This window comes from Sorangium sp. So ce145, from assembly GCF_051525985.1.
GTDB classification, from domain to species: Bacteria; Myxococcota_A; Polyangia; order Polyangiales; family Polyangiaceae; genus Sorangium; species Sorangium cellulosum_B.
Genome location: NZ_CP150315.1, coordinates 7264667 through 7322337 on the forward strand (window position 1 = coordinate 7264667; position 57671 = coordinate 7322337).

A 57671-nucleotide genomic window follows, 5' to 3' on the forward strand; every position below is an offset into this window, starting at 1 on the left:
ACCATCGGCTGCGGGGGGAGCCGGAGCAGCCCCTCCGGCCCGAGGTGCGCCACGCGGTCGGCCAGGGGCTCGCCATCGCCGGCGTACGCGAGGTACGGGGCGTGAGCGCGGAGCTCCGGCTCGAGGTGGGTCTTCCACAGAGAGAGCGGCTCGATGACGTGACGATCCGCGTCGAGGATGCGATAGCCGTCGCGCACGGGACATCTCCTCTTCTGCTTCTGCTTGCTTCTGCTGCTGCCGAATCCCCCGGACCAGGCCTGGAGCGACGATCGGGTTGAAGCCGCATGCAAACAGCGAGAAGTTGAACCGCCAAGACGCCAAGAGACGCCAAATATTTGTTGTTTTCTTGGCGTCTTTTGGCGTCTTGGCGGCTCATTTCTCTGGTTTCCAAGCGGGTCGGTTGCTCTAGACGACCAGCGGCACAGGGTTCAGGTCCTCTTCCCGGTTCGCCCGCTCGAGCCACCCGAGGCGGACCGGAACGTCGTAGAGGCGCCCCGGCCCGAAGCGGGGCCAGAAGTGCCGGAGGCCGGGCACCGCGACCTTCACGGCGCACAGGCCGGTGTCGGGCCGCGTCTGGTCGAGCACCACGGTCTCCAGGCCGGCGCGCGCCGCGCGCTCCACGCAGTCGATCACGTCGTCGCGCAGGTCGTCGCGCCGGACGACGGGGTAGTCGCCGAGCGCCCGCGCCGGGGCCCCGTCGTCGGGGAACAGGTAGGCCTCGCCGGTCAGGGCGGCGCGATCCCAGCCGCGGGCCGGCGCGAGGTCGCGGGGGTCGAAGAGCTGATTGAGCTCGGTCAGCGCCCGCTGCACGCCGAGGCGGGCGTCGTGATGACAGCCGAAGCCGAGCGTGAGCCGGGCGGAGTCCGCCGCCCGCGCCACGGCGACGAACGCCGGGATGCCGAGATCGTTCGTGACGTCGAGGACCCAGAGGCGCCAGCCGAGGCCGCGGTAGTGCCCCTCGAGCGCGTCGAAATACGGATCTCCGAAGCTCTTCAGATCGACCGCGGGGCGGCGGGCGCGGTTGTACCACCAGAGCGCGACCGCATCCCGCTCCACGAGCTCCAGGAAGCCTTGCAGGATCGCCTCCTCGAGGCAGTTGCCCGCCGCGTGCCCGCTCGGGTTGAACGAGCAGAACGGCGCGCCGGACGCCGCCGGCACGTGGAGATAACAGGCCGCGGCCGGGAGGTAGCGCCGCCTCCCGTGCGTCAGCGACCACGCAGGAGCCCAGTCGATGACGGCGCCCGGGTCGTACGGCAGGGGGACTGCCAGCCTGGGATCGCCCGGCGGGGCGCCGGCCGCCCTCGCGCCGAGCTGCGCCTCGCTGAAGTGGTGCAGGGCGTCCGGAGGGATGCCGTCGCCGCCGAGCTCGTCCAGGCGCGCGCGGCGCAGGGGCTCGTCGCCCTGGTAGGTCGCGCTGTAGCGCTCGATCGCCTCGCACAGCGCGCTCGCCCTGGCCTGGGCGTAGGAGCGGCCCTTGCCACCGCTCGCCCGGTGGAAGTCGCCGAACGCAGGGGCGTCCCCCGCCGGGCAGACGCGGTGGACGGCCCCGTAGACGGGACGGAGCGGGTGATCGCGCCCCTCCACGGGGCCCAGGCTCGCGACGAGCCCGGTCGACGGGCTCACGTGGCGGAGGACGCGCGCCAGGGTCTCCTCGGGCGGAACGGCGCGGTGGGCGCCGTCGTCGGTGAAGCGCTTGGGGCGACGCTCCAGCACCACGGGCGCGAGCGCGCGCGCCCGCGCGCCGTCGGGGTCGCCGCAGGCCGGGCACTGGGGCCGCCGCTCCACCGGGTGCTCCGCGATCCGCGCGCGCGAGAGGTCGAGGCTGTAGAGGCGATCATCGAGCGGCCCCGCGCCTCCCGCGGCGATCCAGGTCGAGACGAGCACCGCGGCGAGCCCGAGCGCCGCGCGCCGTCCCGCAGGCAGGCCGACGAGCGGCGGCAGGAGCGGCCCGCGACCGCCGCGCCGCCGCTCCAGGTACACCTCGACCGGCCGGTTGTGCCGTACACGGTGCGCGAGGCAGGCCCAGCACGGCCCAGCGCCCGGGCGGAACACCGGGCCGATCCACGGCTCGACCCCGCCGGGCTTGATCGGCACCCAGCGGAGCGCCTCCCGGAGCGCGCGCCGGTTCCACGCGTCGAGTGCGGCGTCCAGGTAATCGTCGGTCGCCAGGACCACGAGCGCGGCCTCCGGCTGCACGACGATGCCCGCCTCGGCGAGCGCGCCGGCGAGCGCCTGCGGGTCCTCGCCCCCCACCGCCCGCACGGCGACGGGCGTCGACGCGAGGCGCTGCGCGGCGCGCGCGGCGTCCGCCCCCAGCGCCTGCCAGAAGCCCGCAACCTCGCGAGCAGGCGCGGTCTCGGTGACGTAGCCTCGCTCCTCCAGACGCCTCAGGGCGTAGCGGACCTCGGGCGCGGAGGCCTCGCCGTCGAGCGCGGCGACGAGCTCGTCCGCCGTCCGCCGGCCGTCGAGGAGCGGCCCCAGGAGGTGAACGACGCGGCCGCGGAGCATGGTGCGCTCACGCTCGCCGATCAGGAACACCGTCTCCTTGTCACCAGCGAGCTCGACGCCCAGGTGGTGCTTGAATTGCAAGGTGCGCCGGGTGCATTGGACGCGTTGGAGGCGCGGGGTGCGTGGGATGCGCTTCATGAACACCGGACCCTGATGGACAAGCTGGTGCGTCGCCGCCCGCCGGAGACGCCCGTGCTGGTGCGCAATTCAGCGTCAGCGAGCGCCTGCGTGGAGCGCGGGCGGGCGGGCTCGCCGGCGCACGCCGCGCCGCCCGCGAGCCCGGGGGCGAGGTCGTGTGAGAAGGGGGTGAGCAGCGTGGCAGTCATTCGCGAGACGGACATCGGCCCGGAGACAACGCCGCTGTCCAGCAGCTTCATCGATGCGATCCAGGGTGTCAGGCAGGACGATCGACGCGTCGCCCTGCTCGTCTATCACCGCGACGGCGCCGAGCGCGCCGTGCTGAGCCCGGGCGTGCCGGTCGTGATCGGCCGGGCGCCGCCGTCGCAGGTCCAGATCGGCGACGTCAGCCTCTCGCGCGAGCACGCCCGCTTCACCCAGTCCGGCGACAAGGTCGTCATCGAGGATCTGCGCTCGACCAACGGCACCTGGCTCGGCGGCGAGCGCATCACGCGAGGCGAGGTGAAGCCGGGCGAGGAGGTGATCCTCGGCAAGGTGGTGGTCGCCGTCCGCTCGATCACGGCGGCCGAGGACGAGCTGCCAGGGCTGATGAGCCACGAGCAGCTCCGCGTCGCCCTCGAGGAGGAGGTGAAGCGCGCGCGGTACTTCGGGCGGAGCTTCGCGGTCGTGATGGCCCGGGTCGCCCGCCAGCCCGGCGCCCACGTGAGCCACCTGTTCCCGCGCGTGCGGGCGCTGCTGCGCCCCGTGGACCGGATCGCGCTCTACAGCTCGGACGTGGTGGCGGCGCTGCTGCTCGAGGCCGGCACGGAGGTGGCGCTCGACGTGGCGCGCGCGCTCGCCGCGCCCCCCGGGGGCGGGTCGCCCGTCGTGCTCGCGGGGTTCGCGACGTTCCCCGACGCGGGGACCGTGGCGGAGGAGCTGCTCGATCGGTGCTGGAGCGCCGTGCGCAGCGCGACGGTGGAGCAGCCGGTGCGCTCGGCGCCGGGCGGGACCTGGAAGAGCAGCCCGGGCACCTGCAATTTCGAGCCGGTCGTCGTGAGCTCCGCGATGCGCCGCGTCTTCGAGATCGTCAAGCGGGTCTCGCGCTCGTCGATCCCGGTCCTCTTGCTGGGCGAGACGGGGACGGGCAAGGAGGTCGTGGCGCGGGCGATCCACGACGGCGGCCCGCGGAGCGGCAAGCCGATGGTGTGCGTCAACTGCGGGGCGATCCCGCAGCAGCTCGTCGAGAGCACGCTCTTCGGCCACGAGCGCGGCGCGTTCACCGGGGCATGGCAGCAGCAGCGAGGGGTGTTCGAGGCGGCGGACGGCGGCACGGTCTTCCTCGACGAGATCGGCGAGCTGCCGGCCGCGGTGCAGGCCGCGCTCCTGCGCGTCCTCGAGACGCGGCAGGTGACCCGCGTCGGCTCGAACAAGCCGATCGACGTCGACGCGCGCGTCGTCGCGGCGACCCACCGCGACGTCGAGGCGATGTGCGCGTCCGGCGCGTTCCGCAGCGATCTGTTCTACCGCCTGAACACGATGACGATGACGATCCCGCCGCTCCGGGCGCGCCCGGAGGACATCGAGCCGCTCGCGCTGCGCTTCCTCGACCAGGCGAACCAGGCGAACGGCCGGTCGATCCGCGGCTTCGACGCCGACTCGCTCGCGCGGCTCCGGGCGTACTCCTGGCCGGGGAACGCGCGGGAGCTGCGGAACGCGATCGAGCGGGCCGTGGTCATCGCCGAGGGCGAGTGGATCGCCGAGGAGGATCTGCCTGAGCGCGCCCGGGCGGCGCCCTCCTCCGAGCCGGCGGCGGAGGCGGAGAAGGAGCGACCGTACCAGATCGGAGAGCTCACCGCCGCGCCCCCGGGCGGAGACTACCTGAAGACGCGGCTCCAGCGCTGCGAGGCCGAGCTGATCGTCGAGGCGCTCCGCAAGGCGAGCGGGAACCAGACGGAGGCGGCGCGCGCGCTGGGCATGCCGCTGCGCACGCTCGTCTACAAGCTCAAGGCGCACGGCATCAAGCGGCTCGGGTACGCGCCCCCCCGGGAGCCGTAGCGCGCGCCGCATCGACGATCAGGGCACGGTCTGGAGCGCGCTCTCGGCCGAGCGGAGCGCGCCCTCGATCCCTTGATAATCGCAGTAGGCCTCGCCACAGACATGGACGCTGCCGACAGGCGCGTTGCTGCCGGGGAGGTCGAACGCCCTCAGCCTCTCGAGGACCTCCCACGATCTGACGCCTGGCCGCCAGGTATGGGCCCCCGCCCCGTAGGGCTCCCGGCTCCAGTCCCGGATGGCCCAGGTCGTCACGGTGCCGGCGGCGCGCTGCCGCCCGGCCGGGTCCTGGAGATCCACGCCGAGGTATTTCAGGAGCTGCCGCTTCAGCGCCTCGCTGCCGTCGATCTCCGCGCGATCGTGGGCCTCGCCCTGGACATAGACCTTCCAGAACTCCGTGGCCGGTCGATCGGTGTAGAGCATGATCATGCCCTTGCCGTCGCTCTCGCGGTAGGTGGTGTGGACCTCCCTGGCGGGCATCAGCGACGCGTTCCTGTGGGGCGGCGTGCGCCCCGTCCACCACGGCGCGTCCGTGACCAGGAAGCATTTGAGGAGCGGAAACCCGAAGACCGCGTCGAGATCCCGCTGGATCTCCCCGGAGAAGCAGCCGGCGAGCCGCATCAGGGGGCTGCGGGGCAAGGCGAGGATCACGTGCTTCGCGACGGCCTCCACCGTCTCCGCGCCGCGGGTGAACTGCAGGCGGATCTTCCCTCCTTCCGCTGCCGCGAGCGACGTGAGCGCGTGGCGAAGGTGGATGGCGACCTGCTCGGGGCGCCGCTCGAGCTCCCGCACCAGCGCGAGGGGCAGCGCCCGGGAGCCGCCTTCGATGCTGACGAGCGAGGCGTCCCCCTCCCCCTCGCTGGACAGCGCGCGAAGCCAGAAGACGATCCAGTCCATGGCGTTGGGGTTCTCCGGGATCAGGTGGAAGAACGTGCCCTGATCGCGGATCGCGAGCACGGCCCCGTGGCCGAGGACGTCGCTCAGCGCGTTCCAGAACCCCTGTTCGTAGAGGAAGTCGCCTCCCAGCCTGGCGCCGCGGCGCATGCTGGCATAGTCGTCCTCCGCGAGGCGCCTCAGCCATTCCCGGTGCTTCGCGTCCCTGGGGTCGTCCGGATTGCCGGGGCTCGCCCACGGGGTGTCCTTCAAGATCCTCAGGATACCGAGCTTCATCAGCTCGAGCGTCGTGTGGGGGCGATGAGCGGGTCCGGCCTCGTCGGGGGAGAGGGAGAACCGCGGCCCCTGGACGGGCTCGGCCGCATACGGGGTGAACGGCCTGGTCGTCAGGCCGAGCTCGTCGAGCAGCCCCATCAGCAGGCGCTGCCGGCGCTTCTCGAAGCGCATGGGGCCGCACTCGGCGAGGAAACCATCGAGGTCGACCGTCTCGATCCGGCCCCCGAACCGCTCCGAGGCTTCGAAGAGCCCGACGGTGCGGCCCGGGTCCCGCCGGGCGAGGCGAAAGCTGCAGTAGAGGCCGGTGATGCCGGCGCCGACCACGATCGTATCGAACTCTTGCACGCGGATCCTCCTCGGTTCCTGGACAGGGGGTGAGGCCGGCGCCCCCGCCGGCCTGCGCGGCGCTGTCACGCGGCTGCCCGCTCGGCACAGGCGCCGCCCATCTCCACGCCTTCCTGCGTCGTTTCATAGAACAGGAAGCGCCCGGTGGTCGCCTCGCAGACGGCCTGCCAGCCGCGCATCCGCCCGACGACATCGAACGAGAGCCCCCAGCGAGGCGTCTCGTCGATCACGCGCACACCGAGGGCGTGCATCGGCAAGAGGGCGACCGGCGCCAGGGCATGGAAGACGCTGAGGGCGGGCCGCGGACAGCCGGGCTTGGCGTGGACGCTCGCGCGGAGGTAGCTGGCGCTGGAGAAGCCGAGGCCGTCGACCACCCGCTCGATCAGGCCGAGGCCCCGGATGCCATGATGGTTGATGGCCATGTAGAGGGGCGTCACCTCGTCCGTCGCCGCCTGGAAGGCCCTGGCCTGGGCGGCGAGCCCGGTGGGGATCCCGTCCGGGTGCCCGGCCACGGCGGCATAGAACAGCACCGCTTCGTCCTCGTCGGAGAGGCCGCAGTCCTTGATGAACATCAGCGATCTCGACTGGGCGGCGGCCGCCTCCCTCACCGCTTGATCCTCCGCGATCGAGGCGACCACCTCCGCGGCGCTGCGCTCGACGACGCCGCTCCAGTCCGCGGGCAGGTACGCGAGGGTATCGGCGACGATCACCTCGTCACGGACGCCGAGGCGGGGTAGATCGCGCCAGAGCTGCTCGAGGTGGCTCCGGACCTCGTCCGCGCAGAAGCCCATGTCGCGGGTGTGAAGGCACGTATCCGGCACGACCACCACGTGGGCGCCGCCAGGGTGGAACTCGCGCAGGACGCGCGCCAGCGCCGCTCGCATCTTGATACCGAGGAACTCGGCGAAATCGGGCCCCCGGCCGAACCTGCCTGTCTTGAGCGGCACTGGCACCTTGCCGCCGCCCTCCGGCATGGCCAGCACGATGGGCTCACCCGTCCGCACGATCCGCGCGAGCCTGGCGTCGAACTCGGCCATGTCGCGGGGGCACTCGAACCGGGTCTTGCTTGTCTGGATCGAGGCCTTCTTGATGATGGCCTTGAGCTGGGCGGCCCTGTCGCCGTGTCGGGCCCCTGCCTTTCGCAAGCAGTCCTCGAAAGGGCGGATCGCCTGATCGAGCTCGCCGAGGAAGACGTCGATCTCGGCAGGCCCGGCGAAGCGGACCGAGGCCGCAGGTAGCCTGCCGCCGGACAGCACGCGCTGCTTCGCGGCGAGGAGCTCCGGCGCCCTGGCGAGGCCGGCGGCCGGCTGGGTCACGGCGCTCTGGTAGCGAGGGGCGGCGGTGCGGCTGGAAGCCGCCCTCTCCCCGCCGAGCTCCGCGAGGTCGGCGGGTCGCGCGCTCGTGGGATGACGCGCGCCGTGAGCCTCGGTGTTCTTCGTGGCCTCCGAGACGGTGGAGGGGTGACCTTTGCCGAGCACAATGCGGATGAGGTCGCTGGTCGCTTCGATCTTCATGGTTCTCCCCTGCGACGCGGGCGCCACGACGACGCCCCATCGATCGATCGGCTCCGCTTCGATCGAGCATTCGCCGAACGCGGATTGCCTATCTGGCCCTAGCTCTCACGTGAGCCAGAGCACACCTCGTGCCGGCGGGGCTCACGCAGATTCACGGGGATATCGGCGCGCTGGCCGCGCGAGCGGGGATGAGCGCGCGGACCGCTACACGATCGAGCAATGGATTGCGTGCCGGGGAGGGCGCGCCCCGTCGTCGGCGGGTGATGGCGTCCTCCGCGAGGCGGGAGATCACGAGATCTCGCGGCGAACGGGCAAGTCGCGCCGGCGCGTGCCTGCGCTGCCTCGCGCGGCGGCGGGCGGCGGGCGCGCCGCGCGTGACCGGTGAGCTCACGTCGACGGTGGGGGATGCGCGGCGCTTCGCGGTGGGGGCGCGCGCTCGCCGAGGGGATGGGGAGGGCGACGGCGTGTGGGCGGGCGTCGCAGGGAGCGACGGTGTCAGGGAGCGAGCGAGATGGCGGCGCGACTGGCGGGCTCGGGCTCGAGGGGGAGCTCGACCATGAAGGTCGAGCCGCAGCCCGGCGAGCTCTCCACGCCGATGGTTCCGCCGTGAGCGCGCACGATCTCGCGCGCGATGTAGAGCCCGAGCCCGAGGCCGCCGAAGTGCACAACGCCGCCCGCGCGCTCGAAGCACCTGAAGATGCGGGCCTGGTCCTCCTCCGCGATGCCCGCGCCTCGATCGCGGACGAGGAGCTCCGCTCCGCCGGGACAGGCCTTCACCTCGATGGATATCGGCCGGCCCGCGCCGAACTGGATGGCGTTCTTGACGAGATGGAACACGAGGCGTCCCATCTGCTCCCGATCCCAGCGGCCGACGATGTTCTCCGGCGCGTCGATGGAGATCGTGGAGGACGGGGAGCGGAGCTCCACCGGGAGCTCGGCGATCACCTCCCGGACGAGCGCCCCGAGGTCGACGGTTTCGCGCGCGGGATCGAGCGGGCCTGATCGGAGCCGGATCGCCTGGAGCATGTCATCGCAGAGCCGGGTGAGCCGGTTGACCTGCCGGCCGACGACCTCGAGCGAGGCGACCCACGTTGACCCGTCCTCCGCCCGTTGCTCGCTCAGCCGCTTCATCCGCTGCACCTGCAAGTTGAGCGAGGTCAGCGGCGTCAGGAGCTCGTGCGACGCTAGCGTGAGGAACTCGTCCCGAACACTGGCGCCTGCGTCGGGCTCGCAGCCACGGGCGGGCCGGCGAGCTTCGGGGGTTCCAGTGAGCGGGGCGTTCGAGACGGACATGGTTCAACTCCCGTTGGAGAGTGGATGGACTTTCGCGCTCGCGTCCGAAGCATCGGCGATGCCATGCGTCATCGCCCTGGGAGAAGCGCGGTTTCCGAGGCACCTCGCGCTGGATCCGGGCCGCCGAGGGCGGGGGTGCCGTGGCGCCCGGCGAACGGTTGCTCAGGTACGCAAGAAGCAGAGCGTGGAGCGACCCGACCCAGGTTGGGACGACCCGACCCAGGTTGGGACGACCGCGACCCGCGACCCGACCCAGGTTGGGACGACCGCGACCCGACCCAGGTTGGGACGACCGCGACCGCGACCCGACCCAGGTTGGCGAGCCGACCCCAGGTTGGGGCAGCGACCGGCGACCCCGACCCAGGTTGGACGACCGCGACCCGACCCAGGTTGGGCGAGCCGACCCCAGGTTGGGGCAGCGACCGGCGATCTGACCCGGAGGCGACCCCGACCCAGGTTGGGACGACCGACCCCGACCCAGGTTGGGACGACCGCGACCAGCGACCTGACCCGGGGGCGACCCCGACCGAGGTTGGGACGACCGACCCCGACCCGACCCAGGTTGGGCGAGCCAACCCCGACCCGACCCAGGTTGGGCGAGCCGACCCCGACCCGACCCAGGTTGGGCGAGCCGACCCCGACCCGACCCAGGTTGGGCGAGCCGCACAGGTTGGGCGAGCCGCATGTTGGGCGACGCCCAGCTTGGGCGGCGCCAGCGGAGACGTCATCGGTCCCTCGTCACGCAAGGCAGGGCCACGCACGCACGCCGACCAGGCCGCCGCAGGCGGATCGACGCCCGAGTGAAGGGCTGAGGCGCGAAGGAGCGGACCGGTCGACGGCAGCGAAACCGCGGAGGAGCTTCCGCGTAGCAGCGGATGAACCCGCCCGGCGGAACGCGCAGAGCCGCGCGCCCGCGCGCCCGGGGCGGGGCGCGCCGTGCCCGTCGTCACGACGGAGATGCGCCTCGACGATCGACGCACCGACAAGCCCGCGCCGCTGGGTTCGCGGCGCCATTCCCCAGGAGCTTTCTCATGTTTCGCAGCACGATGAGCATCACGGCCCTGAGCTTCGGTCTCTTCGCGGCGGGCGCGCCCGGCGACGCCATGGCGCACGGCAGCGGCGTCCACCGGCACGGCCAGATCTTCGTCATGACCAACGCCGGAGATGGCAACTCCGTGATGGCGTATGATCGGGCGGCGGACGGCTCGCTCTCGTACGCCGGCACGTACGCGACCGGAGGGCTCGGCGCGCCGACCCGGCCGATCAACGCACTCGGATCCCAGGGCTCGCTCGTCCTCAGCGAGGACGGGAAGCTCCTGTTCGCCGTGAACGCGGGCAGCAGCGAGGTGTCGATGTTCCGCGTCGGCCCGCGCGGCTTGACGCTGCTCGACGTGGTCGACTCGGGCGGCGACTTCCCGGTGAGCGTCGCCTCGCACGGCGACCTGCTCTATGTCCTCAACGTGGGTGGCGAAGGCAACATCGCCGGCTTTGAAGTGAACCCGTGCGGCGAGCTCGTCCCGCTCGACGGATCGAACCGCCGCCTCGGCCTCGGCGGCACGACGCCGCCGTCGCTCGGCGCGACGCCGGGTCAGATCGGCTTCTCTCCCGACGGCGAGGCGCTGGTCGTGGCGGGCAAGGGGTCCAATCAGCTCCACGTGTTCCCCATGAGCGGCCGCGGACTGCCCAGCGACGCGCCGGTCACGACGATCTCCAGGGGCCTTGTCCCTTTCGATTTCGCCTTCGATCGTCGCGGCCACCTCATCGTGGCGGAGGTCGGCGGCGACGGCGTGCCCGCGACCGGCGACACGAGCGTGGTGTCCTCGTATAAAATCGGGCACGACGGGAGCCTCGCTGTCATCAGCGACACGGTCGACACCTTCCAGCGGGCGACCTGCTGGATCGCCGGCGCCCCTGGGAGCCGCTATGTCTTCACGGCCAACACGGGCAGCAACACGCTCTCCGGGCTCCAGGTCGACGCCCGGGGCGCGCTGACGCTGCTCGACGACGGCGTGTCCGCCTCGTTCCCCACCGGAACGGCGCCGATCGACCTCACGATGACGCGCGACGGCCGGTTTCTGTACACCCTCAACGCCGGCACCGGGACGATCGCGGCGTTCCAGGTGAGCCGCGACGGCGGCCTGATCCCACGCGGGGAGGCGGGTGGATTGAGGCCCGGCGGCGGCGCCCAGGGCATCGCCGTGCGGTGACGGTCGTTCGTCGGCGTCCAGGGTTTGCCGCGCTCGGTCAGCACGCCGGCCGAGGCGCAGCGCTCACGCGGCGCGGATCACCTCCTCCGCGGCGCGGCGCGGACCGCACACGCCCTCTCGCTCCGGAAAACCCAGCCGGAACGCGAAGGTGAGCTGCCGGTCGCCTAGACCCAGCGCGGTGGTGAACGAGCGCTCCATCGCCGGCGCTCGTCCGAGCATACGCTCCCGGTCGATGACCTCCGGCACCTGGTTCAGCGGGTGCATCGCGATGCCGCGCGCGGTCGCCCAGAGATGCATGCGCTGCCACAGGCGCCCGGCGCGGAGCGTCGCGCCCAGGTCGTAGCGGTCGCGGACCGCGATGACGCCGACGGCGGGATCGCCGGCGAGGTGGACCTCGCGGGTGACGCGGAGCCAGTCGTCGTGCATCTGTTCCGCCGACGGACGCGGCAGCAGCTTGACCGCCGCGGTGAGCAGCGGACCGAGCCCCATCACATCGAGGGTCAGCCCGTCCCTATGGCTCGGTACCGCCTCCGGCGCCAGCCGGAACCACGCGTCGCTGTCCCGCACCATCGCCGCGTCGCGGACGATGGTCTCGGTGGCGCGCAGCGTGTGAGCGGCGAAGCTCTCGCGCTGATCGGGGTGCTCCAGCCAGACGACCTCACCATCGGAGCCCGCTTCGCTCAGGCGCGAGAGCTCCTGGAGCGCGGAACCAGGCACGCGCTGCGCCTGGTACGGGCCGCGGTTCGTGTGCCGCCGGTTGCGTGTTGTGCGGGCTCGCGGCGAGCACCGCGGCGCGCACGAGCTCGGCGAGCTCGCCGCCGCGCTGCCCGCGGAACGCGGTCCAAGGGGCGAACGGCTCGCCCGTCCGAGCGTCGAACACACCCCGGCCGGCAGCGTACCAGCCCGCTCCCGCCGCCACGGCGAGCGTCGCGACGCCTTCCAGCAGGCGCCGCCGCGAGACCTTGAGTTTCCTCTCCATGATGCGCTCCATCCTCCAGAGGACGTCTGACCGGGCTCCGCGAGCGACGGCCATGCGCAGAGATTGAGGCGGCTCGAACGATTAGTACAGGATATCACTCTAATATGATGTATTCGTGTGTCTAATGCCCGAGGCGCTCCCCGACGACCTGAATCTCCTGCTCGCGCTTGACGTGCTGCTGCGCGAGCGGCACGTGATGCGCGCGGCGAAGCGGCTCGGCATCACGCAGTCGGCTGCGAGCCAGCGGCTCGGGCGACTGCGCGAGTTCTTCGGCGATGCGCTGCTCGCTCCGGGGCGGCCGCTGCTGGCCCTCACGCCGCGCGCCGAGGCGCTCGCCGATCCGCTGGCCCAGGCGCTCGCGAGCTTGCGGGCGGCGGTCCAGGCCGGCGCGCCGTTCGACCCAGCGACGTCCGAGCGCCGCTTCGTGCTGCTCGGCAACGACCTGCTGGAGGCGGTTGCGCTGCCGCGGCTCTTGCCCATGCTGGCGCGCGAGGCACCGTACATCACGGTGCAGGTCGACCGCGCCGAAGCGGACTTCGTGAGGCGGCTCGAGCGGGGAACGGCGGATCTCGCGTTCGTCCCGGAGTTCCTCGTGCCCCCGTCGTCACGACAGCTGCGCTTGCCGGAGGAGGGATTCGTGACGCTGATGCGCAGGGACCACCCCGCAGCGTCACGGCGGCTGACCCTGGAGCGCTACCTGGAGCTCGGGCACGTGCTGATCGCTCCGCACGGCATGCCGGGCAGCCTTGTCGATCGCGCGCTGGAAGCTCGTGGGCGGCGGCGGCGGATCGTCGCGCAGGTCCAGCACTTCGTGACGGTGCCTTTCCTGATCGCGGCCTCGGACCTCGTGGTGACGTGTCCAGCGACGGTCGCGGCGGTGTCGACGCCCTTCGGCCTACGCGCGGCCCGGCCCCCCGTCGAGCTCGGCGTGGACCGATCTTCGGCTATCTGGCACGAGCGCGTGCACGACGATCCAGGCCATCGCTGGCTGCGCTCCTGGCTCAGCAAGGCGATCCGCGCGGGCGCGGGCGCGACCCAACCAGGTTGACCTGACCCAACCAGGTTGATCCGACCCAGGTTGACCGGAAGGGGAAACCCGACCCAACCAGGTTGACCTGACCTGACCAGGTTGACCTGACCTGGCCGGGTGACGGAGCACGGTCCGCCATGGCGCCGCCACCCGCTGGCATGGGTAAGTACTTGGTAAGTACTTGAGATCGTTCACCACGATCGTCGGCACGGCTCTTGGAATTCTGCCCGACCATGAGCCAGCCCCGCCAGATCGCGCCCGGCGCAACCTACCTGATCACCCGTCGCGTCCTGCGCCGGCATCTCCTCTTCCGGCCCGACGCAGCCATCACTCAGCTCTTGGTCTACGCCCTCGCGGTCTCGACCCACCGCTACGGCATCGAGGTCCACGCGCATTGCGCGATGTCGACGCACCTGCACCTCGTCGTGACCGACGTGAACGGCGTTCTGCCGCGCTTCCTGCAGTTCTTCCATCGCATCGTCGCGCTCGGTACTAAGGTGCTCCGCGCATGGGAAGGGCCAGTATGGGATCATGAGGCCACGAGCGTGGTGCGGCTGCTGACACACGCGGCGGTGGTGGAGAAGATCGCCTATGTCCTCGCAAACCCTGTGGCCGCTGGACTCGTCCCGCATGCGCATGAGTGGCCGGGCGCCAAGGTGAAGGTGGGCGAGATCGGCCGGGGCGTGTTGTGCGCGGCGCGTCCCGCCGCATACTTCGACCCCAAAAATCCGCAGTGGCCGGAGGAAGCAACGCTGACACTCACGCTGCCGCCGAACATCGAGCATGACAGCGCGGAGGACTTTCGCCATGCCATCGCCGCCGAGCTCGAGAGGCAAGAATTGCAGGCGCAAGCGGAGGTGAAGCAACGAGGGCGCCGCTTCCTCGGCGCCGAACAAGCCGGCAAGGTCTCGCCCCATGAGCGCATCACGAGCCTCGAGGCGCCGCGCTCTGGCAATCCGACGTTTGCTGTCGGCCGCAAGCAGGGTGACGCGTGGCGCGCGGCTCGTGCCGCTGTACGCGGGTTTCGCGCCTTGTACCGCGCGGCGCTCGAGCGGTGGCGTGCCGGCGTGCGCAGCGTGGTATTCCCGACAGGGACGTGGTGGATGTGCACGTTTCACGGCGCCAATATGGCCGATGTTGTGCTCACGATGTAGGTGCTTCGAGGATAAAAGGGCAGGGACAACCTGGGTGAGGTAGCGAGCGCGCGCGGCTCGCGGGTCAACCTGGGTGGCACAGGTTGTTCGTGACGACGAATCCCAGAGCCTCCACGCTCGCGCGAGCGTCGCCGTCCCAGCCGAGCTGCGGATCTAGGCGAAGCTCGCCCGGCGCGAGCACGGCGGGCAGCGCCATCAAACCAACGAGCTCGACCGCATCGAGCTCCGCGCCAGTGTCGCCCGCGAACGGCGGACACAGCACGCGCCCTGTCGGCGCGAACGCCAGCGCAGCGCGCAGCGGCTCACCCAGCGTCGCGCGCAGCACGGCTAGATCGTTGCCGATGGTGGCTGGCGTGGCAGCCGCTGGCCAGATCCATACCGTGATGCCGGGCAGGTCGGCCACGCAGACCGCCATCGCGCGCTCGGGGGGGAGCGCGCGGCCACGGGCACCGAGGGGCGATGCCGCGATCGCGGCGACGATGAGCCCAGGCCGGGCGAGCGTCAACGCCGCGAGCCGACCGAGGTTGCGCTGAGCCGCCGTCCGGCGAGCGGCGATCGCGGCAAGGTGGTCGGGACGATCGTAAACGAGCTCGACCTCGCGCTGCATCGCCACGTGAGGCGAGGTCTGCGCCGCCGCGGCAAGCGCCCGCTCGCGGGCCTCGCCGTCTGGCGCCGGCCCTCCCTTCTCAGGCAGCGGCGCGGCTTGCTCGATTTCCAGACGCTCCCGGAGGAGCTGCGCGACCCGCGAGGACAGACCCAGGGAGCCGAGCGACCAAGCGGCGGAGAACCAGTCCGCTGGCTCCGCGAGCGCGAGCGCCTCGGTCGAGGCGCGATCCCAGGCGGCGAGCGCCTCGCCGAGCGGAAGGCCGAGCGCGCGGAAGAGTGCGCCCGCTTCATCCAGCGCCGCCGCCGCGCCCGGATCGCCGAGATCCCGCCGCGCGCGCCCGATCGCCCTCGAAGCGTAAGCGACCCAGGTTCGGAGTGGCGGCGCGGCGTGCTCGGCCGTCTCGCGGGCGGAGGTCGCGAGCGCGAGGGCGTCGTCGGCGCGGCCGAGCTCGAGCGCAAGCTCGGAGAGGAACGTGAGCGCACGCGCCCGGCCGAACGCGTCGCCGAGGCGCGCGCACAGCCACTCCTGTCGCTGGAGCGGGGCTCGGGCGCGCTCCAAGGCGCCGAGGCCGAGCGCCGCGGCGCCGAGCTGGCCGCAGGCGATCGCCTCGCCCACGGAGTCGCCCCGGCGGCGGTGGAGCTCGGCCGCGTGCTCGAGCAGCGCCTCGGCCGCGCCGTGCGCGCCGAGGGTCACATAGAGCGTGCCGAGCGAGTTCAGGATCTGCGCGCGCTCGCCCAGGAACGGCTCCGAGCGGCGCAGCGCCGACAGCAGCGTGCGCTGCGCAGCCGCCGCGTCGCCGAGGAGCCGCTCGGCCGTACCGCGGTAGTGGGCGGCGACGACCGCGGCGCGGCGTCCGGGATCGCCTGCAGCTGCGATGGCGTCGAGCTCCTCGATGGCGGACGCGCAGGCCGCTCGGACGTCGCGGCGCAAGCGCGCGAGCGCCGCCTCGCACCGCGCGAGGTCCCGGGCCTCGGCGGCCCCTCCTCGGTCGAACGCGGCGACAGCGCCCTCGAGGTGCAGCACGGCCGCGTCCAGCGCCCCCTCACGCAACGCGAGCGCGCCGCGCCCGAAGCCGAGCGCCGCCGCGACGAGCGGCCCGCCCTCGAGCACCGCCGCCGCACGATCGCCGCCGACACAAAGGAGCGCCTCGACGCGGTCGAGCTCGGCGCGGACCTCTGCGCCCGGCGCGCTCCGCAGCAGCCGCGACAGCGGCGACACGCTGTCGATCGGATCAAGCGGGAGCACCGCGCTCCTCCACCCCCTCGCCGCGCGCCCCGCGCGCGAGCCCGTGCAGCGCCGCCTTCACCGCCTCGATCGAGAGCTCCGGCCACGCGGCGCGGATCCGCGCGACGTGCGCGGTCACGTGGGGCGCCGCGAACGACGTACCGGTCCAGCGCCGCTCGCCGCCGCCGGGCGCGGGCGCGAGCACGTCGTCGCCGGGCGCGAGGATCTCGTGGTCGAGCGTGAGCTCGCTCCGGAGCGCCTCCGGGTCCTGGAAGGCCCCTCTGCCGACGCCGATCAGCGACTTGAAGCGGCCTGGATAGGTGCGGAACGCCGCCGCGTTCGGTCCGGCGGCCACGAGCACGACCTCCGCGGTATAGGCGGCGTCCGCGACCTCGTAGAGCTCGACCAGCGAGCGGTAGTCACCCGGGCGGAGCGGCGCGTTCTTCGGGATGTCGATGCCGAGGCTCAGGTTGACCACGGAGAATCGCTCGCGGACGCAGAAGCGCAGCGCGGCGACGAGCCCGTCACGCGAGCACCGCCCGTCATCGCCGAGCGCGCGGACGCTCGTGATCTCGGCCGCGGGCGCCATGCGGTGGACGATGCCGGCGCACGCCGTCCCGTGCCCGCTGAGATCTCCCGGAGCGCACGGCGCGACCCCGTACGCGCCACCGCCAGCGCCGCGCTGGACCAGGGCGACGTGCCGCAGCGCCGCTGCGCGCAGCGCGGGGTGCGAGGCATCGACGCCGGAGTCGATCAGCGCGACGCGCACGCCGGCGCCGCTTCGCGCGCCCGGGCGTGGCGCGCCGTGGAGCTCGCCGCCCGGTCCTGCGGGAGGAGCCGTGGTCACGCGGAGCTCCCCTCCCCTGCGGAGGCCGGCTCCCCTGAATCGCCCGCGCCGCTCGCGTAGGCGTCGATCCGCGCGAGGAGGTCGAGGGCCAGGCGGGCCTCCGCCTCGCCGCGCTCGGCGAGCCTGCCCACCACCGCGGCGAGCTCCAGGCGGCGGCGGTACTCGGGTGTGAGGCGCAGCGCGTGGATGTGCCGCTCCAGCGCGGCGCGGAGCGAGGTCGGCGGCGGAGCCGCCCCTTCCGGAATGGGAGGTTCCGCGCCCGAGGCTGCGCGCCCGCCCGGCCCCGCCGCCGGCTGGCCTGGTGCCTGCGCGAGCAGGTCCGGCATCGCGCGCGCGAAGAGCTCGAAGACGACGCGCTCGGTGCGGAACGACTCCACGGTCAGCGCAAGGACCTCGGCCAGCCGCTCGGCCAGGTCGAGCTCTCGCCCGCCGAGGGGCGCCTCGTGCGAGAACAGCGCGGCGCCGCCCACGGTCGCTGCGCCGACGCGGATGGGCACGAAGATCGCGGACGCCGGCGCGGCGGCCAGGAGCGGCCGGAGCGGCGCGATCATCGGATCGCCGTCGGACAGCTCCACCGCGTGCCCGCCGCCGCCACCGAGCAGGTACGCGAACGGGGTACCGCTCGGCGGCAGCTCCGCGCCCGGGGCGCGGAAGCCGACCGCGTCGGCGACGACAGGGACGGTGAGCCGCCCGAGCGTTTCCATCTCGAGCGCGACGAGCGCCTCCGAGCACGGCATCGCGAGGCACGCGAAGCGCAGGTGCTCCCCGAGCCCGCGCACCCGCGCCTCCACTGCGCCGAGGAGCGCCGCCGACTCGACGGTCGAGAGCAGGTCGCGGAGGCGCGCCGTGAAGGGCGCGAGCGGCGAGCGCAGCGCGTGCGGGTGAGGCGGGAGGGCCCGCGCCGGGGCGGGCGGGACACCCGGCGCGGAGCGGTCGGCGAGCGGCATGGACCGCCGATGCTACCGCCGGAGGGCCCTCAAGCGAACCGCAATGACGCTCGCGCCGAGCCGCTCCGCGCGCCCAACCCGGGTCGCCTCGTCGCGCCCCCAACCCGGGTCGCCTCGTCGCGCCCCCAACCCGGGTCGCCTCGTCGCGCCCCCAACCCGGGTCGCCTCGTCGCCCAACCCGGGTCGCCTCGTCGCGCCCCCAACCCGGGTCAATGCCGGCGATGCCGGCGATGCCGGCGCGCCCAACCCGGGTCGATGCCGGCGCGCCCAACCCGGGTCGCCTCGTCGCGCCCCCAACCCGGGTCGATGCCGGCGCGCCGCCGGCATCGACCCGGTGCAGCGCTGCCGGCGCAGGTGCCACAGGCGGTCTCCTGCCGGGTGAGGTTCCGGTTGACGTGCTCCGAGCCTCTCCTAGCATGCGACGACATGCCGCGATTCGGCTGCCTTGCGCACCGTCCGAAGCGATCGCCCCCGTACGCGGCAGACGGCTCGCGCCCCGCGGCCGCGAGGCCCCTCGATCCGGCGCGGGTGCGATGAGCTCGTCCACCCGCGAGCAGCAGCGCCGCCTCGCCGTCGTCCTCTGGGGTGTCCTCGGCGTCGTGGCCGTCCTGGTCGACGCCATCTACCGCCTCGGGGCCACCGCGGTTCGCATCCTGACAGCCCACGATCTCACGACAGGCCAGCTCGTCCTCCTTGGGGTCTGGACGGTCGCGATCGCCTATTTCGAGGGGTATCGCGGCTTTCAGCAGCGCTTCTCGCCGCGGGTAGTCGCGCGCGCGCTCCACCTCGCGGACCACCGTCGTCCGCTGCACGTGGCGCTGGCGCCGCTCTACTGCATGGCGCTCTTTCACACGACGCGCCGCCGGCTGATCGCGACGTGGGTGCTCATCGCGGGCATCGTGGCGGTCATCGTGCTCGTCCGGCAGATGCCCCCGCCGTACCGCGGGATCGTCGACGCAGGCGTCGCGTTCGCGCTCGCCTGGGGGACCGCTTCCATCCTCGTCTGCCTCGCGCGAGGGCTCGCAGGCCGCCCCCCCGATGTACCGGCGGACGTGCCGGAGGAGGCGCTCCGCCCCGGCAGCGACACCGAGCAGATCGCCAACCAGACCGTGAGAGCGGGCGGCCCCGGCGACGGGTGAGGCCGCGCAGGCGAGCGCACGACTCCTTCCAACCAGGATACCCGCGCAAGCGGCCAATCTGCACGGCAGCGGCGCCCCGTCAGGCGAGCGCCCTATCCCCCTCGTTCGGCACGGCCCCCTGCTCGCCCTGAGCCGAACCGCCTTGCGGCCTCACCTGTCGCCTCCTGCTCATCGCCGCTGGCGTCGCGCTCGTCGGCGGCAGACCCTTTATAAACACTCATTCTCAACAGACACCTACGCACAACCATGGAGGCCGCCTCATGAACAAGAGCGGCGCCGATGCCGAACTCGGCAGGACAGCACACGGGGGCCAACGTGTGGATCCGACGAGCCGGCGCGGCCTTTTACGCGAAACACCGCGCCCGTGATGAGCCCGTTACCCAGCTGAAAAGGCGCGGCACGGGCGCTGTCCGTGGGCGTCCCGATGCGCCCGGCCGATAGGCAGCCCGTATGTCGCTCGAAGCGCCGGTGCTTAGCGCACGAGCCCGAGAAGCGTCGTCCAGTCTGCCCGCATCGCATCCAACCGTTGCTCGATCGAGCAAGACCCCTACGCGCAGAAGCCCTGCCGAGCGCCATGACCTCGCGGAGGATCTCCCGCTGCCCGCCAGAGGGGTGCGCGCTTCGTCAGATCCAAGCCGCTTCGACCTTCCGTGCGGGCATGGTCTGTGGATTGCACTCGCGCGCCGAGCCTGAGGGCGACGACCCCACCCAATTGTGCCGAGCACGGTGCGCTGCGAGCGCCGCTCGGGCTCGTGCGTCGGCACCCACACGACCGCCAAGCTCGCAGCCAGACGAACGCCAAGAAAGCGAAGCGATGCACTCGATTCAACAGTATCTCTCCTCCCCCGCCTTCGATCTACCGGCCGACCTCTTGCCGAAGACCCCGTGGAACAGGCCGTTTCGCAGGCAGGATCTCGGCTCCGTCGATCTCCTTGGGCCGCTCGCGGCCAGCGAGCTGTCGACGAACCGCTCCCTGGCTATCCATCGAATCCTTCTCAACATTTATGAACAGTCCATGCTCTTCCTGCCGCAGCGCCGCTTCGAGAGCCACGACCTCCCGTCCTTCCGAGCGTTCTACGATCCCGACAACGTCGCCCTCGGCCAGTCCAACCGCGTCGCTCTCGAGCGCGCCGCGTTCTCGTTCCTGGACGACCATGAGATCAAGGTGACGGGGAAGTGGGAATGGGAGCATCTGGAGCAGTACTTCCTCGGCGTGATCGAGCGGTATGAGGAGGAGCCTTGCAGCCTCACCGCTCGAATCGATGCCCTGGACTCCCCGACGACAGCCTATCGGTACCTGCTCATCCAGCAGGCGTCGGACTTCCTGAGCGAGGCGTCTGCCATGGGACGCGCCATGCTCGGGAGCTTCGGCGCCACCCAATCGGAGCTGATGAAGGTGTTCATCGACGAGTACGGGTATGGTGTCCATGACAGGAAGCACTCGACCCTGTTCGAGCGCTGCTGCAGCTCGGTCGGGCTCGACCCCGAGCCGCACAGGTACTACTTCCACTATCTCCCAAGCTCGATAGCCCTGACGAATTACTTCCACCACGTCTGCTCGAACAAGCACCTCTGGTTCCGTTACCTCGGCGCGCTCTACTACACCGAGGCGTCGATCCCTCACTTCAACAAGGCGCTGAGCAGGGCTCTGCGCAGGGCGTTCGAGGGGGCAGGCGTCGACACGCGCTACTTCGACGAGCATGTGCACATCGATCAACATCACCGCAGGATGGTGCTCGATGATGTCATCAGGCCGACGATCGCGCTCTGCGGCGCTCAAGTGATCCCGGAGATGGTCATCGGGTTCGAGTCGTTCCGCTTGCTCCAGGGCCTCGCCGACCGGGACTACCTCGAGCAAATGGCGTTCGTCGAAGACCTGGAGCGAAGCCGCAAGGGTGGCTTCAAGGTCGCTCGTCGCGCGTACGAGGCCGTCGATGCGCCCCTTGCGTTCTCCGAGCCCAGCGGCGAGATCTCCTACTCCCACATCCACGATCACGACGAGCTCTTCACGGTAGAGCTCGGCTCGATGGAGTTCTTCGCCGGAATCACCCCTGTCGTCCTCGAGGCCGGCGACAGCATCATCATCCCCGCGGGCCGCCTCCACGGCTCGCGCGTCATCAACGAGCCGTGCACGTATCGGGTGCAGAAGGTACGTCGACGATGAGCCCCGAGAAGCAAGCCCGCGGCGCGTGCGTCATGTCACGCGCGCGCGCCGACAAGGGTCCTTTCTACGCCCTCGGAAGGCGCGTCTTCCTCCTCGAGTGGAGGAGCGCCACCTATGTGATCCCGGATTACTGCCCGCATCGCGGCGGGCCGCTCAGCCTCGGCACGAGGAGCGAGGACCCGTGCGCGATCAGGTGCCCGTGGCACGGCATGAGCAACCATATCAGACCCATGACGGAGCGGGCGATCCCCGCCGTCCAGGTCGGCGACGCCATTTCGTTCATACTGACCGAGGATCGATCATGACGAGCATTCTGTTGGTGATGCGTAAAGGCTACGGCATCCACGGCGATCACATCGAGACGCTTCGCCGCCTCGGGCTGTCGGTCCATCTCCTCACCGAAGTACCCCAGGCGGCGGACGACCCGCGCTTCGCCAGCGTCATCCGGATCCCCCCCGCAGAGAGGGAGAGCGCGGTGGACCGCGCGATCGAGTATTGCCGCGCCCACGGCATCAGCCTCGCCGTCACGTTCCAGGAGACGGACATCGAGGTCTGGGCAGCCATCAACGCGGCGCTGGGGGCGAGCACGGCCTCGCCCGCGGCGGCGGCCATCGCGCGAGACAAGTCCAGGCAGCGCCGCTTCCTCGCGGAGCATGGCCTGCCGACCCCGGCGTTCCTCGAGGTCGTCGACGTCGAGCAGGCCTGCATCGAGGCAGAGCACATGGGCTTCCCGCTCATCGTCAAGCCGACCCGCGCGGCGTCCAGCATGCACGTGACCCTCGCCACCAGTACAGCCGAGCTGCGGTCCCGGCTGACCGCGATCGAGACCCTCGCGCGCAGCGGAGCGGGAAACTACTACGCAGGGAAGATCGAGACCTTCGCCCTGCTGGAGGAGTTCCTCCCTGGCGACGAGGTGACCCTCGACGGGGTGGTGATCGACGGGGAGCTCCACCTGGGTGGCATTCATAACAAGATGCGCATGCCCGGACCGTTCTTCGAGGAAGATCTCTACTCGCTGCCGTTCAAGCGCCCCGAGGAGGAAGCTGGGCTCTTCGATATCGCGGACCGGATATGCCGGCGCCTCGATCTGCGGAGATCGCTCTTCAACGTCGAGCTTCGCAAGGACGCCGGCGGCGCCTACCGGGTCGTGGAGTTCAGCCCGCGCGTCAGCGGCGGGCATGTCTACCGGAACATCCGCGACGTATACTCGATCGACCTCGTCGCGGCGCACGTCGCGTCGTGCGTGCCCGCGCGCTCCGGCCTCGTCGAGCACGCGCTCCGTCGCTCGGCCCCACGGATGGCGACCTGCATCAAGTTCGTCTATCGGAGCGGGCGGGTCGTCGAGAACCACAGCGGGCCGGCGAGCCTCTCGGAGTCGTTCGTCGCGTATTTTCCGACTGCGCGCCCGGGGGCGATCGTCCGGGCTGCGCCCAGAGGGTTCGATATCACCGGGCTGCTCTCGGTGAAGGGGCTCTACCGAGGGCCTGGAGACATCGAGCGAGTCGAGCATGGCGCGGGCGAGCTCGAGGGCGCGCTCGGCCTCGTGATTGTGAATGAGGCACCATGAGAATGCGCAAGTACTGGCTCATCGCGCTGCTCGCCGTGACGCTGTCCGGCGACACGATGCTCACGGTGGCGCTCGTCTGGACGGCGCTCGCCAGCAGCAAGTCCACGCTGCCCCTGGGCCTGACGCTGGCCCTGATGAGCGTGGCGCCCTATGCCCTGCAGTCGGCGTTCCCGCAGCTCAAGTCGTGGATCTCACGCGCCCCTTTGCACGCCTTCGCAGCGGCGCGCGGGGCGGGGCTGCTCGTGGCGGTCGGCGCCCTGCTGTTGCCGTCGCCCATGCCCCTCTGGACGCTCTATGGCGTGGCCGGGGCGTTCACGATTACGGTGTTCATCGTCCAGCAGTGCATCGAGACGACGATGGCGAGCCTGGTGCTGCGCGACGTGCTCAGCGCCGGAGAAGCGTCGCGGATGTCGCAGACGAGCATCCAGCTGGGCGCCTTCACGGGCGGGGCGCTGGGCGGCATGCTCCTCGAACGCGCGGGAATTCGCTTTACCTTCATCGCCCTCATCGGGACGCTCGCCGTCGGATCCCTGATCCCCGCGCTGCTCCGCGACGAGGTGGGCGGCGTGCAGCGCGGCCGGCAGCTGCCAAGCCGAGATCCAGGGCCGCAGGTGCGCCCCGCGCGGCCCTCGCGCTCGTCGTCCCGGTCTCTGTTGCTCTGGCTCGCGCTGCTCGGCGTGCTGGTGCTCACGATCCAGCTCGGGTCGTACAACTATCTCTTCCCCATCGTCATGCAGAAGGGCAAGCTGTGGCACGCGAGCGACTATGGATTGGTGAGCGCGTCCGCGGGAGTGGGCGCCCTGCTCGCCTCCCTGATCGTCGTGGCGCAGCGGGCAGAGCGCTGGCAGGTCCTCGCGTCGGTGTTCGTGATCGCGCTCGCGGATACTGGGCTGTGGATCACGAGGAGCGTCGTCGTCGCCATGGCGCTCACGTTCGTGCTGGGCTACGCGTTCAACACGCTGCGGATCCGCCAGCGGACGCTGATCTTCGAGAACGTCGCGAGCGACCGAGAGGGCGCGGAGTGGGCCGCTCGCACGACGGTGGTGTTCCAGGTGACCAAGGCCGCGCTTCCCATCCTCCTCGCGCTCGTCATCGACGCGTCCGGCGTCACGCGCGCGGGACCTGGCTTGGCGATCGTGGGGTGCGCCGTCGCCGCGGTGCTCCTCTTCATAACAACTCAGCAAGGGCGGCACGCCTCTCTCGTGGCGATCGCGAGGTCCACGGCGCCGTCATCGGGTGCGTGTCAATGAAACGTCTCCTCCTGATTGAAAGCGGAAAGGAAAGCTATCGCTCGTTCACCTTCGAGGCGCTGCGCCGAGGCGGGATCGACCTCGTCCTGGCGGCGAAGAGCCCGCCGACATGGCAGCAGCGCTACCTCGGCGGCTTCGTGGAGGCCGACGTGGACGGCCCGAGCTTCCGTGAGCGCGTCCTCGATCACCACCGGCGGCAGCCGGTCGACGGGGTGCTCACGTTCGTCGAGCGGCTCGTGCCGCTGGCCGCGGAGCTCGCCGCGGACATGGGGATCCGCGCGCCGACGCTGGCGAGCGCGCGTGCGGCGCGCGACAAGCACGAGATGCGCCGCCGCTTCGCCGCGGCGTGCATCCCGGTGCCCAGGGTGCTGTTGATGACCGACGTCTTGACGCGACGTCCGCCTGACTTCCCCATGCCCGCCGTGGTCAAGCCGATCATGGGGTTCGCGTCTCTGAACGTCTTCAAGATCGGCGCGTGGTCGGAGCTCGGCTGGGCCGAGGAGGTGATCGCGAAGGACAATCATCCCACGCTGCCCGACCCAGGGGGCGGCTACATGATCGAGGAGTACATCGATGGCCCCGAGTACAGCGTCGAATCGGTCGTGTCGGGAGAGCGTATCGTACACTACGGGATCACCCGGAAGATCACCTCTCCGGAGCCGTTCTTCGAGGAGGTGGCGCACGTCACTCCGGCGCCGCTGTCAGCGGAACAGAGAGAAGCCATGCTGACCATGACCGAGAGAGCGCTTCGCGCCCTCGATCTCGACCACTGCGCGACCCACACAGAACTCCGCATATCGAGCAGGCGCGGCCCGATGATCATCGAGGTGGCGGCGCGGCTCGGCGGCGACAAGATTCCCTTCCTCGTCGAGCTCAGCACCGGCGCGAGCCCCAGCCTCGCGGCAGGCCGAGCAGCGCTGGGCATGCCGGTCCCACCTGCCAGTCCGCCGGCGCGATGCCTGGGGATCTGCTTCTTCGTGCCGCGCGAGCCCGGGGTCACGCGCAGCGGGGTCGAGGAGCGTCCTGCGATCGAAGGCCTCCTCGAGTTCGAGTACTGGACGGGCGCCAGGACCGAGGTGAAGGTTCCGCCGGAGCAGTTCTTCACCCGGCTCGGGTATGCGCTCGTCGAGGGTCGCTCTGCCAGCGAGGCAGTTGCGCGGATGGCCCGAGTGATCACCCGGGTCGAGCAGGTGATCGGGGTACCGCTCGTGGCGGATATCGAGCCCCGTCTCCTCTGAGATCGCCTCCCTCCCCAGCGCCAGCCGGGCCGCGCGCCGTGGGCGATCACGAGCCGCGGCGCTCTGCTCGGCCGCGCGCCTGCTCTCAGGGGCTGCCGGCCCGCTCGATCACGAGGATCCGTGCCTCGCCTACCGGATGGGCCGCGTGCTCGTCCCCTTCGTCTGCACGGAAGACGTCGCCCGCCTCGAGGCGCACGCGCTGCACATCGCCGTCCATGCGGACGTGCATCTCGACCACGCCGTCAAGGACCGCGAAGACCTCCACACCGTCATTGGTGTGCCACACGTAAGGTTGGTCGGTCCAATGCAGCCGAACCGTCGCACCGTCGATCCGGGCGATGTCCAGGGCTTCCCACGGGCGCTCTGCCCGAAACAACCGAGCATTGAATGCTTGAATGATGCCCCCTCTTCCTGTGCGGGCCTGCGACGCCGCTGCACCTCGGCGGCTCGGGCGGTCCAGACCGTGGCAGCTGCCACCCGGACCACCGAGAGGTTACCATCCCCCTTCGGCCGAGCCAACCAGCGGAGGCATGTACAAGCTGGATTGAGCGAACAAGGTGAGAATCCTGATCGGGTCAGCTCGAAGCCGGCCTCACGGGAGCAGGCGCTCGCTTCAGCGCCTCGGCCAGGAGCGACCGATAGAGCGGCGAGCTCTCGCAGAGGGATTCGTGCGTGCCCACCGCCGCGACCCGACCGCCGTCGAGCAGCACGTTGAACGTCGACCTGAGGAGGTGCGGCGCGTGGGTCACGACGATGGCCGTGCGCCCGGCGGCGACCTCGCACGCCATGCGGAGGACCGCCTCGGCGGTGGCGCCCGGCAGGCCCGCCTCCGGCTCGTCCAGCACGAAGACCCGCGGCTCGCGCAGCAGCACCCGCGCGAGCAGCAGCCGCCGCGCCTCACCGCCCGAAAGGCTCGGCGGTGAGGCGCGCACCTCCGTCGCGAGGCCGCGCGCGGGCCGCGCCTCGCCCTCCGCCGGCGGCGCGCCTGCGAGCTCGTCGAGCTCCACCCGGCGGAGCGCCTCGCGCATGCGCTCCTCCGTGGGCGCGGGCTCGAGGCCGAGCGCCAGGTTGTCCGCGATGCTCCGCTCGAACAGCCGCGTCGATTGCCCCACCACGCCGAACAGCCGCGGGAGCTCCTCGGGCGGGATCTGCCGCAGATCCACGCCGCCCACGGCGATCGCGCCCGACGACGGCTCGTCGAGACGCAGGAGCAGGCGCAGGAGCATCGACTTGCCGCTGCCGGAGCGACCGCAGACGCCGACCACCGCTCCGGCGGGGATCGAGAGCGACACGCCATCGAGGACGGGGCGGCTCGCGCCCGGCGGCGTGAACGTGACCCCCTCGAAGGCGATCGACAGGGGGCGCCTCGCCTCGCCGTCCAGGCGCACCGCGAGGCCGCCGGAGGGGCGCGGCGGGTGCTCGGGCAAGCGCAGCAGCGCGAGCGTCGCGCGCAGCAGGGGGGCGCGCTCGATGAAGCCGGCGCGGAGGGCATCGAGCGCCTCGAGGCGCGCCATCAGCAGCGGCACCACGAGCAGGAGCTCTCCGACCTCGCCCGCGCCGGCGCCCCCGCGAGAGGCCGCGAGCGCGGCGACGATGACGAGCGGCGAGAGCGCCGCGAGCGTGCCCTTGATCTGGCCGGAGACGGCGAGCGCCTGGCCGAAGCGGCGGCGCGCGTCCGCGACCCGGCGCGCAGCCACGGCGAGCTCTCCCTCGGCCTGGGCGCGCGCGCCGAGCAGCCGGAGGTCCTCCGCTCCCGAAAGCGCCTCGCCCACCGCGCCGAAGACGGCCGTGTCGGCGTGCTGCATCTCCCGCATCGCGCGCGCCACGCGGCCAGAGGCCCGGTCCGCCGCGAGGCGCGAGGCCGCGAACAGCGCCGCGCCGCCCGCGAGGACGAGCGCCATGCCGCTCGAGAGCAGCGACGCGGCGAGGACCGCGAGCGTCGCGAGCGCCTGGGGCAAGCCGGTCGCGACGGCGATCGCGAAATCGGCGACGAGGCCGGCGTCCCGCGCGATCGCGAGCCGCACGACCTCCGCGCCCCGGACGGGCGGCGCGGGCCCGGCGCTCGGCGGCCGCGGCGCGGGTCCCGCCGCCTGCGCCGCGATGAGCGCGCGCCCGGCGGCGTCCACGTCGCGGGGCGAGGCGGAGAGCGCCGCCCGGAAGAGCGCGACGCGGAGCGCGGCGGTGAGGTCGCCGCCGAGCTCCGAGCTCTTCCGGCCCGAGAGCACCGCCAGGGAGGCCGACACGAGCGTGGCGCCGAGCGCTGCGAGGACCACGGCCGCCGGCGGTGCGCCGGCGAGCAGCCGGGCGAGCGCGCCGCCGATGCCGCCCGAGGGCGGCGCCTCGCGCCCGGAGACGGCGCCGAGGGCCACGCCGGCGATCGCCGGGAGCAGCCCGGACAGGGCGCCCGCGAGCGACGACAGCGCCACGACGAGGGCGAGGCGCGCGGCGGCGCTGGAAGAGCCGCCTCGCAGGCCGCCCGATGACGACGACATGGGCGACGTGCTCCCCTCGCGCAGCGAGCGAAGACCGATCCGCAGGATCGCGAGGAGCGCGCGCATCGACGTGCGATGCCACGGTACACTGCCGGCGCTGTTGCGCGCGACGCGCATTCGATCGACCCTCTCCTCGTGCGCACCGCGCTCGTGGCCCTGCTCCCGCTGCTCGCGGCCTGCGAGCGCCCGTCGCCCGCGCCGCCGGCGGGGGCCGACGCCGGGGCGCTCACCCCCTGGGCGCGCGGCGCCGCCGCGTCGCTGGACGACCGCGGCGCCCGCCTCCGGGCGGACAGCGCGCCAGCGGTGGGGTCCGTCGAGCCGGATGCGCTCGAGGAGATCCTCGCCGCCGCGCGGGAGGCCGCCCCCGGGCCGGCCGATGGCGTGAGGGTCGCGAAGATTGGCACGAGCACAGGGCTCCCAGCGCCCTCCGCGCTCCCGCCGGAGCCGGCGCCCGCCCCCGCACCTGCCTCCCGCTCGCGCGTCGAGATCGGCGCGCCCATGGTGCAGGCCAACATGTCGAGCCCGGCGATCGAGAAGGCGGCGCGGGCGCAGCTTTACTGGGACCTCGTGCAGCGCTGCCGCGGCCCGGGCGGGAGCCTGCTGCCGCCTGACGCCATCCGGGTGGAGTTCAACGTCGACGCCGAGGGCTATATCGTGGTGCCGACGATCATCGGGAGCGCGTCCGACCCCCGCTACGACGAGGCGGCCACCTGCATGCGGCGGGAGCTGTCGGGCGCAGCGTTCCGCGCGCCGGCGGGCGCGCGCGGCCTCCCAACCCGGGTCGACGCCACCGTGCCTTCGGTTGACTGAGCCGGAGCTGAACCCGGACTCCCAACCCGATGAAAGCGCCCAACCCGGGTCGGCCAACCCGGGTCGGCTCGACGCCCTCAACCCAGGTCGGGTAGCGCCCAACCGGTAGCGCCCAACCCGGGTCGGGTTTGTGGGTCGGCCGGATCGGCGCCCAACCCGGGTCGGCCACCCCCCAACCCGGGTCGGCCACCCCGCGCCCAACCCGGGTCGGCCACCCCCCAACCCGGGTCGGCCAACCCGGGTCGGCCACCCCGCGCCCAACCCGGGTCGGCCACCCCGCGCCCAACCCGGGTCGGCCACCCCGCGCCCAACCCGGGTCGGCCACCCCCCAACCCGGGTCGGCCACCCCGCGCCCAACCCGGGTCGGCCACCCCCCAACCCGGGTCGGCCAACCCCAACCCGGGTCGGCCACCCCCAACCCGGGTCGGCCACCCCCAACCCGGGTCGGCTCGACGCCTCAGTCGAGGCGTGAGACCCCGAGCGACCGCATGAGCGCCCGCTTCTTGTCCTGGTGCTCGTGCATCCGGCGGAGGACGTCGACCACGAAGGCGACCGTCGCGACGATGTTCTCACCCTGGTTGAGCATCACGCACTCCGCGCGCGAGCTCATCGCCGCGTCCGTCACCTCCCCGCGGGTCGGCACGCCGGTCTTGTTCAGGCTCTCGAGCACCTGCGTCGCCCAGATGGCGGGGACCAGCGCGGCCTCGCAGAGCCACAGGAGCTCCTCCTGGACCTCCGCCAGCCGCATGAACCCCATCTCGACGGCCATATCGCCGCGCGCCAGCATCACCCCCACGTTCTCGCTGCGCATCGCCGTGAGCAGGAGCCTCGGAAACCGCGCGAACCCAGGCGTCGTCTCGATCTTGAGGACGATCCCGAGGTGAGCGGCCTCGCGCGCGGCGAGCTCCGCCTGGAGGCGCTCCACATCGGAAGGAGACCGAACGAACGAGAGCCCCACCATGTCCGCGTGGCGCGCGATGAAGCCGAGATCCTCCAGATCCTTCGGCGTGAGCGACGGGATCCCGAGCTCGGTGTCCGGAAAGTTCAGGCCCTTTCCTGACTTCAGCTTCACGGATCCCTGGCGCGCGAAATCCACCTCCACGAGCGCGGCGCCCTCGGTCACGAGCTTGACCGTGCCGCCGAGCCGCCCGTCGTCGTAGAACACCCGGTGCCCGGGCCGGAGGTCGTCCACGACCTCCGGGATGGTGCAGCCGAGCGCGAGCACCTCCCCTGCGCCGGTGCTGCCCGCCGAGGGGCGCGCCCGCTTCACGTCCTTGCAGAGCCAGAGCCAGGGCCGCTCACCCCGCTCGGACAGCGTGACGCGCGCCGAACCCCCGTCGATCTTGCTCACGCGCGGATTGGGCCCGGCGATGTCGCAGAGGACCTTGCACCGGACCCCGGTCTCCCGCCCCGCCTCCCGGAGCCGCTCGATGAGCCCGGCCCACGCGCCCGCGTCCTCCTTCGCGCAGTTGATCCGCGCGACGTCCATCCCGCCCTCGATCAGCCGCTTCAGCTCCCCCTTCCGCGCGTCCCCGGGCAGCGTCACCATCACCCGCGTCGTTCGCCCCTGGCGCCCCTCCCCGAGCAGCACCCGCGCGTGCTCCTCGAGCAGCGCGCCCCCCGAGGCGAACGTGGTGGGCGACTCGCCGGGAGGCCGCACCTCGGGGCGCCGCGCGAGCGCGTCGAGCGCGCCGCGCACGGCGTCGAGGGAGGCCAGCGCGCAGCGCTCCAGGCGCCCCAGCGAGCTCAACCCGAGCGACGCGAGCTGCCGCTGCAGATCGCGGATGTCCTGCTGCCGGACAGCGAGGTAGTGCAGCAGGTTCGTCGCTCCCGCTCGGTGCTTCGGGTGCACCGCATCGATCAGGTGCCGGTTGCGCTGCTCGTGCTCGATGGCGCTGGCACGCAGCGCCTCGACGGCGGCGAGGGCGCGCTCGACAACCTGCAGGTCGGGGTAAACCATGGTGCGATCTCCGGGCTCCGGCGCGCGGCCCCTCGCGTCCGCTGCAGCACACCGCGGCCGCGGCCGAGGCGGCCGCGCCGCGCCGATGAGTCCAGCATCGCGCGCAGGGCCAGTCCAGCGCCCCACGCCGGAAGACCACGGGCGAGGACGGAACGTCTCCATTCCTCCACAGAAGCGTCATCGAGCGCCGCCATGCAGCGACGACGCGACAGTTTTAAGGATAGCCCCCGGCGCTATGCCGGCGCCCGGTACCGCGCCACGACGACCGTGATGTCGTCGTCCGGGCTCGGGCACCACCCCTCGACCTCCCTCAGGATCCTGTCGCGGATCGCCTCGACCGGCGCGGTCTGCACGGCCTCGATGGCGGTGCAGAGCCGCTCCAGCCCGAACTGCTCGCGGTGCGCGTTGCGCGCCTCCGTCACCCCGTCGCTGTAGAGCACGAGCACGTCCCCGTCCTCCAGGACGAACTGGGCGTCCCGTGTCACCTCGTCGATGACGGGCAACACGCCGATCCAGACGCCCGAGCTCGGGATGCACACGCACCGCCGCGTGCGCGCCGAGCACACGATGATGTCGTCGTGCGCCCCGGCGAACGTCACCCGCCCGCCCCGCTCGTACCGGAGCAGGAGCAGCGTCGCGTGCTCGTCCCGCTTCAGCCGGCTGCGCACGTTCTTGTAGAGCGCCTTGTTGAGCGCCGCGAGCAGCTCGCTCGGGCTCGCGCCCGGGTCCCTGCTCGTCAGCGCCGACACCATGCTCTGGATCATCAGCATCACGAGCCCCGCGGCGAGCCCGTGCCCCGCGACGTCGCCGATCCCGAGCCACCCCCCCTCGGGCGTCGCGATGACGTCGTAGTAGTCGCCGCCCACCTCGGCCGCCGGCGTCATGGCCGCGGAGAGCTCCAGCCCCTCGATGTGCAGCCGCTCTGGCACCAGCGTCGTCTGGAGCCGCGCCGCGAGCGCCGTCTCCTGCCGCTCGCTCTCCTGCTCCAGCCGCTCGCGCAGCTCCACCTGACGCACCATCTCCCGGTGCAGCGCCACCGTCTTCACCGCGGAGCCGATCTGGAGCCGCAGCGCGTCGTAGACCATCTCGTTCATGCCGCTGTTCAGCGCCATCACCCCGAAATACTCGGTGTCACCGAACGTGAGCGGCATCACGACGACGCTCGTGCGCTCGCTCGAGCTCAGGAACCCGGGAGGGGCCAGGGAGCGCGACGGGAAGCTCTCGGTCGGCGGCGCCAGCGCGCGGCCGTCCTCCATCAGGAACAGCGTCTTCAGGGTGGCTCGCTGGGCGTCGTCGTAGAGCGAGACGGCCGCGCGCGTGAAGTGCAGCCTGGGCATCTCCGAGGCCAGCATGCGCTGGAAGAGGGGCAAGCTCAGGCACGTCGAGAACCACCGCCCGCTCCAGCTCAGGTCGATCGAGGCGACCTCCACGTCGAGGCGCTGCCGCCCCTCGACGCGCACGGACGCGCTCCCGATGAGGACGCGGCACGCATGCCACAGCTGCTCCAGGGCCTCGTTCACGGCGGCGTCGCCCCCCTCCTCGACCGGCCGCCGGAGCCGCGCGCGCAGGAGCGTCACCACGCCCTGGAACAGATCGAGGAACACCCCCTCGCGCCCGGCCGTGTCGAGGACGCGCTCCAGCACGTGCAGGAAGCACCCGTCGTGGCCCTCGAGCTCCTCTTCCAGCGCCGACAGGAGCCCGCCCGCCCAGCCGTCGAGCGACGCGGCCGGGATCCCCACGGCCTGCTCGAGCGCGCGCTCCAGCTCGTCGCGCCGGCCGCCGAGCGACATCGCCCCGAGGCGCGGCGGGTTCGTGAGCGGCCGCGTCGCGATCGCCTGGTACGCGCAGCCGCAGGACTCGCGCCGCGTGAGCTCGATCTGCTGCATGTTCCGTTCCGGGACGGACTCGCCGTCGAGCATGCGCACGACCGTCTCGAGCGCGATCTCCCCGAGCCGCTTGATCGGCTGGCGAACCGTCGTCAAGGACGGCTTCGCGTAGCGCGCGACGCCCACGTCGTCGAAGCCGCACACCAGGATGTCCCTCGGCACGTGGAGGCCCCGCGCCTTCAGGAGCTCGATCGCGCCGAGGGCCATGTTGTCGTTCGCCGCGACAACGGCGTCGATCTCGACCCCGCGGTCCAGGATCTCGGCCATCGCGGCGCGGCCCGTGTCGATCGTGAACTGGCCGCTCGCGACGAAGCGCTCGTCGTACGGGATCGCCCGCGCGGCGAGCGCCTTGCGGAACGCGTCGGCACGGATCCTCGCCTCCCCGTTGTTGACCGGACCGCCGATGTACGCGACGCGCCGGCACGCGTGATCGTCGAGCAGGTGGCCGGCCGCCATCTCGATCCCGAGGCCGTTGTCCACGACGATGCTCGGGATGCCCTCCAGCGGGATCCCGATGCTGCACAGGGGCATCGGCGCGTAATCCAGGCAGAAGCGCTGCACCCCCTCGGCGCCGACGAAATTGCACAGCGTCGCCGACGCGACCACGATGCCGTCGACCGCCTCCGCGCTGACGAGGCGGTAGATGCTGTTCTGGGCGGCCTCGGAGGGACCGTGGGCGGAGAGCGTCTCCCCGACGGCGATCACGAGGTTGACGTCGTGCGCCTCGGCGGCGCGCTCGACCCCGATCCGCAGCGCGGATTGGTACTCGCCGCGCACATAGTCCATCACGAGGGCGATCGTCCGGCGCTTCTTCATCTTGTCCTGCGGCTCTCCGGTCAGGTGTCCTCGATCGAGACCAGCTCCGGAGACATGCGCTCGAGCGCCGCCAGGCTCCGTCTTTGCCATCCCAGCCGTGCGTCCGTGCGAAATTGCACCTTGCACTTCAGCCCCTGGCCCGCGAGCCCGCAGATGAAGCTGATGAACGCTTTCAGGCAGCTCGAGTTGAGAAAGTAAAGAGACCTTATATCGAACTGCACCGCGCTGATGGAGAGGCGCATGACCTCTCCCTGGAGGGCCTTGAGGCAAAGGCCGAGCGGCGGCGCCGCCGCCATGTCGCCCGTGCCGGTGAGCTTGACGCCGAGGGTGTCGTCCCTCAGGGTCGGCTCGATCCCGAAGCTGTCCGTGACGACAGGCTCAACCCGTAAACCGCTCATCTCCCCTCCATCCCGCAACCGGCGCCTGCGCGATGATCGTCAGCCTGCTCCCCTCGATCGTGTAGTCCACGTCGAGCCCGCCCTCCGCGCGCACCCGCGCGAGGCCGAGCCCGGATACCCCTTCTACCATCGCCGTCTCACAGATGAGCTCGTCATAGTGCTTCACAGGATCGCTCGCCGACCTCAGCGCGGAGAGCCGCCGCTCCACCTCGCGCAGCCGCTCCGGCGACGCCTCGTTCCGCGCGCGGATCACGAGGACCCGCGCGCCCTCGCCCCCCTCCAGCGCGAGCTCGATGCTGACCTCCGGGCCGGACGAGTACTTGATGAGGTTCTCGACGAGCTCGTGCGCGGCCATGTAGAACCGCGAGCTCTCACTCTCATCGTCCAGCACCATCCCACAGAAGCTGGACACGAGCCGTAACACCGCGCTAGCCATCCGTTCACTCGGGAAAAACGTGATGCACAAGAACGGTGAAGCGTCCTGGCCCAGTCCGGAAGCTAACACGGTTCACGCAGCGTACGTAATTCTTGCACCGGATCCAATCCCCCTTGGTCGGCCGTGTGCCCATGTAGGCGAGCGAACGATCGCGAGCGCCGCGGCGCGCTGTTCACGGCGTCCGTCTCGACCACGGCGCTCGCCGCTTCGCCGGGCGCGCCGGCCGCGCCTCGACCGATGCGTCAGGGCTGCCGGGGGGCGCGGTACCTCGCCACGACGATCGTGATGTCGTCGTCGGGGCTCGGGCACCACCCCTCGACCTCTTTCAGGATCCTGTCACGAATGACCACGACGGATTCGGTCTGGACGGCCTCGATGGTGGTGCAGAGCCGCTCGAGGCCGAACTGCTCATGGTGGGCGTCGCGCGCCTCGGTCACTCCATCGCTGTAGAGCACGAGGACGTCGCCGTCCTCCAGGACGAACTCGGCGTCTCGCGTCAATTCGTTGATGGATGGCAGCGTGCCGATCCAGACCCCCGAGCTCGGGATGCACACGCAGCGGCGGGTCTTCGCGCGGCACACGAGGATGTCGTCGTGCGCCCCGGCGAACGTCACCCGCCCGCTCCGCTCGTACCGCAAGAGGAGCAGCGTCGCGTGCTCGTCCCGCATCAAGCGGCCGCGGACGTTCTCGTACAGCGCCGCGTTGATGGCCGAGATCACCCTGGCGGGGCTCGCCCTCGGGTCCCTGCGCGTCAGCGCCGAGACCATGCTCTGGATCATCAGCATCACGAGCCCCGCAGCGAGCCCGTGCCCCGCCACGTCGCCGATCCCGAGCCAGCCGCCGTCGGCGGTCGCGAGCACGTCGTAGTAGTCGCCGCCCACCTCGGCGGCCGGCTTCATGACGGCGCAGAGCGAGAGCCCCGCGACCGACAGCCGCTCCGGGACCAGCGTCGTCTGGATGCGCGCCGCGACGACGCTCTCCTGGCGGACCCGCTCCTGCTCCAGCCGCTCGCGCGCCTCCACCTGACGGACCATCTCCCGGTGCAGCGCCGCGGCCTTGGTCGCGGAGCCGATCTGGAGGCGGAGCGCGTCGTAGATCAGCTCGTGCGCGCCGCTGCTGAACACCGCGACACCGAACTTCTCCTCGTCGCCGAACGCGACGGGGAGCGCGATCATGGTCGTGCGCTCCCGGCCTCCCAGGAACCCGTCGGGCGCGAGGCGCCGCGCCGGGAAGCTCGCCGCCGGCGGGTCCACCTCGCGGCCGTCCTCCATCAGGAAGAGCGACCTCATGACACCTCGCTGCGCCTCGGGAGCGTCGTCATACAGCGACACAGCGGCCCGCGATATCCCGAGGACCGGCAGCTCCGACGCGAGCACGCGCTTCAGGCTGGGCAGGCTCAGGCACGTCGAGAAGCTCCGCGCGCTCCAGCTGAGGTACGTCGCCGCGAGCTCCACGGTCAGCCGCCGCTCCCCCTCGACGCGCATCGACGCGCTCGAAATGACCATGCGCGACACGTGCCAGAGCCGCTCGAGGGCATCGTAGAGAGCGACGCCCCCGCCGCCCGACGGCGGCCGGCCGAGCCGCTCCCGGAGCACGTCGATCACGCCCTGGAAGTGATCGAGGATCGCGCCCGCGCGCCCCGCCGCGTCGAGGAGCGCCTCGAGCGCGTGCCGGAAGCGGTTCTCCCGCCCCGCGAGCTCGTCCTCCAGCGCCGACAGGAGCTCGCCAGGCCAGCCATCGAGCGAGCCCGTCGGGATGGCCACGCTCCTCCTGAGCGCGGTCTCCAGCGACTCCCGCCGCGCCGCGACCAGGGACGGCCCGTCGCGCGGCGTCGAGGCCGACGGCGAGAGCGAGGCGCTCGCCTGGACCCGGCAGCCGCACGACTCACGGCACGTGAGCTCGACGTCGAGGAGCGCCATGTCCTCGACGACCTCGCCGTCGAGCATGCGCATCATCGTGTCCATCGCCTGGGCCCCGAGCCGCTTCATGGGCTGGCGAACGGTGGTGAGCGACGGCTTGGAGAAGCGCGCGATGAAGGCGTCGTCGAAGCCGGACACGAGGATGTCCTGCGGGACGCGGAGCCCCCGCTCCGCGAGCAGCTCGATCACGCCGAGGGCCATCTTGTCGTTGGCGGCGACCACGGCGTCGACCTCGACCCCGCGGTCCAGGATGTCGCGTATCGCGACGCGGCCGCTGTCGATCGTGAACGCGCCCACCGCGAAGAGGCGCTCGTCGAGCGGGAAGCCGCGCGCCGCGAGCACCCCCCAGTAGGCGTCGGCGCGCGCCTTGGCCTCCTCGTTGTTGGCCGGTCCGCCGACGTACGCGATGTTCCGGCGCCCGTGGACGTCGATCATGTGCCCGACCGAGAGATCGATCCCGAGGCCGTTGTTCACGATGAGGCTCGGGATACCGTCGATCGCCATCCCGATGCTGAAGACGGGCAGCGGCGCGTAAGCCCGGAAGAACTCGCGCATCCCCTCGATGCCGATGTGATGGCAGAGGGTCGCCGACGCGACGATGATGCCGTCGACCGTCTCCGGGCCGATGAGCTGATAGACGCTGTTCTGGGCCGCCCCCCCCTCGCCGGGCAGCGCGAGCGTCTCTCCGAAGGCGATCACGAGATTGACGTCGTGCGCCTCCGCCGCGCGCTCGATGCCGAAGCGCACCTCGGACTGGTAGTCTCCCCCGACGTAGTCCATCAGGAAGGCGATCGTCCGGCGCTTCTCGCTCATCTCCCGCGGCTCTCGCGTCAGGTATCGGCGATGGAGACGAGCTCCGGAGACATGCGCTCGATGGCCGTCAGGCTCCGCCGTTGCCAGCCCAGCCTCGCGTCGGTGAGGAACTCCACCTTGCACTTCGGCCCCTGGCTCGCGATGCCGGCGATGAAGCTGATGAACGCCTTCAGGCAGCTCGAGTTCAGGAAGTAAAGGGCCCTCACGTCGAACTCGATGGCGCTCACGCGGAGGCGCGCCGCCTCGGCGTGGAGGTCCTTGAGCAGCAAGCCGAGCGGCGCGACCGCCGCCATGTCGCCCGTGCCGGTGAGCTTGACGATGAGGGTGTCGTCCCTCAGGGACGGCTCGATCCCGAAGCTGTCCGTGACGACGGGCTCAACCCTTAAGCTGCTCATCGACCCTCCACCTCCCCACCGGCGCGTGCGCGATGATCGTCAGCTCGTTGCCCTCGATCGTATAGTCCACGTCGAGCCCGCCCTCCGCGCGCACCCGCGCGAGGCCGAGCCCCGACACCCCTTCTACCATCGCCGTCTCACAGATGAGTTCGTCATAGTGCTTCACAGGATCGCTCGCCGTCTTCAGCTCGAAGAGCCGCCTCTCCACCTCGCGCAGCCGCTCCGGCGACGCCTCGTTCCGCGCGGAGATCTTCATGACGCAGGAGCTCTCGCGCTCCTCCAGCGCGAGCTCGAGGCTGACCCTGGGGCCCGAGGAGTACTTGATGATGTTCTCGGCGAGCTCGTGCGCGGCCATGTAGAACCGCGAGCTCACGTTGGCGTCGTCCAGCACCATGCTGCAGAAGCTGGACACCAGCCGAAGCACGCTGTTGGCCATACGCTCGCTCGGGTGGAACGAGATGCATAGAAACAGTGACCCGTTCGGACTCGGTTCGGACACTGACACGATTGGCGCAGCGTACGTGGTTCTCAACCCGGATCCAATCCCTTCTGCTGACACCGACGATAGCGCTCATGTAGGAAAGCGGGCGGCCTCGGGCCACAGTTGCCACAGTTACAGTGTTCGAGGCGCGCTGTACCTGGCCACGACCACCGTGATGTCGTCATCGGGGCTCGGGCACCAGGCCTCGACCTCGCCGAGGATCCGGTCCCGGATCGCCTCGGCGGGCGCGCTCTGGGAGGACTCGATGGTGGAGCACAGCCGCTCGAGGCCGAACTGCTCGTGGTGCGCGTTGCGCGCCTCCGTCACGCCGTCGCTGTAGAGCACGAGGACGTCCCCGTCCTCCAGGACGAACTCGGCGTCTCGCGTCATCGCGTCAATGGCGGGCAGCGCGCCGATCCAGACGCCCGAGCTCGGGATGCACACGCAGCGGCGGGTCTTCGCGCGGCACACGATGATGTCGTCGTGCGCCCCCGCGAACGTCACCCGCCCGCTCCGCTCGTACCGCAAGAGGAGCAGCGTCGCGTGCTCGTCCCGCTTCAGCCGACTGCGGACGTTCTCGTACACCGCCCCATTCACCGCAGAGAGGATGTCCCCGGGGCTGGCGCGCGGGTCGCTGCGCGTCAGGGCCGAGATCATGCTCTGGATCATCAGCATCACGAGCCCCGCCGCGAGCCCGTGCCCCGCGACGTCGCCGATCCCGAGCCAGCCGCCCTCGTCCGTCGCGAGCACGTCGTAGTAATCGCCGCCGACCTCGGCGGCCGGCTTCATGACGGCGGAGAGCTCGAGGCCCTCGACCGAGAGCTGCGCCGGCACCAGCGTCGTCTGGATGCGCGCCGCGACGACGCTCTCCTGGCGGACCTTCTCCTGCTCCAGCCGCTCGCGCAGCTCCACCTGCCGCACGACCTCCCAGTGCAGCGCCGCGGCCTTGACCGCCGAGCCGATCTGGAGGCGGAGGGCGTCATAGACCATCTCGTTCGCGCCGCTGTTGAGCACCGCGACACCGAACTTCTCCTCGTCGCCGAACGCGACGGGGAGCGCGATCATGCTCGTGCGCTCCCGGCCTCCCAGGAACCCTTCGGGCGCGAGGCGGCGCGCCGGGAAGCTCTCCGCCGGCGGCTCCAGCTCGCGCCCGTCCTCCATCAGGAAGAGCGCCTTCATGGTGGCGCGCTGCGGGTCGTGCGCGGTGTCATAGAGCGACACCGCGACCCGCGAGAACTGCATCCGCGGCAGCTCCGACGCCATCATGCGCCGCAGGATGGGCAGGCTCAGGCAGGTCGAGAAGCTCCGCGCGCTCCAGCTCAGGTAGAGCGACGCGAGCTCCACGTTGAGCCGCTGCTGCCCCTCGGCGCGCACGGACGCGCTCCCGATGACGATGCGCGAGGCGTGCCAGATCCGCTCGAGCGCCTCGTCGAGGACCGTGTCCCGGAGGGCCCCGTGGCCCCGGCGGAACTGCTCGCGGAGGAGCGTGATCATGCCCTGGAAGTGCTCGAGGATCGCGCCCTCGCGCCCCGCCGCGTCGAGGAGCGACTCGACCGCGCGCAGGAAGCGGCCCTCGGTCCCCGCGAGCTCCTCCTCCAGCGCCGACAGGAGCAGGCCGGCCCAGCCGTCGAGCGATCCGGCGGGGATCGCGACACTCTTCTCGAGCAGGCGCTCCAGATCGTCCCGCTGGCGGGCGGACGGGAGCGGCGCGCTCCACGCCTTGCTCGGGGGCGCGCCCGCGGGCTCCACCTGGTACCCGCAGCCGCAGGACTCGCGCAGCGTGAGCTCGACCGGGAACAGGTTGTACTCGGGCACCGGCTCGCCCTCGATCATGCGCACGATGATGTCCACGGCGCGCGCGCCGATGCGCTTGATGGGCTGGCGGATGGTGGACAGCGACGGCTTCGCGAAGCGCGCGATGACAGCGTCGTCGAAGCCGCACACGGGGAGGTCCCTCGGGACGCTCAGGCCGTGCGCCTTGAGCTCCTCGATGGCCCCGAGCGCCATGTTGTCGTTGGCGGCGACAACGGCGTCGAACGCGACCCCGCGCCCGATGATCTCCCGCATCGCGGCGCGCCCGGTGTCGATCGTGAAGCTGCCGGACGCGACGAGGCGCTCGTCGACGCGGAGCGAGCGGTCCGCGAGCGCCCTCCGGTAAGCGTCGGCGCGGACCTCCGCCTCCTCGTTGCTCGGCGGCCCGCCGATGTACGCGACGCGCTGGCACCCGTGGTCTTCGACGAGGTGTCCGACCGAGAGATCGAGCCCGAGGCCGTTGTCGACCACGAGGCTCGGGATGCCGTCGATCGCCATCCCGAGGCTGCAGATCGGCAGCGGCGCGTAGGACCGGCAGAACCGCTTCATCCCCTCGGTGCCGACGTGGTGGCAGAGCGTCGTCGAGGCGACGATGATGCCGTCGACCGTCTCCGCGCCGATGAGGTGATACATGCTGTTCTGGGCCGTGCTGGCCGCACCGGGCAGGGCGAGCGTCTCGCCGAAGGCGATGACGAGATTGACGTCGTGCGCCTCGGCGGCGCGCTCGACCCCGAAACGCACCTCGGACTGGTACTCGCCTCGTACGTAGTCCATCAGGAGGGCGATCGTCCGGCGCTTCTTCATCGTGTCCTGCGGTCCTCGCTTCAGGCGTCCGCGATGGAGACCAGCTCGGGGGACATGCGCTCGAGCGCCGTCAGGCTCCGCCGCTGCCACCCCAGCCTCGCGTCCGTGAGGAACTGCACCTTGCACTTCAGCCCCAGGCCCGCGAGCCCGCAGATGAAGCTGATGAACGCCTTCAGGCAGCTCGAGTTCAAAAAGTAAAGAGACCTTACGTCGAACTCCACGGCGCTCACGGAGAGGCGCACCACCTCCGCCTGGAGGGCCTTGCAGTAGGAGCCGAGCGGCGCGGCCGCCGCCATGTCGCCCGTGCCGGTGAGCTTGACGCTGAGGGTGTCCTCCCTCAGGGTCGGCTCGATCCCGAAGCTGTCCGTGACGACGGACTCAACCCTCAAGCTGCTCATCTCCCCTCCATCTCCCAACCGGCGCGTGTGCGATGATCGTCAGCTCGTTCCCCTCGATCTTGTAGTCCACGTCGAGCCCGCCCTCCGCGCGCACCCGCGCGAGGCCGAGCCCCGACACCCCTTCTACCATCGCCGTCTCATGGATAAGCTCGTCGTAGTGCTTCACCGGATCGCTCGTCGTCTTCAGCTCGAGCAGCCGCCTCTCCACCTCGCGTAGGCGATCGGCAGAGGCCTCGTTCCGCGCGCGGATCTTCAGGATATAGGAGCTCTCGGCCTCCTCCAGCGCGAGCTCCAGGCTGACCTTGGGGCCCGTCGAATACTTGGTGATGTTCTCGGCGAGCTCGTGCGCGGCCATGTAGAACCGCGAGCTCACGTTCGCGTCGTCCAGGATCATCCCGCAGAAACTGGACACGAGCCGCAGCACCGCGGTCGCCATGCGGTCGCTCGGGAAGAACGTGATGCACAGGAACAGCGATGCATTCAGGTTCGGTTCGGACGCGGGCACGATTGCCACAGCCTACGTCGTTCCCGCAGCGGAGCCAACGCCTTCTCTCGGGCGAGCGCGATCGCGCGGGTGAGGGCAGGCCCTACAATACGGCGCGACGGCGGGCTCTGGCTTTGACCTGGCGCGTCGACCGCGGTCCTTCACTGACGCGCGCCTTCACTGGCGCGCGGCCTCACGGCCGCGGTCCTTCACTGGCGCGGTCCTTCACTGGCGCGCGGCCTCACGGCCGCGGTCCTTCACTGGCGCGCGGCCTCACGGCCGCGCGACGAGCCGCTTGCCCTGGGCCCTCAGGTTCGACACCGCCTCTCCCACGCGCTGGGCGAGCGGCAGGCCCCGGGGCACCACGAGGCCGGTCGCCCCGCCCACGCGGCCGAAGGACCATGAGAGCACCGAGCCGTCGGCGTCCCAGGGCGCGAGCCGCTCGCGGCCGTCGGACGGCATGGCGCCGACGATCTCGTGCCGCTCCAGGTCGAGCGCCGCGATCCGGTCCGCGGACGAGAGCAGCAACGTCTTGCCGTCGGGCGCGGCGGCGATGTCCTCCCACTCCGCCCCGCTCACGCCCTCGAGCACCCGCTCCGTGAGACCGGCGCGGCGGATCACGACGACGCCCGTCGCGTCCGCGAAGGCCGCGTCCCCCGGCAGGGGGCCGTCCGCGATCGCGGTCGCGCGCGGCGTGGCGTACCCGAGGACCCGCACCTCGCCCCGCGCCTCGTCGATGCGCGCCAGCGCGCCCGAGCTGAACGAAAGCCACAGCCCGGGGCCGACGTCGCCGCGCGCGGCGCTCGGGCGCGCCTCGTAGACATAGCCGTCGGTCACCGCGATCGTGCGGGACGACAGGTCGCGGAGCGACGTCGCGACGACGTTACCGTCGAGCTCCTGCGTGAACAGCGTCCGGCAGGCGGCGTCGACGCCGAGCACGAGCGCCGGCGCCCTCGGCACCACCTCCACCGTCGCGCCGGTCGTCGCGTCGAACAGCGTCCACACCCCCTCGTCCCGCCGGTACGCCATGAGCCGGCCGTCGTCGCAGGCGCGCAGCAGGTGGCCCCGCCGCGCGGCCGTGCGGCGCCGCGAGCCCTCGTCGTACAGGCGCACCTCGCCGCCGATCTCGAAGGCGACGACGCCCCCGCGCCGCAGCGCGGCCGCGGCCGAGGCGGCCGCGCCGCGCACCTCGGGGCTCCCCTCCGGGTCGAGCCCCTCGAACCCGAGGAGGCGCTCCGCGGCGGGCGCGCCCGGGCTGAACAGGACGAGGTCGCGCGTGAGCACGCGCCGGTCCGGCAGCCGCCACCCGCCGAGGAGCGCGTGCGGGCCGACGTCGCGCTCGGCGATGTCGGCCATCTCGCCGCGCGCGCGCAGCGGCCGCGGCGCGCCCTTGCCCGGGGACGCCTCGCACGGCGAGCCCTCGGGCGGCGGATCGCCCGCGGCGCGACCGCCCTTCCGGAGGTAGTGCCAGACGCTGCCGCCGCCGCCGCACACGCCCAGATCGAGCCCGCCGGCGTCCCAGCGCGCCGACGCGGGCGCCGGATCCGTGTCGAGCTCGAAGAGCGGCGCCTCGGGCCGGTCGAGGGCGTAGATCGACGTCCTGCTCTGCTGCACGAGCGCGATCACGGGATCGCGCGGGCTGAAGCGGCCGAGCACGGCGGGCGCGCCCAGGGTGATCTCGGCGCCCGCGCCGCCGCCGGGCCCCCAGAGCAGCGCCCTGCGCCCGAGCACCGCCGCCACGCGCGCGCCGTCGGGCGAGACGCCGAGCACGTTGCCGCGGAACGGGTGCCGATCGACCGCCTCGGCGCCGCCGCCGCGCCGCATGTCCCAGCGCGCGATCCCGCCGTCGGTCGAGCAGGCGAGGACGGGCGCCGCCTCGGCCGCGTGGACGGCGCTGCTGCAGCGCACCGGCGCGACCGCGGCCAGCGCGACGGTGCCGCCCTCCCGCAGCCGGAAGACGCGGACCTCGCCGGTGACCGAGCGCGTCGCGAGCGCCGTGTCGAACGCGAACGGCACGCGCTCCACGTGCGGGGCGTCGTGCGGCCGCAGCGCGAGGACGCGCGGCGATTTGGCGCGCTCGATGCTCTCCGGGTCGGCGTCGAGCGCCACGTCGTCGATGACCTCCGGGTCGGGCGGGCGCAGGTCGGCGACGAGCAGCGAGCCCCCGGGGCCGCCGGCGATGACCCACCGATCGTCCCACGGCAGCGCCGGCCCCACCACGCCGTCGACGGTCAGGAAGCGCGCGCGCGGCAGGCCCACCGCGGCCGACGCGAGATCGAGCGGCAGCGCCGCGTCGTCCGCGCGCCGCGCGAGGGCCGCGGCGATCCACGCGGCGCGGTGGTACGGGTCCTCCGTGCGGCGCGCCTTGCCGATGAGCTCGGCGAGCTCGGCGCGCTCCTCGGCCTCGCGCGCCTTGGCCTCGGCCTGCGCCTGGCGCGCCGCGACCCACCGCTCGGCCACGAACGCCGAGGCGACGGTGAGCCCGAGCGCCAGGGCCGCGCCGATCTTCTTGGCGCGCTGGGCGCGGGCGCGCCGGAGGCTCTCCCGCACGAGCGCCTGCTCGCGCCGCGGCAGCCGCGAAGCCAAGGCCGCGCTCTTGCGCACCTGCTCGAGCAGGTCGCGGCGCAGGAGGAGATCGGGGCTCTCGCCGGAGCGATCCCACACGTCGGCGGCCTCGCGGAGCCGCTCGAGCAGGATGAGCCGCTCCATGTGCAGCGCGCGGGTGGCGGCGGCGTGCGGCCAGCTCGAGACGAGCGACTCGTGGGCGAGCTCCACGGACCTGTCGCGGCGGACGAGGAGGCGCGCGCGCTCGAGGGCGCCGAGGACGCGGTCGACATCGTCGGGCGGCGCGGCGACGGCCTCGGCGAGCTCCGCCTCGGCCCAGCGGACGCGCGACCCGTCCATCGCGCCGAGCCGGAGCAGCGCCTCGTCGGCGATCGCGCGGTCCTCCGGGGCGAGGGCGGCGAGGGCGGCGTCGGCGTGCCGCGCGAGGGCGCCGCGCACGCCGCCGAGCTCCTGCCAGGCCTCGCCGCTCAGCGCGCCGCGAAGGGCGCGCGCGCGCTCCCACCACGCCGCGAGGGCGAGCGCGATGAACGAGAGCGCCGCGCCGCCGCTCCGGAGCTCGCGCTGCGCCTCGGCCGCGACCTGGGCGAACCCGCGCACCTCGGCGCCGGCGAGCTTCGCCGGGCCCGCGACGAGGTCCTTCACGGCGGCGGCGGCGGGCAGCCCCACGTAGCGCAGCGCGGCCCGGAGGCCCTCGCCGGCCGGGGTGGCGAGGAGGGCCGCGGTGCGGTCGTCGGCCTCGTCGAGCACGCCGATGAGCCGGAGGCCTCGCCGCGGCTCGCCGGTCGCGAGCGCGCCCACGAGGGCGGCGAGGCGCCCGCCGCCGAGGGGCGCGATCGGGTCGACGATGAGCGCGACGCCGACGGCGGACGCCATGCAGAACCTGGTGAGGGCGTCGAGGTCCGCGGCCTCGAGCTCCGGCGAGACGGCGGCGAGCGCGCGGGCGAGGGCGCCGTCGGGGTCGTCGCCCGGGCTGAGGCGCGCCTCGATCCAGTCGTCCTTCTGGTCGACGTGGCGGCGCGCGAGGTGGGGCACGAGCCCCGCGGAGGCGAGCGAGCTCTTGCCCGATCCGCGCGGCCCCTGGAGCACGACGCACGGCTCGAACTCGAGCTCGCGCCCGAGGCGCGCGGTGTCGTCGTCGCGCCCGAACAGGAGCCCCTCGTCGGTGGACGAGAGCGCCGCGAGGCCCCTGTAGGGCCGATCGGGGACGCCGTGGGGCCGCTCCCAGACCTCGTCGATCAGCTGCGTCAGCTTCCCGGGCGCGACGCGCCGGTGCGCAGGATCGACGGACAGGAGCCGCTGGAGGAGCGCGACGAGGCCGCGCGGCAGCCGCGCGGGGTCGCGCTCGAGGTCGCGCATCGCGCCGCGCAGGGTCGCGGCGCGGAGCTCGGTCCACCAGGCGGAGACGCTCGCGGGGTCGGAGCAGTCGTCCGGCTCGTCGGGCACGGCGTGCGGGAGGCGCCCGGTGGCGAGCTGCGCGATGCAGACGGCGAGCGCGTAGGCGTCGGTGGCGGCGGTCGGCTCGGCCATCTCGAGCACCTCCGGCGCCATGAAGCCCGGTGTTCCGATGACGTTGCGCGCGGCGGCGGGGCTGTCCGCGCCGGCGAAGGCGCGGCGCGTGGAGGCGTAGACGTCGCGCTCGGCGAGGAAGGCCGCCGTGCCGAGGTCGCTGCCGCCGCTGTCATGGCCGCCGCCGACGGCGGCGGCGGGGGCGCGGGAGACGGGGGCGCCCGCGCGCCGCGAGATGCCGAAGTCGAGGACCTTGAGGGCGCCGTCCTGGGTGAGGAACAGGTTGGCGGGCTTGAGGTCGAGGTGGACGACGCCGCGCGCGTGGATGACGTCGAGCGCGCCGGCGACGTCGCGGGCCCAGGCGACGACGCGGCGCCAGGGGATGCGGCGGCGGAAGCGGATCAGGTCGGCGAGGTTCCGGCCCTCGAGGAGCTCCATCGAGACGAACGGGGTCTTCGGCGCGCCGTGGAGGATGCCGGCGGCGTAGATGGTGACGAGCGACGGGTGGCGGAACGAGGCGAGGAGCTTGGCCTCGTCGGCCCAGTCGGCGGCGTCGGCGAAGTCCGAGACGAGCAGCTTGAGGGCGACCTCGCGGAACGGCGCGCCGTCGGGCAGGAGCTCCTCGGCGCGCCACACGTCGCCGAAGCCGCCGCGGCCGAGGCGGACGCGGAGCCGGTAGCGGCGGTCGAGCACGTCGCCGGGGGCGTGCGCGAGCCCGCCCGCGGGCATGGGCACCGGGCCCGGATCGCGGGAGGAGCTCCCCTCGTCGACGAGCGTGCGGTCCATCGCGAGACGACGGTATCACCGGCGCGGCGAGAGGTGGACGGTCCCGCTCACCGCGGTCCCCGGCGCCGCGGCGGTCCGCCCGGCTGCGCGTGGACATCGGAAGCCCGGCGCGCGACACTGCCGCACATGGGAGAAGCGGCGCCGCGAAGGAAGCTCTCACCGGAAGAGTACCTCGCTCTCGAGCGCGCATCGGAGGCGAGGCACGAGTACGCCGGCGGCGAGCTCTTCGCCATGTCTAGGGGCACGTTCGAGCACAGCGCCATCGCCGCGAACATCGGCCGACTGCTCGGCAACGCGCTGGGCGAGCGTGGATGCGTGGCGCTCAACTCCGACATGAGCATCAAGATCCCCGCCGCGGATCGCTACGTCTACCCGGACGGCTCGGTCGTCTGCGGCCGCCCCGAGTTCGAGGACGAGCGGCGCGACACGCTCCTGAACCCAGTCCTCGTGATCGAGGTGCTCTCCGACTCGAGCGAGGCGTACGATCGCGGCGACAAGTTCGCGCATTACCAGACCGTGGCGTCGATCCGAGAGGTCGTCCTGGCGTCACAGAAGGCACCTCGCATCGAGGTGTTCGCGCGCCAGGCCGACGGGAGCTGGGTGCTCCGGGTCTATGGCCCCGGCGCCCGGGCTGCGCTCTCGTCGGTGGGGTGCGAGCTCGGCGTGGACGACGTGTACCGGGGCGTGCTCGCGGCCGCCAACGTCTGAATCCGCGGTTTCAGCGACACCGCATCGAACCGATCCACCAGCGCTGTAGCGGGAGTCGCCCCGGTTCACGACGAAAACCGCAGTGGCGCCAAGTTCGCCAATTCGCTCCATTCCCGCACGGAACGCCCGTGGAGACGCCCCGAGGACGCCGCGCGAGGTCGCGAGGAGCGCTGAGCGTGCTGAGCGCCGCCAGGCTGGACTTCCATGCCTTGCCGCGTATTCTGCCGGCGGGCGGGTCTCTGTCCGACGGGGGGACGGCCGATGCTCGAGCTGATGTGTGGGGGGCGTCACGCTCCTTTGAATGGCTGACGCGGAACACGGGGTCTTGCTGCAATGATCGATCTATCGGGTCATACGCTGTTCGAGAGGGTCTACGAAGGCGCCGAGACCGTGCTGTACCGCGGCCGCCGGAACGAGGACGGCGCGCCGGTCGCGGTCAAGGTGCCTCGGTCCGAGTTCCCGACGGCCAGGGATCTCGCGCGGCTGCGGCGCGAGTTCGCCATCCTGCGGGACGCGGGCGAGGTGGCCGGCGTCGTCAAGGCGCACGCCATCGAGAAGTGCGGCAGAGGCCTCGCGCTCATCATGGAGGACCTCGGCCCTTCCTCGCTGCACGCCGTCCTGAAGGCGCGCAGGCTCGACGTGGGCACGGCGCTCCGCACCGCCATCGCGCTCGCGGGCACCCTCGACACGCTCCACGGACTCCGGATCATTCACAAGGACATCAAGCCTCACAACATCCTGATCGACGAGGAGACGCAGAGCCCGCGGCTCGTCGATTTCGGCATCGCGGCGCGCCTCTCGAGGGAGACCCCCGAGACGGTCCCGCCGGACGCGCTCGAGGGCACCTTGTCGTATATCGCCCCTGAGCAGACTGGCCGCATGAACCGGAGCGTGGATCTGCGCGCCGATCTCTACTCGTTCGGCGTCACGCTCTACGAGATGCTGACAGGGGCCCTCCCCTTCCAGGAGGGCGATCCCACCGCGCTCATTCACAGCCACATGGCGCGCATGCCGACGCCGCCGCACGAGCGCGCGCCGGGGGTGCCCCGCGCGCTGTCGGACGTGATCGTGAAGCTCCTGGCCAAGATGCCGGAGGACCGATACCAGAGCGCCCGCGGGGTCAAGCTCGACCTGGAGGAGTGCCTCCGGCGGTGGGAGGCGACGGGCCGCGCCGATCCGTTCCCGCTGGGCCAGCACGACCGGCCGCTGGATCTGCGCGTTCCTCAGCGGCTCTATGGCCGGGATCACGAGGTGAACGTGCTCCTGTCCGCCTTTCAGCGGGCTCGCCGGGGCGCGGCCGGGCTGGTGCTCATCTCGGGCTACTCCGGCGTCGGCAAGACCACGCTGGTGAACGAGATCCACAAGCCCATCGCCCGTCATGGAGGGTATTTCGCGAAAGGGAAGTTCGATCCGATCAACCGGGACGTCGCGCTCGCGTCGGTGGCGCAGGCCTTCCGCGAGCTCATCCGGCAGGTGCTGACGGAGTCGGCGGCGGCCGTCGAGGCGTGGAGGCGCAAGCTGCTCGCCGCGGTCGGCGCGAACGGGCAGCTCCTCATCGAGCTGATCCCGGAGCTCGAGCTGATCCTCGGGCCTCAGCCGGCCGTGCCGGAGCTCGGGCCGACCGAGGCCCGGAACCGCTTCGATCTGCTGGTGCAGCGTTTCCTGCGGGTCTTCGCCGCGCCGACCCACCCGCTGACCCTCTTCCTCGACGATCTGCAGTGGGCCGATCCGGCGTCGCTCAGGATCCTCGACCGCCTCCTCACGGACGTGGAGGGCAACCATCTCCTGATCATCGGCGCCTATCGGGACAACGAGGTGGACGCCGCCCACCCGCTGCACGCGACGCTGGGTGAGCTTCGCAAGTCGGGCGTGGCGATCGCCGAGCTCACGCTCAAGCCCCTCGACATGCCGACGGTCACGCAGATCGTCGCCGACACGCTGAGCGCGCGGCCGCACGCGGTCGCGCCGCTCGCCACGCTGGTCTTCGAGAAGACCGAGGGCAACCCCTTCTTCCTGGGCCAGCTCCTCGGCGTGCTCCACGACGCGGGGGCGCTGTGGTTCGACGCGCCCTCGGAAGCCTGGGCATGGGACGAGGCGCGCGTCCGGGAGGCGGTCGCCGCGGACAACGTGGTCGACCTCATGCTCGACAGGCTGCACCGGCTCCCGCCGGCGACGCAGCGCGCGCTGAAGCTCGCGGCGTGCCTGGGCCACACGTTCGATCTCACCACGCTGGCGGCCGTCCACGAGAAATCGCCCGCCGCGACGGCCGCCGACCTGTGGGACGCGCTGCGCGGGGGCCTGATCGTGCCACGGGACAGCGCTTATCGCTTCTTCGACGAGAGCGCGGACACCGAGCCCTCGGCCCCGCAGGAGATCAAGGTATCCTACCGGTTCCTGCACGACCGGGTGCGCCACGCGGCCTATTCGCTGGTCGAGCCCTCGCGCAGGGAAGCGCTGCACCTGGCGATCGGCCGGCTGCTCCGGGCGCGGGCCGGCGAGACGCCGCCGGACGAGGACCTGATCGAGATCGTCCGCCACCTGAACCTGGGCGCGCGGGGCATCACCGACGAGGTCGAGCGGCTGGCCCTGGCCCGGCTCAACCAGCGGGCGGGCAGGGCGGCCAAGATCAGGACAGCCTATCGGGCGGCCGCAGATCACTTCAGCGCGGGGATCGAGCTCCTCGGGGACGCGCGCTGGGAGCGCCACGAGGAGCTCTGCTTCACGCTCAGCCGCGAGAACGCGGAGTGCGTGTACCTGAGCGGCGCGCCCGAGCGGGCCGAGGAGCTCTTCACGTCCCTCATGCCCCGGGCGCGCTCGAACGTGGAGCGGGCGCAGCTCTACAGCCTGCGCGTGCTGCTCCACGTGACGCTGGGGAACCTCGCGGACGCGGTGCGCCTGGGCGGCGAGGGCATCGGCATTCTCGGCTTCACGCTGCCGAGCAGCGAGGCGGAGCTGCAGGCGCGCGTCGGGGCCGAGCTCGCCGAGGTGAACGCGAACCTGGCGGGCCGGCGCATCGAAGACCTGATCGACGCGCCGGTGATGGACAACCCGGAGCAAAGGGCGCTCGTCCAGCTCCTCAGCGATATGATGGGGCCGGTCTTCTGCCTGAGGCCGGAGCTTTACCCGCTGTTCGTCCTCAAGCAGGTCAACATCTCCCTGCGGTACGGCCACGCGGACGTGTCCGCCGTCGCGTACACCTCGTATGGATTCCTTCTCGCGGTCTTGCAGGGGCGGCCCGCGGACGGCCATGCGTTCGGCCGCCTCGCCATCACCTTGAGCGACAGGTTCGCGAACGCCGCTCTGGCCGCCAGGGTGGACTACGTCTTCGCCACGTACTCCCACCTGTTCCACGACGTGCGCGACGGGATTTCTCGCTTCCTGCAGGCGCGGAAAGGGCTGCTGGAATCGGGCGACTTCGCCCATCTCAGCAACGTTTGGAACTGCGTGACCAGCAACATGTTCACCGCGGGCTATCCGCTCGAGGAGCTGCGCGAGGAGGTGGAGCGAGGCCTCGTCGTGTTACGGCGAACCGGGGACGTCAGCGGGACAGCCGTGATGACGCTCATGAGGCAGGCGATCGCGAGCCTGCAGGGGCGGACGCGGGCCCCCGACAGCCTGAGCGACGACCAGTTCGACGAGGGCGAGTTCGTCGCGCGCCTCAAAGAGAGGGAGTTGATCGCGGGCCTCTTCTTTTACGCGCTGCTCAAGCTGCAGCTTCCCTATCTGTACGGCGATTGCGAGAGGGCCGCGGCGCACGCCGCGGACGCCGAGGCCTACGGCGCCGGCATGCTCGGTTTGTATCAGCCGACGAAGCTGCATTTCTACGCGTGCATGGCGTTCCTCGCGCTGCCCGCCGCGGCCTCGCCCGACGAGGCGGAGCGCCGCGCGCGGACCATCGCCCGCCACAAGGAGCGGATCGCGGGCCTCGCGGCGAGCGCCCCCATGAACTTCCAGCACCTGCTGCTGCTCATCAAGGCCGAGGAGGCGCGCGTCGCCGGCGATCAGCTCGAGGCCATGGGCCTTTACGACCGGGCGATCTCCCTGGCCCGGGAGAACGAGTTTCCTCACGACGAGGCGCTAGCGAACGAGCTGTGCGCGAAGCTGCACCTCCACGAGGGCAGGACGAAGGTGGCGCGCGCGTACATGGCGGACGCGTACCTCGGTTACCGGCACTGGGGAGCGACGGCCAAGGCGGACGCGCTCGCGCGCGATCACGCCGCGCTGCTGCCCTCGTCGAGCGACAGCGTGCCGATCTCGTCCATCCCCTCGGCGACGTCGGGCCCGGCGCACGCGGGGACCATCCTCGGCCGGACGACGGTCGGCAACCTGCGGGACGCCGCGCTGATCGTGCGCGCCGTGCAGGGCATCGCCGGCGAGACGGAGCTCGAGCGGGTGATCGAGCGCCTCGTGACGCTCGTGCTCGGGAACTCCGGCGCGCAGCGGGGGGCGCTGGTCCTGGAGCGGGACGGGCGGCTCTTCGTCGAGGCGACCTTCGGGGTCGAGCCCGGGACGCTCGCGCTCGGGCCGAGCGAGCCGCTCGATACGCGCCCCGATCTGCCGCACAAGGTGGCGCTGTTCGTCGCGCGCACCCGCGAGCCGCTGGTCCTCGACGACGCCAGCGCCGACGCCCGGTTCTCCGACGATCCGTGCATCCTCGGGCAGGGCACGCGATCCGTCCTGTGCCTTCCGCTGCTCCATCAGGGCCGCATGAACGGCGTCCTTTACCTGGAGAACAACGCCGCGAGCAGGGCGTTCAACGCGAGCCGCGTCGAGCTGCTCGGCCTCCTGTCGTCCCAGGCCGCGATATCCATCGAGAACGCGCTGCTCCTCTCGGGCATGCGGGAGGTGAAGGAGCAGGTCCAGAACGCCAACCGGCGGCTCGAGGCCGAGGTCGCGCAGCGCACCGAGGAGCTCCAGCGCTCCAACGCGCAGCTCAGCGCGAGCAACGAGCGCCTGAAGATCGAGCTCACGCAGCGCGAGCAGGCGGAGCGGGAGCGGGCCGCGCTGCAGCGGCAGATGTTCGAGGCGCAGCAGACGAGGCTGGCGGAGCTCTCGACGCCGCTCATCCCGATCACCGACCAAATCATGGTGATGCCGCTCATCGGCACCATGGACGCCGCGCGGGCGGCCCAGGTGCTGGAGGTCGCGCTCGACGGCGCCCAGCGCCACCAGGCGCGCGTCGTGATCCTGGACATCACCGGGATGAAGCACATCGATACCCAGATCGCGCAGACGCTCGTGGGGACCGCCAACGCGCTGCGGCTGCTCGGCACGGAGGCCGTGCTCACCGGCACGCGCGCCGAGGTCGCCCAGGCGATGGTGGGCCTGGACATCGAGCTGAAGTCCATCGTCACCATGGGCACCCTTCAGAGCGGTATCGCCTATGCGCTCCGCCGCGCCGGACAGTCGGCCGGGAGGAGCGCGCCGCTGTCCTCGGGGCCAGCCCGCGCGCGCCCGCCGGCGAGGTGAGGTCGGACGGTCACGCTCACAACCGATCGTGGAAGTCGGAGAGCGCCGACGGCGCTCTCGTGCACGCGCTGGCCCGGGCCTGCGGCGGCTTTCGGTCGCCTCACGCCTTGATGGCGTCGAGCTCCCCCGGCTTGCTGATGCCAGGCCCGTCGGTGACCTTGCCAGCGCCGTCGGTGGTGAACGACGGCCCGCTGCCGCCGAAGCCAGCCGCGACCGCATCCGAGACGCCGAAGCGGTCGACCGGAGTCCAGTCGGGCGTCCCGGCGCCGAGCGCGTTGATCAACGTCGTGTAGAGCTTGTTCAGCGGGACGGTTCCGCCCGACGAGCCGGTGTTGCCGCTGTTGTTCTCGCCCTCCGCGCCGCTCGAGCAGGTGGCTTCGCTGTTGCCTGCCTCGAGCTTCCCGCCCGCGACGTTCACAGAGACGCCCTGCTTGAGGTAACCGCCGGCGCTGCCGGCGATCACGATGGGCAGGTTGTTGTTGTTGTGCGCGTTGCCGTCGGCGAGCTCCGGCAGCCACATGACCGCGGAGTTGTCGAGCATGGTGCCGCTCCCCTCCTCGATGCTGTCGATGGTCTTGACCAGCTTGGCGAAGCGCCCCGCATACCAGCGGTCGATCTCGTGGATCTGCTCGATGACGCCGCTCACGCACTGGCCGCCGACGGCGGCGCTCCCGTTGCGGTGCGAGAGCCCGTGATGATCGTGGGTGTGCGCGATGCCGTCCCACTTGAACGTCACGTAGCCCGGCCACTGGAGCACGATGGAGCGGTTGTTGTCGCACATCATCGTGAGGGCGATGAGGCGGATCATCATCTCGCTGCCCAGGGTGTACACCTTCTCGTTGTTGGGGAAGCCGCCGCCGCGAGCGGGATATCCCGCCTCGGTGAGGGCAGCGTCCGTGACGCCGAGCGCGGTCGCCGACTCCGCGGTGCAAGCAGAGGGGATGACCCGCTGCTCGGTCTCGCGGAGCAGGGAGAGCCAGTCGTCGATCTTCTTCCGATCGGCGCCGCTCATCTTGCGGGCCTTGTAGGCGTTCAGGTCACGGCTCACCAGGTCGATGATGCTCTCGCCGCGAGCCACGCGATAATCCGCTTCGGTCTCGGAGCCGCTCGCGAAGAGCCCGGTCAGGCTGCTGTACACCGTGCGCGCATTGGTCACGGGCGCGTACGGCGTCTTCGGCGCCGAGTACGACACGATGCCCTTGACGTTCGTGAAGGCATTGCCGACGGAGAGCACGAGCGGGACCTTGTTGGTGCCCGGGTTGAAGCGCTGCGCGATCTCGTGATCGAGCGAGTGCGACAGCGCCCAGTGATCCCCGGTGGGATCGAGGGGCGCGCAGGTCAGCTTGCTGCCCATGCCCTGATCGTGGGGATCGAAATATTCCGTGCCGTCCACCTTGTTGTTGAAGCCGTTCAGCGGCATCGCGAGCCCGCGCGGGAAGAGCAGCTTCGCCGCGAAGGGCGCGAGCGGGGCGAGGGTGCGGGGCTTCCCGTCCGCCTGCGCCGTCTCCAGGGACGCCGCGGTGACGGTCCCGTCCCCGTTCTCGATCCCCGTCGGGAACCACCGGTTCGTCAGGCAACCGTTGTTGGTGTAGAAGATCACCAGGCGGCGCGGCGACGGCGCCTCCTGCGCTCGCGCCGAGCGGCCGAGAGAATTCAAGAAGGGGACGGCGAGCGCCGCGCCGCCAATTCCGCGCAGGAACAGTCTTCGGTTCACGGCTCCACCTCCGCCTGCAGGGCACGAACTCGGAACGATTGACTCTGTGTGAGGTCTGCGATGAGGTCGAGCACCGTGTAGCCGCCCTGGGTGAGCTTGGCGGTCAGCTCGTCCACGGTGCACGAGTCCTCGTTGTTCAGCTCGCGCTGGTAGGCGAACGAGACCCACTTTCGCACGTAGCACGTGTGCGCTGCCGGGGAGCTCGCGATGGCCTCGGAGAGCGCCACCGGGCCGTCGACCGCCACGAGGTCCTCGCCCACGCCGACGTCCACCCGCGTGTCGATGGGCGCGCCCGAGAACGATTCGGTCTGCTGGTAGGCGCCGACGGCGTCGTACGCCTCGAACGCGAAGCCCGCCGGGTTGATGTACGTGTGATGGCAGAACTTGCAGGAGTCTCCCGCCGTCTGCGCGTCGACCCGAGCGCGGTTGGTCGTGAGGCTCGCGTCGGTGGGCAGCGGCGTGCCCTCCACCATCGGGGGCGGCGGCGGGATGTCCGCGCAGAGGACCTCCTTCTGCAAGAACGCCCCGCGCAGGATGGGCGACGTCCGGTCGTACCCCGAGTGCGACACCAGGAAGCCCAGGCGGGTGAAGAGGCCAGAGCGCTGCGTCGGGTCGAGCTCGACCGGCACGAGCTCCGCGCCGTTGAACTCCGCAGGATCCAGGTCATAGAGCGGCGCCAGGGAGGCGTTGACGAAGCCCACCGGCGTGGTGACCAGATCCTGGAACGTCCCGGCCTGATCGAAGACCACGTGCTCGATGAAGCGATCGGTCTCCTCCGACAGGAGCGGGATCATCGACGCTTTGAAGTCCGGGAAGGCGGCCGGATCACGCTGGATGTCCGACCAGCGCGTGCCGGGGCCCATGTGGAGGTAGAGCTCGTGGAAGGCCTTGACCATCCCGCGGCTCTTGGGATCCGCCAGCATTCGCTGCGCCTGCGCGAGGATCTGCTCCGGCGTCTGCAGCGCGTCGGCGTCCGCCGCGGCGAACAGCGCGTCGTCCGGCATCGTTCCCCAGATCAGGTACGAGAGGCGCGACGCCACCTCGTGGCTGTTCAGCACGAAGTACTCGCCCTCGGGCTTCTCGCTGATCTCTGCGCGCATCAGGAAGGAGGGCGAGAGCAAGAACCCTTCGATGATCAGCTGGGCGCCGTCCTCGAACGAGCCGGTCGGCGTGAGCGCCTGGCGGCGGGTGTAGAGGGCCTGGAAGAGCCCCCTCTCCTCCTCGGTGAGCGGCCGCCGGAAGGCGCGCCGCCCCAGCGTCTCGATGAGCTGGTTCGCGCACGCGGTGCCGTCGCCTGCCGGCGTGCACGGGATGGTCTTGGCGCGCGCCTTGGCGTCCGCCATCACCGCCGCCGCCACCGTCGCCGCGGCGGTCTTGTACCCGTCCCACGCGCGCTGATCGACGCTCCCGACCCCGTCCGGCGCGAGCATCGACGACGGCTGGTTGTCGATGCCGACCAGATCGCGAATCGTGTTGTCGTATTGCGTCCTCGTCAGACGCGGCAGCGCCGACGTTCGCGGGACGCCCGGCACGCACACCGTCGGCTCGACGCCGGGGCCGCCCCCCGCCGAGCCGTTCCCTCCGGCGCCGCTCCCGCTGCCAGACCCGCTCCCAGGCCCGTCGCCAGACCCGCTCCCGGGCCCGTCGCCAGAGCCGCTGCTCGCCTCCGGGTCATCGCCGCCTATCATCGCGGTGCAACCGCCCATGGCCGCGTAACTCGCCGTGAGCAGCACAGGAACGATGAACCGTCTCGCCCACGTGTTCATAGAACTCACCTCATCCGAGGGGCTCTCGCATCGAGCATCGCCCAGACATCAGGATGCCTTGTCGCGGGTCGCAGATCACGAGTTTTCTCGTATTTTCGTCTTGGCGCAAGTTTGCTTTCGCCCGGCAAATCCGCTGGTTTGCAAGGCGCCGGGGCGAGGCGCGTGAGTCGAATTTCGACTTCTCTTCTGTTACAGCAATTATAGCGTGAGAGTGGCATGATGCTGTGAACGTTCACATGGACATCGACGTACAGCGGACAGCGCAACGCGACCCAACGCGCTCTTCGCGCGAACCGGGCCACGCCTGCGCAGGAGCGGCCGGACACGCTCTCGACGCTGCTCCGCTGACGTTCGACGAGCGCATCGTGCTGACGATCCCGTTCGATCATCCCATGGTCATGGGCCTCGTCGCTCCGCGCGCGCTGCTCGTCGTCGACAATCGAATCGATTGGCTCGGCATCGACAGCACCTTCACGGCCGGGGCCATCGCCCACGCGATCTGGGACGGGCCAGGCGTGCCCGACGGGATGGGCTTACTCACAGCTCGGCGGCCATGAGCACGGCCAGTTCCCCGCGCAGCAGAGGGCGATCCTCCCATCGGTCGCGGCGTCGGTGTAGAGGTCTTCCGATGACAGCTCTCGTGCAGCCTCCCATGGCACTCGCCGCGCTCTCTTTCTCGCTCACGCTGCTCCTTGCCGGCTCGGTCCTGGCGCAGGCTCCTGCACCTTCCCCGCCGCCGACCGCCGCGCCGCAGGCGGCCCCGCTGCCATCGCCGGCCGCCGCGCCACAGGCGGCCCCGCTGCCATCACCGAGCGCCGCGCCGCAGGGGGGCCCGTCTCCACCGCCGGCCGCTGCGCCGACTCCCGCACCGATCCCCCCGCCGGACCGCGAGGCCGGCGTGGCATCGCCGGTCTCCCCTGCGCCGTACGCGCCCACGGCAGGTCCATCCCCCGGCGCAGCGCCGGCGGGCGGTGGTCCTCCCATGACGGGCGTCGCTCCTCCCATCGCGGCCCCTGTGTACTACGCTCTCCCGGTCGCGTATCCCGCGCACGGCGATCTCGCCGTCAGGGAGCCCGCGGACGGCGCTCCGCCGACGGCGAAGGGGTTTCAGATGGCGATCCGCCTGGGCTACGCGATCCCGATGGGTGGCGCGACGGGCGCCAGCTCCGGCGAGCTCTCGAGGACGTTCGGAGGGCAGGCGCCTATCCTGGTCGAGCTGGGCGGCAAGGCCAGCGCCGACCTCTTCATCGGCGTCTACGCGGGTCTGGGGCTCGGTGCCCCGGGCAGCGCGATAGAAGCGCAGTGCAGCTCGGGCCTCATCTCCTGTTCGGCGCGGACCTTCCGGATAGGCCCCGAGATGCAGGTGCATCTCAATCCGGATGGCAAGGTAAACCCCTGGCTCGGCTATGGCGCCGGCCTGGAGATCGCGACGCTCTCCATGAGCGGCGGGGGTCGCGACGCCAGCCTGTCCCTGGTGGGGCTCGAGTTCGCGCACCTCATGGCCGGCGTCGATTTCCGGATCAACAGCGTCTTCGGCATCGGGCCGGTGTTCGCCATGTCGCTGGGTGAGTATTCGTCGATGACACTCGAGCTCGATGGCGTGGACGTGCCCGACGCGAGCGGCCGGATCCCCGAGACGGCGCTTCACGCATGGTTGAGCCTCGGCGTGCGGCTCGTCCTCTTGCCCTGATCGCGCGTGGAAGGAGGCGTCCCTCGCCCTTCGCGCGCCGCGAGCGCTCGTATCGCAACCTCCCTCGGGGTTGCTCGGCTCCGCCAGCGCGACCGCGCCGCGCTCAGCCCGTCATCCGCCCGCGGCGTCCAGCATCGCCCGCAGGAGCGGCGGCGTGCGCCGCGGATCGCAGGGCGCCTTCACCGCCCGGCCCGCGACGACGGCGCTC

The 57671-nt window shown here is 71.7% G+C and carries 40 protein-coding genes (2 of these 40 running past the window's edge); 15 read left to right on the plus strand and 25 right to left on the minus strand.

Annotated features, from left to right (window positions below; all coding sequences use genetic code 11):
* Together WMF34_RS26705 and WMF34_RS26710 are read right to left on the minus strand one after the other, a co-directional pair.
* Positions 1 to 197, minus strand: the start of a protein-coding gene (locus WMF34_RS26705) for an amidohydrolase family protein (RefSeq protein ID WP_437989543.1). It extends 976 nt beyond the left edge of the window; only the first 197 of its 1173 coding nucleotides appear in the window; the start codon lies at positions 195 to 197; its stop codon lies beyond the left edge, outside the window.
* Positions 198 to 405: 208 nt separating this feature from the next.
* On the minus strand, positions 406 to 2589 hold the full coding sequence (locus WMF34_RS26710) for a TOMM precursor leader peptide-binding protein (protein WP_437989544.1): 2184 nt from the start codon (positions 2587 to 2589) through the stop codon (positions 406 to 408).
* 234 nt (positions 2590 to 2823) lie between these two features.
* Here WMF34_RS26710 and WMF34_RS26715 point away from each other — a divergent pair, with 234 nt between their 5' ends.
* Complete coding sequence (locus tag WMF34_RS26715) at positions 2824 to 4683, plus strand: sigma 54-interacting transcriptional regulator (RefSeq protein ID WP_231864257.1); 1860 nt, start codon at positions 2824 to 2826, stop codon at positions 4681 to 4683.
* Positions 4684 to 4701: 18 nt separating this feature from the next.
* On the opposite strand, the gene WMF34_RS26720 is transcribed toward WMF34_RS26715, so the two are convergent.
* From WMF34_RS26720 to WMF34_RS26730, 3 genes are all read right to left on the minus strand, one after another.
* Positions 4702 to 6195 carry a flavin monoamine oxidase family protein gene (locus WMF34_RS26720; protein WP_437989545.1) on the minus strand — a complete coding sequence of 498 codons (1494 nt, stop codon included), beginning with the start codon at positions 6193 to 6195 and terminating at the stop codon, positions 4702 to 4704.
* Positions 6196 to 6260: 65 nt separating this feature from the next.
* Positions 6261 to 7709, minus strand: coding sequence for a hypothetical protein (locus WMF34_RS26725; RefSeq protein ID WP_437989546.1), 1449 nt, complete (start codon positions 7707 to 7709; stop codon positions 6261 to 6263).
* 495 nt (positions 7710 to 8204) lie between these two features.
* Complete coding sequence (locus WMF34_RS26730; RefSeq protein WP_012237811.1) at positions 8205 to 9002, minus strand: sensor histidine kinase; 798 nt, start codon at positions 9000 to 9002, stop codon at positions 8205 to 8207.
* Between the two features lie 1031 nt (positions 9003 to 10033).
* Between WMF34_RS26730 and WMF34_RS26735 the strand changes: the two genes are divergently transcribed.
* A complete protein-coding gene (locus tag WMF34_RS26735; RefSeq protein ID WP_437989547.1) occupies positions 10034 to 11209 on the plus strand; it encodes a lactonase family protein in 1176 nt (391 codons plus the stop codon).
* 63 nt (positions 11210 to 11272) lie between these two features.
* On the opposite strand, the gene WMF34_RS26740 is transcribed toward WMF34_RS26735, so the two are convergent.
* Positions 11273 to 11926: a hypothetical protein gene (locus WMF34_RS26740; RefSeq protein WP_437989548.1), complete on the minus strand. Its 654-nt coding sequence runs from the start codon at positions 11924 to 11926 to the stop codon at positions 11273 to 11275.
* 386 nt (positions 11927 to 12312) lie between these two features.
* On the opposite strand from WMF34_RS26740, the gene WMF34_RS26745 reads away from it, so the two are divergent.
* Positions 12313 to 13236 (plus strand): LysR family transcriptional regulator, encoded by a 924-nt coding sequence (locus WMF34_RS26745; RefSeq protein WP_437994670.1) that lies wholly within the window; start codon positions 12313 to 12315, stop codon positions 13234 to 13236.
* A gap of 215 nt (positions 13237 to 13451) precedes the next feature.
* A complete protein-coding gene (locus WMF34_RS26750) occupies positions 13452 to 14372 on the plus strand; it encodes a hypothetical protein (protein WP_012237815.1) in 921 nt (306 codons plus the stop codon).
* A 64-nt stretch (positions 14373 to 14436) separates the two neighbouring features.
* On the opposite strand, the gene WMF34_RS26755 is transcribed toward WMF34_RS26750, so the two are convergent.
* From WMF34_RS26755 to WMF34_RS26765, 3 genes are read right to left on the minus strand one after another with little or no spacing between them, the layout of a single operon-like run.
* On the minus strand, positions 14437 to 16224 hold the full coding sequence (locus tag WMF34_RS26755) for a hypothetical protein (protein ID WP_012237816.1): 1788 nt from the start codon (positions 16222 to 16224) through the stop codon (positions 14437 to 14439).
* Positions 16211 to 17050: a S8 family peptidase gene (locus tag WMF34_RS26760; protein WP_012237817.1), complete on the minus strand. Its 840-nt coding sequence runs from the start codon at positions 17048 to 17050 to the stop codon at positions 16211 to 16213. Before WMF34_RS26760 ends, WMF34_RS26755 begins: the two co-directional genes overlap by 14 nt.
* On the minus strand, positions 17047 to 17997 hold the full coding sequence (locus WMF34_RS26765; protein ID WP_437989549.1) for a hypothetical protein: 951 nt from the start codon (positions 17995 to 17997) through the stop codon (positions 17047 to 17049). Before WMF34_RS26765 ends, WMF34_RS26760 begins: the two co-directional genes overlap by 4 nt.
* Before the next feature lie 533 nt (positions 17998 to 18530).
* Between WMF34_RS26765 and WMF34_RS26770 the strand changes: the two genes are divergently transcribed.
* The 6 genes from WMF34_RS26770 to WMF34_RS26795 all read left to right on the plus strand — a co-directional run bounded on the left by WMF34_RS26770 (position 18531) and on the right by WMF34_RS26795 (position 25355).
* Positions 18531 to 19136, plus strand: coding sequence for a hypothetical protein (locus WMF34_RS26770; RefSeq protein WP_044965832.1), 606 nt, complete (start codon positions 18531 to 18533; stop codon positions 19134 to 19136).
* Between the two features lie 814 nt (positions 19137 to 19950).
* Positions 19951 to 21300: an iron-containing redox enzyme family protein gene (locus WMF34_RS26775; protein WP_437989550.1), complete on the plus strand. Its 1350-nt coding sequence runs from the start codon at positions 19951 to 19953 to the stop codon at positions 21298 to 21300.
* On the plus strand, positions 21297 to 21605 hold the full coding sequence (locus WMF34_RS26780) for a Rieske 2Fe-2S domain-containing protein (protein ID WP_437989551.1): 309 nt from the start codon (positions 21297 to 21299) through the stop codon (positions 21603 to 21605). The genes WMF34_RS26775 and WMF34_RS26780 overlap by 4 nt, the downstream gene beginning before the upstream one ends.
* A complete protein-coding gene (locus tag WMF34_RS26785) occupies positions 21602 to 22867 on the plus strand; it encodes an ATP-grasp domain-containing protein (protein ID WP_437989552.1) in 1266 nt (421 codons plus the stop codon). Before WMF34_RS26780 ends, WMF34_RS26785 begins: the two co-directional genes overlap by 4 nt.
* Positions 22864 to 24117 carry a hypothetical protein gene (locus WMF34_RS26790; RefSeq protein ID WP_437989553.1) on the plus strand — a complete coding sequence of 418 codons (1254 nt, stop codon included), beginning with the start codon at positions 22864 to 22866 and terminating at the stop codon, positions 24115 to 24117. Before WMF34_RS26785 ends, WMF34_RS26790 begins: the two co-directional genes overlap by 4 nt.
* Positions 24114 to 25355 carry an ATP-grasp domain-containing protein gene (locus WMF34_RS26795; RefSeq protein WP_437989554.1) on the plus strand — a complete coding sequence of 414 codons (1242 nt, stop codon included), beginning with the start codon at positions 24114 to 24116 and terminating at the stop codon, positions 25353 to 25355. Before WMF34_RS26790 ends, WMF34_RS26795 begins: the two co-directional genes overlap by 4 nt.
* An 85-nt stretch (positions 25356 to 25440) precedes the next feature.
* Here the strand turns inward: WMF34_RS26795 and WMF34_RS26800 are convergent, their stop codons facing one another.
* Together WMF34_RS26800 and WMF34_RS26805 are read right to left on the minus strand one after the other, a co-directional pair.
* Positions 25441 to 25731, minus strand: a complete 291-nt coding sequence (locus WMF34_RS26800; RefSeq protein WP_437989555.1) for a cupin domain-containing protein — start codon at positions 25729 to 25731, stop codon at positions 25441 to 25443.
* A 199-nt stretch (positions 25732 to 25930) separates the two neighbouring features.
* Positions 25931 to 27964 (minus strand): ATP-binding cassette domain-containing protein, encoded by a 2034-nt coding sequence (locus WMF34_RS26805; protein ID WP_437989556.1) that lies wholly within the window; start codon positions 27962 to 27964, stop codon positions 25931 to 25933.
* Positions 27965 to 27982: 18 nt separating this feature from the next.
* Between WMF34_RS26805 and WMF34_RS26810 the strand changes: the two genes are divergently transcribed.
* Positions 27983 to 28657: a hypothetical protein gene (locus WMF34_RS26810; protein WP_044965840.1), complete on the plus strand. Its 675-nt coding sequence runs from the start codon at positions 27983 to 27985 to the stop codon at positions 28655 to 28657.
* 457 nt (positions 28658 to 29114) lie between these two features.
* Here the strand turns inward: WMF34_RS26810 and WMF34_RS26815 are convergent, their stop codons facing one another.
* The 11 genes from WMF34_RS26815 to WMF34_RS26865 form a co-directional block, all read right to left on the minus strand.
* The gene (locus tag WMF34_RS26815; RefSeq protein WP_437989557.1) at positions 29115 to 30617 is read right to left on the minus strand and encodes a pyruvate kinase; all 1503 of its coding nucleotides are present in this window, start codon (positions 30615 to 30617) and stop codon (positions 29115 to 29117) included.
* 233 nt (positions 30618 to 30850) lie between these two features.
* Positions 30851 to 33319 (minus strand): SpoIIE family protein phosphatase, encoded by a 2469-nt coding sequence (locus WMF34_RS26820; RefSeq protein WP_437989558.1) that lies wholly within the window; start codon positions 33317 to 33319, stop codon positions 30851 to 30853.
* Between the two features lie 20 nt (positions 33320 to 33339).
* Complete coding sequence (locus WMF34_RS26825; RefSeq protein WP_437989559.1) at positions 33340 to 33717, minus strand: hypothetical protein; 378 nt, start codon at positions 33715 to 33717, stop codon at positions 33340 to 33342.
* Positions 33698 to 34111: a hypothetical protein gene (locus WMF34_RS26830; RefSeq protein WP_437979985.1), complete on the minus strand. Its 414-nt coding sequence runs from the start codon at positions 34109 to 34111 to the stop codon at positions 33698 to 33700. The genes WMF34_RS26825 and WMF34_RS26830 overlap by 20 nt, the downstream gene beginning before the upstream one ends.
* Before the next feature lie 284 nt (positions 34112 to 34395).
* Positions 34396 to 36885, minus strand: a complete 2490-nt coding sequence (locus tag WMF34_RS26835) for a SpoIIE family protein phosphatase (protein WP_437989560.1) — start codon at positions 36883 to 36885, stop codon at positions 34396 to 34398.
* 17 nt (positions 36886 to 36902) lie between these two features.
* On the minus strand, positions 36903 to 37280 hold the full coding sequence (locus WMF34_RS26840; RefSeq protein WP_437989561.1) for a hypothetical protein: 378 nt from the start codon (positions 37278 to 37280) through the stop codon (positions 36903 to 36905).
* Positions 37261 to 37716, minus strand: coding sequence for a hypothetical protein (locus WMF34_RS26845; RefSeq protein ID WP_231864259.1), 456 nt, complete (start codon positions 37714 to 37716; stop codon positions 37261 to 37263). Before WMF34_RS26845 ends, WMF34_RS26840 begins: the two co-directional genes overlap by 20 nt.
* Positions 37717 to 37893: 177 nt before the next feature.
* A complete protein-coding gene (locus tag WMF34_RS26850; RefSeq protein ID WP_044965849.1) occupies positions 37894 to 40377 on the minus strand; it encodes a SpoIIE family protein phosphatase in 2484 nt (827 codons plus the stop codon).
* 20 nt (positions 40378 to 40397) lie between these two features.
* A complete protein-coding gene (locus tag WMF34_RS26855; RefSeq protein WP_012237836.1) occupies positions 40398 to 40775 on the minus strand; it encodes a hypothetical protein in 378 nt (125 codons plus the stop codon).
* Entirely contained in the window at positions 40756 to 41289 is a 534-nt protein-coding gene (locus tag WMF34_RS26860; protein WP_012237837.1) for a hypothetical protein, read from the minus strand. The genes WMF34_RS26855 and WMF34_RS26860 overlap by 20 nt, the downstream gene beginning before the upstream one ends.
* 243 nt (positions 41290 to 41532) lie before the next feature.
* A complete protein-coding gene (locus WMF34_RS26865) occupies positions 41533 to 46116 on the minus strand; it encodes an nSTAND1 domain-containing NTPase (protein ID WP_012237838.1) in 4584 nt (1527 codons plus the stop codon).
* A 126-nt stretch (positions 46117 to 46242) separates the two neighbouring features.
* On the opposite strand from WMF34_RS26865, the gene WMF34_RS26870 reads away from it, so the two are divergent.
* Complete coding sequence (locus WMF34_RS26870) at positions 46243 to 46824, plus strand: Uma2 family endonuclease (protein WP_044965852.1); 582 nt, start codon at positions 46243 to 46245, stop codon at positions 46822 to 46824.
* Between the two features lie 333 nt (positions 46825 to 47157).
* The gene (locus WMF34_RS26875; RefSeq protein ID WP_012237840.1) at positions 47158 to 52293 is read left to right on the plus strand and encodes an AAA family ATPase; all 5136 of its coding nucleotides are present in this window, start codon (positions 47158 to 47160) and stop codon (positions 52291 to 52293) included.
* 100 nt (positions 52294 to 52393) lie between these two features.
* Here WMF34_RS26875 and WMF34_RS26880 read toward each other — a convergent pair whose 3' ends face one another.
* A complete protein-coding gene (locus WMF34_RS26880; RefSeq protein WP_012237841.1) occupies positions 52394 to 54007 on the minus strand; it encodes a DUF1552 domain-containing protein in 1614 nt (537 codons plus the stop codon).
* Positions 54004 to 55773, minus strand: coding sequence for a DUF1592 domain-containing protein (locus WMF34_RS26885; RefSeq protein ID WP_012237842.1), 1770 nt, complete (start codon positions 55771 to 55773; stop codon positions 54004 to 54006). Before WMF34_RS26885 ends, WMF34_RS26880 begins: the two co-directional genes overlap by 4 nt.
* 236 nt (positions 55774 to 56009) lie before the next feature.
* Here WMF34_RS26885 and WMF34_RS26890 point away from each other — a divergent pair, with 236 nt between their 5' ends.
* A complete protein-coding gene (locus tag WMF34_RS26890) occupies positions 56010 to 56330 on the plus strand; it encodes a glucuronyl esterase domain-containing protein (RefSeq protein WP_012237843.1) in 321 nt (106 codons plus the stop codon).
* Positions 56331 to 56425: 95 nt separating this feature from the next.
* Entirely contained in the window at positions 56426 to 57463 is a 1038-nt protein-coding gene (locus tag WMF34_RS26895; RefSeq protein WP_437989562.1) for a hypothetical protein, read from the plus strand.
* Positions 57464 to 57574: 111 nt separating this feature from the next.
* Here WMF34_RS26895 and WMF34_RS26900 read toward each other — a convergent pair whose 3' ends face one another.
* Positions 57575 to 57671 carry the 3' portion of a hypothetical protein gene (locus tag WMF34_RS26900; protein WP_012237845.1) on the minus strand. 2357 nt of this gene lie beyond the right edge of the window, so the window shows 97 of its 2454 coding nt (coding positions 2358–2454); the start codon falls outside the window, past its right edge; the stop codon is at positions 57575 to 57577.

Coding starts and splice junctions, on each gene's coding strand:
- WMF34_RS26725 (WP_437989546.1), bottom strand. CDS start 7,709: ATGAAGATCGAAGCGACCAGCGACCTCATCCGCATTGTGCTCGGCAAA.
- WMF34_RS26730 (WP_012237811.1), bottom strand. CDS start 9,002: ATGTCCGTCTCGAACGCCCCGCTCACTGGAACCCCCGAAGCTCGCCGG.
- WMF34_RS26735 (WP_437989547.1), top strand. CDS start 10,034: ATGTTTCGCAGCACGATGAGCATCACGGCCCTGAGCTTCGGTCTCTTC.
- WMF34_RS26745 (WP_437994670.1), top strand. CDS start 12,313: ATGCCCGAGGCGCTCCCCGACGACCTGAATCTCCTGCTCGCGCTTGAC.
- WMF34_RS26750 (WP_012237815.1), top strand. CDS start 13,452: ATGAGCCAGCCCCGCCAGATCGCGCCCGGCGCAACCTACCTGATCACC.
- WMF34_RS26765 (WP_437989549.1), bottom strand. CDS start 17,997: ATGCCGCTCGCCGACCGCTCCGCGCCGGGTGTCCCGCCCGCCCCGGCG.
- WMF34_RS26770 (WP_044965832.1), top strand. CDS start 18,531: ATGAGCTCGTCCACCCGCGAGCAGCAGCGCCGCCTCGCCGTCGTCCTC.
- WMF34_RS26775 (WP_437989550.1), top strand. CDS start 19,951: ATGCACTCGATTCAACAGTATCTCTCCTCCCCCGCCTTCGATCTACCG.
- WMF34_RS26780 (WP_437989551.1), top strand. CDS start 21,297: ATGAGCCCCGAGAAGCAAGCCCGCGGCGCGTGCGTCATGTCACGCGCG.
- WMF34_RS26785 (WP_437989552.1), top strand. CDS start 21,602: ATGACGAGCATTCTGTTGGTGATGCGTAAAGGCTACGGCATCCACGGC.
- WMF34_RS26790 (WP_437989553.1), top strand. CDS start 22,864: ATGAGAATGCGCAAGTACTGGCTCATCGCGCTGCTCGCCGTGACGCTG.
- WMF34_RS26795 (WP_437989554.1), top strand. CDS start 24,114: ATGAAACGTCTCCTCCTGATTGAAAGCGGAAAGGAAAGCTATCGCTCG.
- WMF34_RS26805 (WP_437989556.1), bottom strand. CDS start 27,964: ATGCGCGTCGCGCGCAACAGCGCCGGCAGTGTACCGTGGCATCGCACG.
- WMF34_RS26815 (WP_437989557.1), bottom strand. CDS start 30,617: ATGGTTTACCCCGACCTGCAGGTTGTCGAGCGCGCCCTCGCCGCCGTC.
- WMF34_RS26820 (WP_437989558.1), bottom strand. CDS start 33,319: ATGAAGAAGCGCCGGACGATCGCCCTCGTGATGGACTATGTGCGCGGC.
- WMF34_RS26825 (WP_437989559.1), bottom strand. CDS start 33,717: ATGAGCGGTTTACGGGTTGAGCCTGTCGTCACGGACAGCTTCGGGATC.
- WMF34_RS26830 (WP_437979985.1), bottom strand. CDS start 34,111: ATGGTGCTGGACGATGAGAGTGAGAGCTCGCGGTTCTACATGGCCGCG.
- WMF34_RS26835 (WP_437989560.1), bottom strand. CDS start 36,885: ATGAGCGAGAAGCGCCGGACGATCGCCTTCCTGATGGACTACGTCGGG.
- WMF34_RS26840 (WP_437989561.1), bottom strand. CDS start 37,280: ATGAGCAGCTTAAGGGTTGAGCCCGTCGTCACGGACAGCTTCGGGATC.
- WMF34_RS26845 (WP_231864259.1), bottom strand. CDS start 37,716: ATGGCCAACAGCGTGCTTCGGCTGGTGTCCAGCTTCTGCAGCATGGTG.
- WMF34_RS26850 (WP_044965849.1), bottom strand. CDS start 40,377: ATGAAGAAGCGCCGGACGATCGCCCTCCTGATGGACTACGTACGAGGC.
- WMF34_RS26855 (WP_012237836.1), bottom strand. CDS start 40,775: ATGAGCAGCTTGAGGGTTGAGTCCGTCGTCACGGACAGCTTCGGGATC.
- WMF34_RS26865 (WP_012237838.1), bottom strand. CDS start 46,116: ATGGACCGCACGCTCGTCGACGAGGGGAGCTCCTCCCGCGATCCGGGC.
- WMF34_RS26870 (WP_044965852.1), top strand. CDS start 46,243: ATGGGAGAAGCGGCGCCGCGAAGGAAGCTCTCACCGGAAGAGTACCTC.
- WMF34_RS26875 (WP_012237840.1), top strand. CDS start 47,158: ATGATCGATCTATCGGGTCATACGCTGTTCGAGAGGGTCTACGAAGGC.
- WMF34_RS26885 (WP_012237842.1), bottom strand. CDS start 55,773: ATGAACACGTGGGCGAGACGGTTCATCGTTCCTGTGCTGCTCACGGCG.
- WMF34_RS26890 (WP_012237843.1), top strand. CDS start 56,010: ATGGACATCGACGTACAGCGGACAGCGCAACGCGACCCAACGCGCTCT.
- WMF34_RS26895 (WP_437989562.1), top strand. CDS start 56,426: ATGGCACTCGCCGCGCTCTCTTTCTCGCTCACGCTGCTCCTTGCCGGC.